The organism is Shewanella sp. MM_2022_3 (assembly GCF_022557375.1).
GTDB classification, from domain to species: domain Bacteria; phylum Pseudomonadota; class Gammaproteobacteria; order Enterobacterales; family Shewanellaceae; genus Shewanella; species Shewanella xiamenensis.
Map to the genome: position 1 here is coordinate 1 of NZ_JAKZGV010000017.1, position 57671 is coordinate 57671.

Here is a 57671-nt window from a genome sequence, read left to right on the forward strand (position 1 = left end):
GTAATAAATAATATAAGATAAGTAACGTACTTATAATTAAGAATATTGTCGTAGGCTTACGAAAATACGCAGCATTTAATGTAGGTAACTTCATTTTTTCTCTAACATATTGATGATGCGAAAAATAACTAAACACTGAATAGGATGAGCACAACAGGTAGATATCTTATAAAAACGTAGCTTGTGTGAATATTCAGCTTTTTTGAGAGGCTAATATAACGCCGTAGGATTGGGGTGTAAATGTTATGAGACGCTAAATAGGATTCAAAAACTGGAACTGAAAATCCCTATTTTTGTTAGAGAAAAATAATCCTACTTATTCCGAAAAATACTGTGGTAAGTCATCGGAAATATTAAACTGCTTAACTGTAAGGTTATTAATGTGAGTGTGGAAATATTGATTTTACCCATAAAAAACGCCGGATTTCCGGCGATTTTTATGGTGTTAAGCAAAAGTCTTAGTTTATCGGCCTAGGGCCAATCATCACTGTTCCAGCGATATAACCAAGTAGCGGCGACTGGTTTTTCATCTTTACGCAATTGAATGCGCAATTCTGCCACATTGGTACTTTCAGGCTCAAACGTAATAAAGATCCGAGCACCATTAATTTCAGGGTGAGCTACTATCCGAGATGAGAGGATTTTACCCTTACTGATACTGGCATCAATTGTAATTTTTTCAATATCTTGTGGTTTGATATTGCTGTAGTCGATAAGGAGTTCTTTGCCTTTAGCCTGTTTTTGTCCCTTAGAGCTACGAATTACCCGTGCTTTGTTTGTAAAACTAGGGCTGTCATTAGACGCTGTAATTCGGTAGGAATAGCGATAGGGCTCAGCCTGCTTTAATCCCCCCTGAGGTTCCCAATAGGCGACGATATTATCATTGGTTTCGGCGCTTGATGGAATTTCAAGCAGTATTAATTGCCCTTTACCCCAATCGTTTAATGGTTCAATCCATGCAGAAGGACGTTGTTGGTAGTTCGCACCAAGATCTTGATAGTAGTCGAAGTTACGATGGCGTTGGATTAAGCCAAAACCCTTAATATCTTCGTCACCAAAGGCACTGATTTGCAGTTTGTTTGGATTATTGAGTGGTCGCCATAAACGCTCACCGTTACCTCGATCAATTTGTAATCCTTCAGAGTTATGTACAGCAGGACGATAATCGGGTTTGTCAGGCGTATCTAAACCACCATAAAGAAACATGGAAGTCAGTGGTGCTAGGCCAACGTGGGCGATATCTCGGCGCGGAAAGAGGGTGACATCGACGTCAACACGTGTCGGTGCTCCGGGATAAATACCAAAGCGATAGGCACCTGTAACACTCTGACTATCTAGCAATGCGTGTACCACAATCGCGGTTTGATATTTAGAGGGCCGCTCTATCCAAAAACGTTTAAATAAGGGATATTCTTCACCTTTAGGTTGGGCAACATCAATGGCTAACCCGCGGTTTGATAATCCATAGGTTTGGCCCTTGGATAATGCACGAAAATAGCTTGCCCCTTGAAACATAATGAACTCGTCTTTGACTTCATCGTCATTGATAGGGTAATGAAGTCGAACGCCTGCATATTGTCCTACCTGCGTGAGCAATTTCTCAATGGTATCATTGGGCACACTAAAGGAAGATTCTGTTAACTCGATAGGAAAAGCTCGGCTATTTTCAACGACATCAATATCCACCAAATTTTTGTATAAAAAACCGGGCGCAAAAAGTTGCACTGAAAACTTAGTGGGTGTTCCGCCCCAAATCGCAGCGTTTTCTTGATAATTGATCTTGCCATAAGTGGCGTAATCTAAGTCGATCAGTTCCTTCGGAGCCTTTCTAGCTTCTTTGAAGGGTTTTTGAGCCAGTTGCTGTGCTAACTCAACGACGGTGTCATGGGAGAATGCCTTAGCTTTTTTATCATCGCTTGCATTGGCGGCATAGGCGGGGGCTAAACTACTGATGCTCATTATGCCGGCCAGTATAGACCCAAAAAAAAGTGTTAATTTGGTCTTTTTATGACCGTTCATCGGGGTTGAATGGTTCAATGTTGAATGCAGTCGCAAAATGAAAACTCCTCACTTGGATGGACCAAGGGTAAAAAAATACTCCTGTGCCTTGGTCATAACTCCCTAATTTTAAATAACTTAGAAAATTTGTTTCAGAATGTAGCTAGGGGTAAATGCAAAATTTAATCTTGTTTATCAAGGTGTTCGACAACGAAATTAGTGCAGATACTTAAGTGGTGCAAGTTTTTTCTCCTGCGTGAGATATGCCGATCCTTGCATGATGAAAGGATATTGATAGCGTGCAAGGTCAATAATCAGTCTAGTTTTTTGTCGCGTTCAACTCTTAAAGGAGCGGCATTTGCATGTTAAGTGGTTAGCTTAGTGTGAATGTTACCCTATTTACCACGATGAATGCCGCTAACGAGATCTTATTTTAGCAAATGAGATAAATCGCTACCTACGGGAATAGGGAGCTCCTGCTGTTCGCCACAGAATAAATAGGCAGGGTTATCACCCAACAGTGATAAAGTGTCTCCCTGTCGCCATAGCGCACTGCCTTCAACAATGCCAATGACGGGCGTGATCGGATCGACACGGGTAAATTCGAGTAATCGCTGAGCCCGAGTTTCACCGTTATGTCCTGGTGCACGGTAGTTTGAATAATGTGGATTTACCTGAAAAGGCACTATGTTTAGGGCCGCGAATGATGGCGGTTCAATGATCGGCATATCGTTAGTTGTACGAATGCTTAATCCAGATACATTTGACCCTGCGCTCCAACCAATGTAAGGCTTACCGCTAAGGACTTCATTACGAATAAGCTGCACAAGATCGTACTTATACAACTCATGCAAAAGATGAAAAGTGTTGCCGCCACCAATTAAAATACCGTCGGCATCTTTAATCGCTTGGCGCGGATCAGGGTGTTGATGAATACCACTAATATCGAGTTTAAGCTCACTGAGTCCCGTCACTACAGACGCTAAGTAGGTATCGTAGCTCATGCTTACCCCTGCATAAGGAATAAAAATCCATTTTTGTGCGTGAGCGGTAAGTGGTTTGATAAAAGGCAGCGCATGGGAAAGATAAGGCGTGTCACCAACACGTGAACTGCTTAGCAGTAGGGCATTAACGGTCATTTTTTTATCCTTAAATCTCAGAATGTGCAGGCATGTTAACAAAGTTTAATTACGATAAACATAGATAAACACACATGAATTTGGCTGTAACACTGACAGCGCCTAGATTTAAGTTTGGCTTAATAGACTGTCCCTAGACTCACGAGCCATGAAAGGCTGTGTCTAAATTGAGAGAAAAATTAGCGATTAGAAAAACTCTTACCTTTACCCCTTGAATTTCGATTAATTGGACATATTATGTCTTTGAACAAAATAAATGGCACCTTTGTGCCGTAAAGGAGCTGATATGAAGCGTATATTTTTATTGATTGCGACTAACCTAGCCGTGTTGCTAGTAGCCTCAATTGTAATGTCTATTCTAGGCGTGAATACGTCTACTATGGGTGGACTCTTAGTGTTCGCTGCGATTTTTGGATTCGGCGGAGCCTTCATCAGCTTAGCGATTTCAAAATGGATGGCGAAAAAGACCATGGGTTGTGAAGTAATCACCACCCCACGTGATAGCACTGAGCGTTGGTTAGTGGAGACGGTTGCCCGCCAAGCTCAGCAAGCTGGGATTAAAATGCCAGAAGTGGCAATTTACCAATCGCCGGAGATGAATGCATTTGCAACTGGCCCAAGTAAGGACAACTCATTAGTTGCTGTGAGTACAGGTCTGTTGTATGGCATGAGTCAAGACGAAGTTGAAGGCGTACTTGCACACGAAGTAAGCCACGTCGCTAACGGCGATATGGTCACTTTGACCTTAATCCAAGGCGTGGTGAACACCTTTGTAATCTTCGCGGCGCGTGTTGTTGCAGGCATTATCAACAACTTCGTCTCGAGCAATGATGAAGAAGGCGAAGGTTTGGGCATGTTTGCTTATATGGCAGTGGTATTTGTTCTTGATATGTTGTTTGGTATTTTGGCATCAATTATCGTGGCTTACTTCTCACGTATTCGTGAATACCGTGCCGACGAAGGTGCAGCTCGCTTAGCGGGCAAGCATAAGATGATTGCAGCACTTGAGCGTTTACGCCAAGGCCCAGAAAGCTCAGCAATGCCAGCACAAATGTCTGCTTTTGGTATTAACGGCAAGCGTTCAATGGCTGAGTTAATGATGAGCCATCCGCCTCTAGAGAAGCGTATTGCGGCTTTACAAACTCGTTAATTGAGTCCAAACGTTCACCAAAAGGAGACCTAGGGTCTCCTTTTTTATTAGAGCTTTTCTTTTGCTGATGATTAAGCTAGGGAGGCTTTTAGTTGTAATTGGTAGGTTGTGACAATGTAAAACTCTTATATAAGCATGTGGTTACATGATGCAGCGCACATTTTACCCTTGAGTATATTGATAAAGTTACTTTGCATAAGATTGTGTTGCTTATTACTCAATCCTTAGCTAAGTTAAATCGAGTCGTGCTATTTACATTGGTTGCAAGATGGAAGTCACCCCTGACAAGAATTTCCACTGTCAATCACCATTGGAGGATACAATTGTGAGCAAAAAACTATTAAGTGTGCTTTTCGGGGCAAGTCTTGCAGCGCTAGCGCTGTCGCCAACCGCATTTGCCGCGGATCAAAAATTATCTGACTTCCACGCTGAATCTGGTGGTTGTGAAAGCTGTCATAAAGATGGTACGCCATCTGCTGATGGTGCCTATGAGTTTGAACAATGCCAAAGCTGCCATGGTAAGCTTTCTGAAATGGACGCAGTACATAAGCCACACGATGGCAATTTAGTCTGTGCTGACTGCCATGCGCCACACGATATGAACGTAGGTCAAAAACCTACCTGTGAAAGCTGTCACGACGATGGCCGTACTCCGGCATCTATTCTGAAGAAGTAAGTTTGACTTCAGATTGAGCTTGATAAAAACGCCAGCAAATGCTGGCGTTTTTTATGCTCATTGAGTTGACCTCATTCGTCCTTCGGTTGTCCTTGAATAAGCTTTTTGCCTGAAAACATGGCTGAGATAATGCCAGGTTGGCGTTTGACTTCGGTGTAGATTACGGCAAAAACATGCAGCATGATCAACAGTATCAATAAATACACTGCATACACATGTACCTCTCCTACAAGACCTTTTATGGGTTTTATCACGTTAGCTTTATCGGTATCGACGCCCGTAGCATCGTAGGGTTGTAGGCTACTCGGATCAACATTGGTGGCCGCAAGGTACTGTTGGACTGCACTTCCCAGGGGTGGATAGTAAATATCGGTACCGGCGCGGATCAGCCCAGTAATCATAATCGTGACTAATAAGAGCATGATAGCGAGAACGGCGAATTTTCCTTTAGGGTTGTGACCTAGATATTGGGGATTTTTACCCGCGGCAAGTTCTGCTTTATAGGTTTGTAATTCGGCCTTGCTATTGGCATTGGGGAACATATGGCTAAAGCGGGCGTATTTATTGCCCATAAAACCCCACACTAAGCGGATAAGTAAATTAATCGCAAAGCCATAGCCAATGATGACGTGCAGGGTTTTAAGCCCGATTTTACCGGAGAGTTCGGTTATACCTAAGTCGCTGCGAAACATCATTATACCGCCCACGATAAGCAGGGAGAGTACGAGGATGACATTAATCCAGTGGAACAGACGAGTAGGTCTGTCCCAGACGGGGTAGGATTGTATTTCAATAGGGCTTGGTTGCTGGCTGGACATGGTATTTCCTTATGTTTTGTATTGATTTGATCTTACGCCTTTCTGTTAAAAATAGCGCATTATTTTCAGTTTAAATTAAGCCTTCTGCTTGACAATGATTTGTCCTAAAGTTGTAGAAGTTTTTGATTTGCGTACGGTAAATATTTTTTACGTAAGTCTTTTGAATCTGTTTTATCTAATGCTAATATCGTGTGCACGATAGACTTGGAAGTCTATTGAACGGATGTTGAAGTGGTATTGAGAGATGTTTCTCCTCTCAAAATAAATAATCGTTAACCAGACAGGGAGTGAGCAGGATGTTCAAAATATTACATTGGATTGTAGTGTCAAGATCGCAAGTTCTGATGGAATTGCTTGCAGGCCGCTGGCCGCAGGAGTTTCTGGTGAAGCTGTCGCAAGTCAGTCCAGATGAAATGTGCGATCAAATCAAAGATAACCAAGCCTCTATGGTGGTGATTGACCTTTCCACTGTTGATCTTCAAAAAGCCTATCAATTTCAACGCTTGCTTGCCCGTGAACACCCGAGTGTGCGAGTCGTCTACATTCAATTCCCTAAACAGGTTGATGCCCGTTTTTTAATGCAAGCCTCGACTACGGCAGGGGTGTTTTATCTGGATGCAGGACTGACTGAAATCAGCCTTGGCCTGTCTAACATCCTGCGTGGACACAGAGTGATCCCCATCCAATTGGTGAATGGGGTAAATGATGACTTTGGACTGTTCGAAGATACCGAGCCATTAACCATCCGTGAGCGCGAAGTGTTACAAGCCCTGTTGTCTGGCAGCACTAACCTCGATATCGCGAATCAATTGTTTGTGAGTGAGAGCACCATTAAGACTCACTTGTACCGTGTGTTCCGTAAGATTGGTGTGTCAAGCCGTGGGCAAGCCATTGCATGGGCGCAAACCTACTTACACGATGTGGTGGTGTAACGCATTGTTGATGGGGCGCTAAGCCAATATTCAATTGAACAACTTAAGAATCAAATAAAAAGGGGCAATCGTCGATACGATTGCCCCTTTTGTGCTTTATGGGTTAATGACTATTGCATTAAAAACTAATGCATTAAAAATTAGTGCATTAAAGGCTAATAGATTAAAGATCAACGACCTAACCAAGCCTGCAGTTTGTCTTTATCTGTGATACTTAAGGCAACCGTATCCTTAGGCGCCTCTGCAATAATCAGTTCTCCTGTCATCAGTTCATCGCGTCTAAACCAATGCAGGCTTAAGCGTTGTCCGAGTGGGTATTGCTGAAGCTGGGCTTCAAATTGGCTTGTCACCTGTAGATTATCCGCCGCAATTAAGATATCTCCGGCACTTAAGCCCGCAAGGTGCGCAGGGCTGCCTTGGGCGACAGTGGTTACTTTAAGGCCGATTGGTGCGGCTTGCGTCTTAGCGCCAAAGGCAATCTCATACCCTTTGGCCGAGCCACCGCCGACATCCTGCGCGCCTTGGCTCGCTCTCAGTGTAAATTCAACGCCAAACTCGGCCAGTAGTGGTGCCAGCGGGATATCGTCGGTATTGTCTAAATAGGCGAAGAGATCTTGGCAATCACGCCCCAATAAGCGTTCAACAATCCTTTGATGGCTTTCATCTGTGGTGCCGCGATTTTGCAGGGCATATTCCTGCCACAGAATGGTCATTAGATCGTCGAGATTGTGTTTACCCTTAGTTTCGCTTCTTAGGGTTAAATCGAGATACAGAGCAAACAGTGCGCCCTTAGTGTAATAACTGATAATGGCGTTTTGGGCGTTCTCATCCTGCTTGTAGAACTTAGTCCAAGCGTTAAAACTCGAGTCCTTAATGCTTTGTTTAAAGCGGCCTTGACTGCGGTATACCCTTGTAAAGGTTTCGCTCAGCATATCTAAGTAGCTTTGCTCATCGACTAAGCCTGCGCGATAGGTGAGGAAATCATCATAATAGGAGGTGATGCCCTCATAGGCCCACAGCTGCGGCGTATAGGTTTCCGCCCCGAGTTGATAGGGCAAGAAGCATTCCGGCTTGATGCGCTTAACGTTCCAGCTGTGGAAATATTCATGGCTGCAGAGCGATAAATAAGTGCGGTAGTCGTTATTTATCGGCGCATCCATCGACAGCGGTAAATCTTTGCGTGAGCACATGAGTGCTGTCGATGCCCTATGTTCCAAACCACCAAAGCCATTGTCGAGTACTGTCGTCATAAACAGATAACGCTCAAAGGGCGCTGGCGTGCCAAACAGCTTGATTTGATACTCGCAAATCGCCTTTAAATCTTGGCAGAGTCTAGGCATATGGGCGCGGTGGCGACCGTTTAACACGATATCGTGTCTCACGCCGCAGACTTCAAAACTGGCGTGGGTGAATAGGCCCATCTCAACCGGATGGTCGATAAGTTCGTCATAGCTTTGCGCGCAAAACTCACCAAAGGCAAATTCATCACCGCTTTGACGTGTCATGCTGGTGGCAAGGCGCCATTCATTTAGGCTCGGCTCGGTCGGCGCCGCCATCGTCACAGTGTGTAAGCCTGCCTCAAAGCCGTGGGCGGCTAAAAATACACTGCTGCCGTTAAAGAAACCGTGGGTCATATCCAGATGCGCGGTGCGTACCGACAGGTCCCAAGCATAAACTTGATAGGTTAAGGTCAGTTGCGTGCTTTGATGTTCGACCGACCAGGTTTGTTTATCAAGCTGAGTGAGGTGGAGCGTCTCACCGTTATCGCCAGTGGTTTTAAGGTCGATAATATTCTTAGCAAAATCCCGCACCATATAACTGCCGGGAAGCCAAGCGGGCAGGCTAAAAACTTGCTTAGGGTGGGGCTTTTGTACCGTCATGGTAACGGCGAACAAGTGCGCCTTGGGATCGACGGGAATGATGTGATAGTGGATCATAATTTATCCTGTAAAACCGCTGCATTTTAATGGGCGTCATGCTGCCAAAAATGCGGGCAACAGGCAAATGAAACGCAAAATATCTGGAGACACAAAGCGTTGAATTGCTAGTATACTATCCCAATTAACCCAAGGAGGACTCCCCATGGCCGAAGAAACCATTTTCAGCAAAATTATCCGCCGCGAAATTCCCGCCGACATTCTGTATCAAGACGAGCTGGTGACTGCTTTTAGAGACATCTCGCCAAAGGCGCCAACCCATATTCTGATTGTGCCGAATCATTTGATCCCAACCGCAAATGATATGAAAGCCTCGGATGAACCTGCACTCGGCCGGATGATGACTGTGGCGGCTAAACTGGCTGCAGAGGCGGGGATTGCCAAAGACGGTTATCGTTTGATCATGAACTGCAACAAACATGGCGGACAGGAAGTGTACCATATCCATATTCATCTCGTTGGCGGAGAGCCACTGGGACCCATGCTGAGCCAAGGTCAATGAAGGTAAATCCTGAGTTTTTCCCGCTGACTCAAATGGCGCAGCGGTTTGTCGATCAGCTCGCCCAGTGCCGTCGCTTAGGGTTAACCGTGCTCGAAGCCAGTGAGCACCATGTACTGATTGAGTTGCCCTATAGCACTGAGTTAATTGGTTATCCCGATACGGGTGTTATCCACGGCGGGGTGATCACCACCCTGATGGACACCGCCTGTGGCAGCGCGGTGGTGAGTGCGATTTTTCAAAAATATCAATCCTTAGAGATTTCGCCCACCCTCGACTTACGCGTCGATTATATGAAGCCCGCGCAGCCCCATAAATCGGTTTATGGCTTTGCCGAGTGCTATAAATTGTCATCCAATATCGCCTTTACCCGCGCCATCGCCTATCAGGACAGCATTGATGATCCTATCGCCCATGCGGTGGGCTCCTTTATGCGTATCAGCCCTGAAATGGTGGGCGATGCCTTTAGGCAAGCCTTGATGGGAGAAGCCGTGCCGTCTTTAGGAGAGACAGATGAACTCAAATAAGCCGGCCGAGCCGAAAACCCTCGATGTGCAGGGAATTGTAAAACGCGCTACCGAGTTGAACGACTTTGGTCATCTGCTCGAACATGTACCTTATGCTAAGTTTATTGGCATGAAGGTCGAGCGCTTTGGCGATGAGCTGATTTTTAAACTCCCCGCTAAGGACGACAATATCGGTAATCCCATCCTGCCCGCGATTCATGGTGGGGTAATTGCTGGTTTTATGGAAATGTCAGCCATAGTGCAATTAATGGTGTTTATGCAAACGGCAAAAGTGCCAAAAGTGGTCGATTTCTCGATTGATTACCTGCGAGCAGGCCTGCATAAAGACAGTTTTGCCGAATGCCGTATCACCCGTCAGGGGCGACGGGTCGCCAACGTGAATATCAATTGTTGGCAAACCAATCGTAAGCAGCTTATCGCTACCGCAAGGGCGCACTTTTTGATCGATTAATCGCGAGCGCGGGGCATGATGAGCACGTTAAGCATAAGTTCAGCTGGCGTCGCGTAGTGTCATTGCCCATCCGTTGTTCGGCACCTAGGTTTTTGTGAGTGAGGGAAAACAAAATGAAAGCAATTTACAGTGGATTAATCTTGGCAGCAGCACTGACACTCGGCGCCTGCACTAATACGGCGGGCATTTCGGTGAACTCACTGGGAGAAACCCGTGTCGATAGTAAGAGTTTTGCCCGTGATATCAGTGTCGAAGGGGTTGAGGCGCGCCGTGTTGGCGATCTTATCCAAGGTTCGGCGCTGATCGTCAGCAAGTCCTCAAGCGATATGCGAGTGCAATATAAGTTCACTTGGTATGATGCCAGCGGTTTTACCATTGAAGATGAAGCCACCAGTTGGAAATCAGTGAAATTACACGGTAAACAACAGTTACAAGTGTCGGCTGTGGCACCAAATGCCCAAGTGGTAAAATTTGACGTTTATGTGCGCGAGACCCATTCAAACTAGATTGGTGTTTGTTTTAGTAGAGTCTGTGCCGGGTTCTCTATATTTAAAAAGACTTACTCTTTTGGGAGTAAGTCTTTTTATTTGTATCAAATACAATGTGTTAAATGAGATTTTGTTATTAAGTTTTATGATGCTAAGTGTAAACGTTGCGATAAATCATCCACTTTTAACAAAAAAGGGGGATTGCAACAGAAGATCCGGACTTTAGTCCTAAAAATATTTCGCGGTTGAGCACTACTATCTGCATATTACCACATGAGGATAGATCTATGACGGCTCATATTAATGCGCAACCTACTGATTTTGCAGAAACTGTTATTATGCCCGGCGATCCGCTGCGGGCTAAATATATCGCTGAAACCTATCTTACCGATGCCGTAGAAGTGACTAACGTTCGCAATATGTTGGGTTACACAGGTTATTACCAAGGGCAACGCATTTCGGTGATGGGCCATGGTATGGGTATTTCATCTATGGTGCTCTATGGCCATGAGTTGATTAATTTTTTCGGCGTTAAACGTATTATTCGTATCGGCAGTTTAGGGGCGACCCAACAGCATGTCGAAATGCGCGATGTGATTTTAGCTCAAGCCGCTGGCACGGATTCCCCAACGAATGCTAAACGCAGCAGTGGCTACCAAATGGCGACCTCAGCCACCTTTTCCTTACTTCACAAAGCCTATACCAAAGCCAATGAAAAAGGCATTAGCGTGAAAGTTGGCAACGTATTTAGTGGCGATCTTTACTATGATCCTGACGAAGATATGATCCCGGCGCTTGAGCGTTTCGGGGTGTTAGGTATTGATATGGAAGTGGCAGGACTTTATGGCTTGGCACATCAACAGGGAATTGAATCCTTAGCGATTCTGACGGTATCTGACCACTGTTTAACTGGTGAAGAAACCACGGCGCAAGAGCGTCAATTATCCTTTAATAATATGATCGAGCTCGCCTTAGAAACCGCGCTTAATTAGGGTTAACGCTATCCTTTGTACCCTTAGCATTTCACTGATGGAATGACAACATGAATAATAAAATCACCTTAACCGCAATTAGTTTTCTCGCTAATTTTATAATGGCGGGCTTTGCCACTCAATTTGGGATGCTGATTGAACCCATAGCGGATAAATTTGCAGCAAACGTGAATGACGTTGCTTCAATATTCTCCTTGCTTAATGGCGGCGCACTGGCGGGGACTATTGCCGCTTTTTTCTTTATTGAAAAATTGGGTATCAAGCGAATTACCTTAATTAGTTACAGTCTAGTGGCATTGTGTGCTGTCGCGTTACATCTTACCACTTCGCTACAAGTGGTGATGATAGCCATGACCTTGATTGGTTTTTGTGGCGGTGTGGGGCTATGTATTGCGGGTACGATAGTGGTATCAGTGTGGCAAGAGAAATTACAAAGCACCATGCTCGTCGTGCAAGATGCCACATTTAATATTGCGGGGGTTATTTTCCCTTTAATTACAACTTACGCACTCACAAGTTCATTGTCATGGAGTTACAGTTACTTAGCCGTAGGTTTAGTCGCGTTAGGAACCGTGATTATTACTTTGTTCACTAATTTTTCACTATGTGAGCAATCATCGAATACGGAAGATAAGCAACAATCTGAATGGAATTTCGGCATTATTAGCGGTGGCATTGGGTTATTTTTAGGCATGTTGGCGCTGTATACGTTTTTAACCTGGGCCCCTTTATTTGTTAAGCAAAAATTTGATATTCCATTTGAAGACGCGGGCAATATTATTACTCAATATTGGTCAGCTGCACTGATTGGTGCGTTAATTTCGACGCTGATTGTGACTCGGGTAAAAATCCACCATTTTCTAGTCGCAATTATCGGCCTGGCTATGGTCATCACCTTTATGATTGTGACAACTGATAAGCTTAATTGGATAGGTTATTTAACCTATGGTTATGGCTTTGTGTGCGCAGCTCTTTACAACGCATTTATTGCTTATGGTGTGTCTTTTGTTAAAAAGGCGAGCAGTAAAAATGTGTCTTATATTTTGATCAGTGGCAGCACGGGTGCGATGTTTAGTCCCGCCATTAGCTCATTCTTTGAACGTATTATTGGATTGCAAACGGTGATGTATGTTATTCCGCTACTTTATGTTGCGATATTTATCATGCTGATTGTTTCAGGCCGAATGAAACCTGCTGCGGCCTAAAGTCCATTTGCGACGTTAATTGATTTGGCCCACTCTTGCGAATAAATAACCTCGAGAGTGGGCTTTTTTAATTTGGTTATATCGCAGCTTCAACAAATTGTTTAAGGGCATTGAGATCTTTAATCCTTATGCCTTCTTTATTGCGTTCAATCAGGCCACGTTCTTCAAGCAACTGTAGTGCCCGTCGGTAAACGCGATCGGTTGTACCAAATCGCTCCGCTTCTAAATAACGCTTACTAAAGCCATCAACGGGTAAATCATTTAAATATTCGTGGTAAATATCATATGCCACGTTATAGCTGATGGGATACAGCAGGCGCCGGGTAAAAATATCGACGGTGTCTTGGTAGTCAATAGCAATGGCGCTGGCAAAAAATAACGCAAGCTGAGGGTGTTGACCGAGGGAATGTTGTAGTTTTTCGGCGCTAATGACCATGATTTCTAAGGCTTCATTAGCAATAATATCCAACTGGCAGTGATACTGAGTAAAAAACTCCATTTCACCAAAGAGTTGCGAATCACAATCGATAGTCCCCAATTGAAAACATCGACCATTTCTGGCGGTATGGCCAAGCGACACGCGCCCTTGTTTTACCAACACCAGAGAGGTCATTGCTTCACCTTGTGTCATTAGATGGGCGCCTTTTTTAAGCATTTTAACTTCGCTGATACAGCTGAGTATCACCGCTTCAATAAGGGGATAGTCTTGCTCCCATCGCTGGCTATAACGTCCTTTGGCTAACGGTTTTAGCTGCATTGAGTATGATCCTCTTATCCTATATAAAATGGCGGACTTCTATAACATTATCGTGATAAACGGTCAAATGGGCCAAAGGAGTTGACTGGCGATTTTAGGCATTTGGGCTGCGGCGTTTTGCATAAGACTTTTAACATTGCGTATAAAGACAAGGTTTTAGTGATATTTAAGGATATCGCCGGCACAAGTGTGTCTACTTTATTATTTTCGTCATGTATACTAAGCGCCGCCAAGGGGTGTTTGCCAACATTCGGCAGACTGAGATGTCATCAGACGAACCCTTAGAACCTGATCCGGCTAATACCGGCGTAGGAATGGGCCAATCAACAGCACACTTCTGAATCGCTTATTCGTTGCCGGATCTCAAACATGTATTTGAGGTCCTATGTCTAACAAAAAGTCTAACAACCAATCTTCAATCTTCACGATATCGTTAACTCGTGCACCATTAGCGCTGGCCGTCTCTGCGGCGTTAAGTGCGTCGGCATGGGCGCAAACCGATGCTATCGACAAACCTGATCCCAATAATGATATGGAAATCATGGTGGTTACGGCGGATTTTCGCAGTGCCAGTTTAGAAAAAATGCCTTCAAGCATTACCGTTATCGATGCCCAGCAAATTCAAGATGAAAGCGCCCAGCACTTTGAAGATGTGATGAACTCTATCGCCAACTTCAACTGGTCAGGTGGTAGTTCACGCCCCAAGTATTTCCAGATCCGTGGCGTGGGTGAGCAAGAGCAATATCAAGGCGCGCCTAACTCATCCGTTGGTTATATTGTTGATGATATTGATTTATCCGGTATCGGCATGGTGTCGAGCATGTACGATCTGCAGCAGGTCGAAGTGTTACGCGGCCCGCAGGGGACCCGTTATGGCGCCAATGCGTTAGCGGGCTTAATTTACCTTAAAAGTAATGACCCAACCGATGTGTTTGAACATGGCGCCGAGGTTTCTTTAGGTAATGACGATCTACAAACCTTTAGCGGTTTTAGCTCTGGTCCCTTAAGCGATTCCGGCAAATTGCTGTATCGTGTGGCACTGCAGCAACATCAGCAAAACGGTTATCGCGACAATCTGTATTTAAATAAAGAGGATACCAATGGCCGCGATGAATTTACTGGCCGCGCGAAATTGCGCTGGTATGCCACCGATGATCTGCAACTGGATTTAACCCTGCTACATGCCGATTTTGATAACGGTTATGATGTATGGAGTTTAACCAACGATCCGACAAACACCCTATCTGATCAACCGGGTGTCGATAGCCAGCGCACCACCGGCGCGGGTTTTAAAGCGACATATTCGGGGGCAGAGCAGTTTGAGTTGACCTCGCTGACTTCATTTGCCAATACCGATCACCACTATAGTTACGATGGCGATTGGGCCAATTCTGAGTATTGGGCATCTAAACAATGTGAAGAGGGCGGTAATGTATCGCCTTGTCAGTATGATTACTTTTGGGACAAAACCGGTCAGCGTAAAACCTTATCCCAAGAGTTTCGTTTGAGCTCGACTGACCAAGGCCGTATTTTTGCAGACTCAACCGATTGGTTACTTGGGGTTTATGCCATGAACCTTAAAGAAGATAACCAATTGTATTCTGAATATAATACCTGGCCTGACGAAGTGTTAGATTCGCAGTATGAGGCCACAAACTATGCGTTATTTGGCCAGCTGGACACCGATTTAGGTGCTGACTATGCCTTGTCTGTTGGGCTACGTGTGGAGCGTCGTAATAGCCATTACTCCGACACCAACAATGATAATTTCGATCCGAGTGAAACCATGTGGGGTGGGCATATCGCACTCAGTAAAGTGCTGAATGAGTCCCACAATATTTACGCCCGTGTGGCGCGGGGTTACAAGGCGGGTGGTTTTAATATGACCTTGCCAGTCGAACTCAATGATAAAAAAGAGTTTGATACTGAAACCTTATACAACTACGAAATCGGTTTAAAATCCCATTGGTTTGAAGGGCTTATCGATACTAATCTGGCGCTGTTCTATATGGATAGACAAGATCAGCAGGTGGCTGCTTCCCAGCAAGATCCTAATAAGCCACAACGGTTTATTCTCTACACTGAAAATGCGGGTAGCTCAAACAACTACGGTGCCGAACTAGATGCAACTTGGTATGCCACGGATAATCTCCAGTTTTACTCAAGCCTTGGTTGGTTACAGACTGCTTACGGTAATTACCAATATCAAGATAAATACGGTACTGATGTGGATTTAACGGGGCGCGATCTGGCCCATTCACCGCACTTAACCTATAGCCTAGGCGGCACTTATCGTGCGAATTCGGGTTGGTTTGCCAACTTGAATATGAGTGGTAAGAGCAAGTTTTACTACTCAGACAGTAACGATTCGCGCTCCGAGCCATATACTGTTGTGAATGCGCGTTTAGGTTATGAGGCAAGTGCGTGGTCAGCGTATTTATGGGGCCGCAACCTATTTGATGAAGAATATGGCGTTCGTGGCTTCTATTTTGGTAATGAGCCCGATAATGGCTGGGCGGAAAAACAATATATCCGCTACGGCGACCCACGCCAAATTGGGGTAACACTGAACGTTAAGTTTATGTAGTGCCCAAGCTAGCCGCGCTGTGGAGAGATACTTGAAGCGCTATGCTATACCGTTTCACGGTGCGGCTATTTTTATAATAAGTATTTGAAATAAGGATTGAAGATGAAACTGACCGCCGAAATTAGCATGTATCCTTTTAATGAAAACTACCTCGATCCAATTAAATGGTTTATTCATCGTTTAGACAGTTATCCAACGATTCAACGTGTTACCAATGCGATGGCGACCCAAGTGTGCGGCGACTATTCGGACGTGATGGCGATGCTGGCCACCGAAATGCAAGCCGCCCATGAGAAGTGGGGCAAAGCCGTGTTTGTGTGTAAGTTTATTGGTGGCGAGCTAAATTTAGCCCACAGCGAGTAACGCCTTTAATGAGCTAAGCCATTGCGCGATATTAGTGGTTAATTTAAGGCTCGTTCATACAGTTACGGCTCAAGCCTACAGGTTTTTAGAATGCGATTTATCGTGAGAGTAAGGCAATGACAGATTTATGGTTAACGCTAGTCAGTAGTGTTAATGCCGCCCTTGGGGAAGTCCATGTGATGACCGCGTGGGAAGCACTTGCTGTGGTATTAGCCATGGCGTATTTGCTACTGGCAATGAAAGCAAGCGTATGGTGCTGGGCGGCGGCATTTACCAGCACGGCCATTTACACTGTGTTGTTTTGGAAAGTAGCATTGCTGATGGAGTCGATGCTCAATATCTATTATATGGGCATGGCACTTTATGGATATTGGCTCTGGACTCAAGGTGGTGATAAACATCAAGGTGTTAAGGTGACCACTTGGCCGCTGAAAACCCATTTAAAGTTGATTGCTGCAACCACGCTAGTCTCCCTTGGTGTTGGTCATAGTATGGCGACCTTTACTCAAGCTTCTTTTCCTTATCTCGATGCTGCGACCACCTGTTTTGCGGTGATGACCACCTATTTAGTCGCCAAAAAAGTATTGGAGAACTGGCTGTATTGGGTCGTTATCGATCTGGTGTCTATTTACCTCTACTTGAGTAAAGGCCTTATGCTGACCTCATTATTATTTGTGCTTTATGTGGGGTTAGCGGTTGTGGGCTATTTCCTATGGCGCACCGCACTGGCTGAGAGTCGTCTCAATCTTAATGGCGAACGTGCCGCTAAGTTACTTGGTTAAGTGATGACAAATACCGATATGGACCAACTGCCAACACCTAAGATCTTAACTGCAACATCAGTGGTAAGCCGTTAATGCAGCCGTTATCTGCTGAGGTGTTTGCAGGACTGGTACCGATATTACGCCAGGCAGGGCTAAGCCATATCACGCATATCCATGAGTTGGCGGGTGGATTAAGTAATCATAACTATCATATTCAAACACCTGCGGCACAATACGTGTTACGTCTTAATGCCGATGCCGCCGACCAGTTTTGTTCTCGAGAGCAAGAGTTGTTTTATTGGCGTAATCTAGCTAAGGCAAAGCTTGCGCCTGAGCTGATATGGGCAAGTTGCGATCATCGTTACTATGTAAGTGCATTTATCGAATCACAGGAGATTGCCTGTCGAGTTAACGTTTCTCGGACGCCGGAAATGCTCGGCGACGGGGCTGATTTTTATCACGTGGTTAAGTGGAACGACTTGGAATATCAGTGTAGTGCGGCCGAATTCACCCATGGAGAATTGTGGGTGCAAAGGTGGCTGCAAGCGCATGCTGAAAATCTTGAGTGCGCATTATACGAGACTCCCACGCCTCAGTCTTTCGCCGCAGGGTTCACACCGCTGACATTACTTGAATCCCAGTGCCCAAATTATGCACATTCTCTATTGCAGCAATTATTGCAACAGCTACGCTTGCAATCCGCTGGGCCTTATCACATCAGCGTGACAGAGCAGTGGCAGCAATATCATCAGCAGTTATTAGCCTTTGCTGAAACTGATAAAGGTAGCGCTTGGCAGACGCGGTTGGACTCATTGTTGGGCTTACAACCGCAAATTCATCGTTGGACAAACGCGTTAGCCGATTGTTTGGTGGCGGCGCAATTTTGCCATCGAGACTTAAATCCGCATAATCTGCTGCTAAAGGATAATCGGCTGTATTGTATCGACTTTGAATACGCCACTGCCTCTCATCCTTTATGTGAGCTGGCCGCTGTGCTGGCGACCCACAGATTAACACCAGCGCAGCGGCATATTTTAGTGCAGCAATATCTTGCAAAACATCCAGGCCTCACATCCACCGCGATCACGGCGATTCCAGCTGCAATTGAAATGTATTGGGTGTTTGCGCTTTACTGGGCGCTACTGATGGCGGCGCAAACCGATGTAGAGCGTCAGCAGGCGTATCTTGCTTGGTTTGATAGCTTTTGGCCGCTAGTAAGCCAAGACGCTTAAACACATCTTTACGCTACCACACTTAGTCAAAGATGCTTGCACCCATAATCCTCTGTAAAACCACTTAAGCAAAACAGTTAAGGTCAAACACTGCGTGATGTTTACTGCTATGTTATTGGTGCAACTTTTTGTTAACTTGAGTGTCGTAGGATGACAAAGAGAGAAAGGACGCAAATTGATGAAAAAAACCTTGTTGCTGTTGGTATTGGTGTTTGGGGTATCCGCGTGTTCGACTAAGTTTAGTTACCATTTTCTGGATTGGGCTATCGGTTGGGAATTAGATGACTATGTCACTTTAGATAAAACTCAGCAAAAGAGTATGGATCGGCTTATCGAAAAGTTTGTGCGTTGGCATCAATCTGAAGAGCTTGCTCACTATGTGGCGCAGTTAACCGAAGTTGAACATCTCATTCAAACCAATACCTTAACCCCTACGCTTTGGGCTGAGCATGTCACACTCGCCAAGCGGCATTGGTTTAGGTTATTTGAGTTTGCGCTACCTGACATGTTGCCGATCATCGCATCATTAACGGATTCTCAGGTAAAGCAAATTCTTACCAAGTCTCGAAAAGACGAGCAGGAATTGATTAAGGAATTTGCCGGTAAAACTCCAGAGCAGTTACAACAAGAGGCCGATGAGAATCTTATCGAGCAATTCGATGACTGGCTGGGGAGCGTAACGGATGAGCAAAAAGCGCTTATCCATCAATATAATCAACAGCGGTTATCCACCCTAGATATGTGGCTCGACTACCGCCATGAATGGCTACGCCAGTTTGAGATAGCCCTCGGGCAGCGCAGCGATATTCCGCTGTTGACCGAGCGTTTGACGTTGCTGATGACACAGCCAGACGAGCTTAAATCAGAAAAACACCGCGCTATTTTAAGGCAAAATACCGAGGCCTTTGGGGCGTTATTGCTGGCCATTAATGCTAGTTTGACACCTAAGCAGTCGAAACATTTTTATAAGAAGCTGAACAAGCTTATTCAAGATCTTCGCGAATTAAATCAAGAGGGAATCGAAAAGGCTGTTAAGACTATGAAAGATTAATCCTGGTGACAAGGTCTATTGAGCAACGTCATTTTGTTGAAGATATAGCCCATGTCCCTCGTTTCTTTTTATCAAAAATCACTCAATGCTAGCCGTCTGTTTGATGGACTCGCACCCTTAGCCCTTAGGCTCTATCTTGCACCTGTACTGATGCAGGCGGGGTATAACAAACTCGCGCATTTTGAAGACACCGTCACTTGGTTTGCGAATCCCGACTGGGGGCTGGGTCTACCAATGCCGACATTAATGGCCGCGCTGGCGGCGGGCACTGAGTTTTTTGGGGCGATTTTGTTATTACTCGGATTAGCCACGCGACTGATTTCTATCCCGCTGATGATCACTATGCTGGTGGCCGCTTTTACCGTGCATTGGCCTAATGGTTGGCTGGCAATTGCCGATGGCAGTTCATGGCTGGCAAATGAGCGGGTGCTCGAGGCGGGTGACAAGCTGGATAAGGCCAAATCCCTGTTGCAGCAATACGGCAATTACGATTGGTTAACCAGTTCAGGTAACTTGGTTGTATTGAATAATGGAATTGAGTTTGCGGTGACCTATTTCATTATGTTGCTGGCACTCTTAAGCCTAGGTGGTGGGCGTTATACCAGTCTTGATTACGTTATCGCTAAGCGTTATGGCATAAAGTAAGCCGAGCGACCTTGCCTGTAAACGCTTTCAATCCCACTTTTACGTGGGATTTTTTGTACCTCTTTAGCCGCAATTTGCTATGCTTGAGCCAATTTATACGCACCCATTTATAAGAACAGGGATAATTACTTGGACGCTATCGAACTTTTACTCACCCGCCAATCTACTCCAAGATTAACCGCGCCAGCACCCAATGAGCATGAGCTTAAAATCATTTTAGATGCGGCGATTCGAGTGCCGGATCATGGCGCGTTAGCGCCGTGGGAATTTATTATTGCCACGGGGAAGGGTTTAGACACCTTAGCGGATATCTATGTTAATGCCGCCAAAGCCAGCGGCGCCGATGAAGATTTTATCAACAAAGCCAAAGGGATGCCGATGCGTGCGCCCATGGTGATTACGGTTGTAGCGAAAACCCAACAACATCCTAAAGTGCCAGTGCTCGAGCAGCAAATTGCAGCGGGCTGCGCTACGATGGCAATGCAGCAAGCGGCATTCGCCTTAGGATTAGGCGCAGTGTGGCGCACGGGAGATTTTGCCTTCGATGCCAATGTGAATGCAGCGTTAGGTTTAGCGCCAGAGGATCAAATCGTCGGCTTTTTATATGTTGGCACCCCAGCGGTAGCCGCACCGAAAAAACCGCAAAAGGATGGCAGCCAGTACGCCCGTTACCTATAACCTAGTTTATCCCCGCTGAATGGGAGTCCTTAGTATGCAAGTTGCCCAAACCCCAAGATTACTGCTGCGGCAGTTAACGCCCGATGATGCGTCATTTATTTTGGTGCTACTCAACACCCAAGGATTTATCGACAATATCGGCGATAAAGGAGTGCGTAGCTTGCAGGACGCCAAGGATTATATCGCTAATGGGCCTGCTATCAGCTATCGCGAGCATGGTTTTGGGTTATTTGCCGTGGTACTGGCCGAAAATGGTTTTCCGATTGGGATCTGCGGGTTAATTAAAAGACCCACGCTGAAGGATGTGGATTTAGGTTATGCTTTTTTGCCTCAATATTGGGGCAAAGGCTACGCGTTTGAAGCCGCTAGGGCATCACTGGAATTCGGTAAAACCTTAGGGATTGAACGGATTGTCGCGATTGTCAGCCCACATAATCAGGCCTCTAAGTCGCTGTTGAATAAATTAGGCATGTCGTTTGAAACCGAGTTGCAGCTAACGCCTAATGACCCCCCAGTTGAATTATTTTCCTGATAAATTCGAAGCACTCAAAAAATGAGGCCCCAACATTGGGGGCCTCATTATGCGATTAACTAACGTTACTTTTTACTGAAACACTATCGCTGGAATGGATATACGCTCCCGAGTTTCATAATTTGAGTGAGCTCATCTAGCGCGGTGCGTGATTCGATAACGAGTTGTGGATCGGCTAAATCCTGAGTTGATAAACGGTCGCGATAGTGCTTATCTACCCAAGCGTTTAAACGTGCAAATAAAGCATCGTTAAGTAAAGTGTGCTGATTTACTGCGGCAACTTCGCGCTCATTCATGGCAACCCGTAAACGTAAGCAGGCTGGGCCGCCGCCATTTTGCATACTTTGTTTCACATCGAAATACAGCACTTGTTTGATTGGCGTATTTAAGGTGAGTAGCTCATTTAAATAAGCATAAACAGCGGGGTTTTCTTGGCAGTCGGTTGGGGCAATGATCGCCATCTCTCCTGAGGGGAGAGTGATGATTTGGGTATTAAATAGATAACTTTTCACCGCATCGTTAATCGCCACTTTGGCGGTTGGAACTTCGATAAAATATAACTCGGTATCGAGTTTGCGTTTTATTTCATCCAATTTTGCCTGTGTATTTAAAAATGCTTGCTCGTGGTAGAAAAGCACATTTTGGTTACCCACGGCAATCACATCATTGTGAAATACGCCTTGATCAATCACGTCGGGATTTTGTTGAATAAAAACGCAGTTATCCTCTTCGAGTTGATGCAATCTTGCTATCGCCATCGAGGCCTCGAGGGTTTGTCTTGCCGGATATTTCAGTGGTTTAGGAGCATGAGGATTTGTCGCCTCTTGTCCATAAACAAAGAGTTCAACCCCAGCGTGGCCATATTCCTGACATAGGCGAGTGTGGTTCGCTGCGCCCTCATCACCGAAGCTATTATGCTCAGGTAAATGATTATGGTGATGAAAATAGTGGGGATCATTGAAAGTTGCTGTTAAGATGCGCCCCGTTGTGATGGGCTCGATGCTGCGATGCAACTTATCGACTAGATTAGCGGGCGTGAAATGCAGTTTACCATCACGGGTGTCGGCACTGGGTGACACGGTAGCCGCATTAGCCGTCCACATGCTTGAAGCACTGCAACAGGCATTAAGTAGTGCAGGCGCGGTTTTAGCGGCTTGTTGTAAAACTTGGGCATCGCTGCCAGAAAAACCAATTCGGCGCAGCGTGTTAAGATCGGGGCGCTCTTGTGGCGCTAACATGCCTTGGATCATCCCTAAATCAGCGAGTGCTTTGGCTTTTTGCAAACCTTGTTTAGCGGCGGCTTTAGGATTAGAGACTAAAGCGGCGTTGTTGAGTGAGGCCACATTGCCAAAAGACAAACCGGCATAATTGTGGGTTGGCCCAACGAGTCCGTCGAAATTCGCTTCAAAGTGCTTCATTGCATATCCTTGTGATAGGGAAGGTTATTATTTATTCAAATGGTCCCTGAAGCGACCCAGTATACTGAAGGTTTTTGTGGGCACAAGCGCACGGTTTTGTGCTCAAAGCGACTTTTTCGCGATAAATGCATAACTATTTCTTGCTTGCTGGCAAATAATGAAATATTAGTTTTTAATTACGCAATATTATTTTTTTACATTTTTTCAACTTTGATTAAAAAGTGACTCGCTGGTACATATAAAAGAGGGATTAGCTTGAAACTCTCAATGCAACCCTCTATATATGGAGCCAATTTCCACCTTCTTGAGATTTTTTGGCGCAAATCAAACTATGGGTAAATCGCTAGTTATTGTCGAATCACCGGCCAAAGCTAAGACCATTAATAAATATCTTGGCAAAGAATTCATCGTTAAATCGAGCGTAGGTCATATCCGTGATCTGCCTACATCTTCTATATCTGACGGCACCGATAAGGTGAAACCTGCCGCCGAAGTAAAGAAGATGTCGCCAGAAGAAAAGGCGCGATACAAAAAGATGAAAGATCATCAAGCGCTGGTATCGCGTATGGGCGTTAACCCTGAAAAGGGCTGGGCGGCTAAATATCAAATTCTACCGGGTAAAGAGAAAGTGGTTAAAGAGCTGCAAGCCTTAGCCGATTCTGCTGACCAAATTTATCTCGCAACGGACTTAGACCGTGAAGGGGAAGCCATCGCCTGGCATTTGCAAGAGGTGATTGGTGGCGATCCTTCACGGTATCAGCGCGTGGTGTTTAACGAGATCACCAAATCTGCGATTCAAGAAGCCTTTAGTAAGCCTTCTTCCCTCGACACCAATATGGTTAATGCCCAACAGGCACGACGCTTTTTAGACCGTGTCGTCGGCTTTATGGTGTCACCACTGTTGTGGAAGAAGGTTGCCCGTGGTTTATCCGCAGGACGGGTACAATCTGTGGCAGTGCGTCTCGTGGTGGAACGTGAAAGCGAAATCAAAGCCTTTGTGCCAGAAGAGTTTTGGGATGTGCATGCTGAGCTTAATACGCCAGCCAGCGAAGCACTGCGCATGGAAGTGGTTAAGTATTTAGATTCAGCTTTTGAGCCAACCAACGAGCAACAAGCGTTAGCCGCGGTGCAGGCCTTATCTTCGGCTAGCTTTAAAGTGATTGCCCGTGAAGATAAAGCGACTCAAAGTAAACCTTCCGCCCCCTTTATTACCTCCACCCTGCAACAAGCGGCCAGTACTCGTTTAGGCTTTGGGGTGAAGAAAACCATGATGATGGCGCAGCGCTTGTACGAAGCGGGTCACATCACGTATATGCGTACCGACTCGACAAACCTAAGCCAAGAGGCCTTAGACAGCGTACGTGAGATGATTGGCAAGGAATACGGCGCCAAGTATTTACCTGCCGAGCCTATCCGCTACGGTTCTAAGGAAGGCGCACAAGAAGCGCACGAAGCGATTCGTCCTTCAAATGTCAATGTTGAAGCTGCGGCTTTAACTGATATGGAACGTGATGCGCAGCGCCTTTACGAGTTAATTTGGCGTCAGTTTGTCTCCTGCCAAATGACACCTGCCCAATACGACGCGACTAAACTCACGGTGAAAGCAGGCGACTACGAACTTAAAGCAACAGGACGCATCCTGCGCTTTGACGGTTGGACCCGTGTTCAAACTGCAATCAAGAAGAAAAACGAAGAAGACAATACACTACCGGCTGTGAACGAAGGGGATGTATTATCTCTCGTTGAACTCGAGCCTAAACAACATTTTACTAAGCCTCCAGCGCGATACAGTGAAGCGTCATTGGTTAAAGAGTTAGAGAAGCGCGGTATTGGCCGTCCGTCAACCTACGCCACCATTATTTCGACGATCCAAGAACGTGGCTACGTGAAAGTGGAAAACCGCCGCTTCTACGCTGAAAAAATGGGCGAAATAGTCAGTGAACGCTTAGTCAATAGTTTTGCTGAATTGATGAGCTATGACTTTACCGCCAGTATGGAACAGACCCTCGACGATGTTGCTAAGGGTGAGTTGGATTGGAAAAAAGTGCTCGATGGTTTCTATGCTGACTTCACTAAACAATTAGAGAAAGCAGAATTAGCACCGGAAGAGGGCGGTATGCGCCTCAATCAAATGGTGATGACCAATATTAAGTGCCCGACTTGCGGTCGTCCAATGGGGATCCGTACCGGCACAACAGGGGTATTCCTCGGTTGTTCTGGTTACGAGTTGCCACCAAAAGAGCGCTGCAAAACCACCATGAACTTAACGCCAGGCATTGAAGCGATCAGCGATAGTGAAGATGCCGAAACCGATGCATTGCGTGCCAAGCACCGCTGTGGTATTTGCGGCACGGCGATGGACAGTTATCTTATCGACGAAAAACGCAAACTGCATGTTTGTGGTAATAACCCTGTTTGTGAGGGGTATGAAGTCGAAGAAGGGCAATTTAAGATCAAAGGTTACGAAGGCCCATTAATCGAATGTGACCGCTGTGGTCATGATATGGAACTGAAAAACGGTCGTTTTGGTAAGTACTTCGGTTGTACGAATGCGGAATGCAAGAATACCCGTAAATTACTGAAAAACGGTGAAGCGGCGCCACCAAAAGAAGATCCTATTTACTTACCAGAGCTTAAATGTAGCAAGTCGGATGCGCACTTTGTGCTGCGTGACGGGGCGGCAGGGATATTCTTAGCGGCCAGTACCTTCCCTAAATCGAGGGAAACCCGTGCGCCACTGGTTGAAGAATTAGTGAAATACCGTGAACTCTTATGGCCAAAGTATCAGTATCTTGCTGATGCACCTATCGCTGATGATGACGGCAATAAGGCGGCGGTGAAGTTTAGCCGTAAGACCAAAGAGCAATATGTGGCGACGGAAGTCGACGGTAAAGCCACTGGATGGTCCGCCCATTATGTTAATGGTAAATGGGTAAGTGAATCATCAGCGAAGAAAGCGAAGAAATAAACATGTGCTTATGGGCATGTTCACAAATCGTCATTGAGGATGAACGCTTTGTGAATATGCTCTAGGTTGTGTTACTGCTTAAGTTAGATTTCAACCAATAAAAAAGCCAAGTCACTGACTTGGCTTTTGTGTTTTAAAGATTGATCACCATTTCTTTTTCGGTTGAAACAGCATATCGATATCGTCTTCTTCATTCTTGGGCTTAGGTGCACTGGGTGCAGTGAGTTTTTGTGCGCCCATAATTTCATCTAATAGCATTTTGGCTTCATCGACTTTACGGGCGATAAAGGGATCGTTTGGCGTCTGCGCTTTAATTGCATGCAAAGTGGCTAATGCTTTAGTCACCATTTGCTTTGAAGATCCGTATTGCTTCATAAAACTTGCGGCGCGAGCACGTGACAACATAGAGTCAACGTTAATTCTGAGCTGTAAACTATCAATACGATTTTCTTCCTGACCAAATACCGCTGGGTCGACTCTCCCCTTGTTATGCTCTGCACGCAAAATGGCTTTTAGTTTCTTTAACGTTTGTACTAACACCAAAGTTTGTTTGTCGTTATCAGGCAATCTAAAATTCTCAATCGGCGGGACTTGAGGTGGGTTAGCTTGTAATGAATCAATTTGATTTTTGATATCGGCAAGTCGACGTTGAAAATCGGCTTGTTGTTGGCTTGTACTCAGTGATGTTGCCATTTCCAAAGCATCTTGAACACGGCGATAGAGCACTAACATTATATGTGTACTACAAGGTATCATCCCTGTATTGGATAATACGGTTTCTGTTTCATCAAGAATCGCACGTTGGCGGGCAAATTCAATCCTACGTTCAGCCTCTGCACGTTCTTTTTGTTGTTGTATTACGTTAATTCCGATAACAAGCAGTAATAGTGCACCGATGAGGATCAGAACCAAGGTGAATGTCATAGCTGTTCCATTATTTATCCAATTGAGCTAATGCTACAATAAATCAATAAACTAGCATAGTTATCTTAGCCTAGGTTATCATTTCTGTCGTTTGAAACATAAGACTTGTGCTCTATATTCCTATTTGCTTTAATTTTTACTATATACTATAACGATTGATTATAGCTGATACTGAGTGGTGCTATTTTAACCAATCCATTTCAGCCTGTTTGAGACAAGGACATAAGATGAAACTGCAACAGCTCAGGTATATTGCTGAGGTCGTAAAGCATAACCTTAACGTATCGGCCACAGCTGAAAATTTATACACATCACAGCCTGGGATCAGTAAGCAAGTTCGCATGTTGGAAGATGAATTAGGTATTCAAATATTTGGTCGCAGTGGTAAACATTTGACCCATGTGACGCCAGCTGGACAGCAGGTGATTAATATCGCCAATGACATCTTAGGTAAAGTTGAAAGTATTAAAAAAGTATCTGAGGAATATACAAAACCGGATCAAGGTGAATTGAATATTGCGACAACGGATACCCAAGCTCGCTATGCTTTACCCCATATCATTCGCCAGTTTATCGACCGTTATCCCAAAGTTAACCTACATATGCATCAGGGGACGCCATCGCAGATCAGTGAGCAGGCTGCCCGAGGTGATGCTGATTTTGCAATTGCGACCGAAGCGATGCATTTGTATTCCGATTTGATTATGTTGCCTTGTTATCACTGGAATCGCTCCGTCGTGGTGCCAAAAGATCATCCCTTGGCGACACGAACTCATATTAGTATTGAAGATTTAGCCCGTTTTCCATTAGTGACTTATGTGTTTGGATTTGATCGGGCATCGGAAATTGAGAAAGCGTTTAATCGTGCAAACCTTGAGCCGCGGGTTGTCTTTAGTGCTACCAGCGCTGATGTGCTGAAAACCTATGTGCGCTTAGGCTTAGGTGTAGGAGTGATTGCCTCTATGGCGATTGATCCAAATATTGATAAAGATTTAGTTGCCATCGATGCTGGCCATTTATTTGCCCATAGCACCACTAAAATTGGTTTCAGGAAGGGTAGTTTCTTACGAAGTTATATGTATGATTTTATTCAACACTTTGCGCCACATTTAACTCGTGATGTGGTTGAGAAGGCCGTCGCATTGCGTGATCAGCAATTAATTGATGAGATGTTTGCAGATAAAAATCTGCCTATGCGTTGATTAAGCTACGCTATTGGTGAAATTAATAAAAATGCCGCATCAATTGCGGCATTTTTATTGTGTTGAGAGTTGAAATGACACGCATGACTATGACAAATCGACTTTATCCATTTCAAGCTGACTTAAAGCAATAACCGCTTGAGTGCGATTACGAACGCCTAGTTTTCTGAAAATGGCAGTGGCGTGCGCTTTTATTGTTGCTTCAGAAACACCTAAGTCATAGGCAATTTGTTTATTGAGCAAGCCCTCAGCAAACATTTGCAGTACTTTATATTGCTGCGGCGTGAGATCTGAGAGCTTACTGGCCATTTTATCAGTGCTGTCATCTTCGATAGGTATAATATCAGCACCTTTAGGTAGCCATAAATCCCCACATAAAACAGCGGTTAGGGCTTCTTTCAAGGTTTCCATCGACGCCGATTTAGGGATAAAACCGCTACCACCGTAGTGAATAGCACGGCTAATGGTATTGATATCCTCGTGGGCCGAAATCACGATAACAGGCAGCTCAGGGTAGTGAGAGCGCAGATGGATAAGCGTCGAATAGCCGTGGGAACCTGGCATCTGCAAATCCAGTAAAACCAAATCGTAGCTGATACTTTGTGAATCTAACACAGACTGCAACGCATCGGCACTGTCAGCCTCAAACCACTGGGTGCGCTCAAAGGCACTACTGAGTGCTTGACGTAGTGCATTTCGAAACAATGGATGGTCGTCGGCAATAATTATATTTAAGTTTTCTAGCTTCATGGCTTTTTTGATTATGTTCGTGGCGCGTGAAGATTAAACCCAATGTAACAGAAAAGTAATCGAGGATCCTATTGGTTTATGCAGCAAGAAGGACAAAATTTTTATATGTTTCTGGTTGTTATACTTTTGTCTTGCTTAAATGAACGAATAAATTAGCCCTAAAACCTTGCTGTTAAAGGGCTAGAGTACGTTATTACGTAGTATAAATCTTATTCAGCCGTCCACACTTGGGTTGGATGGCGTTGTTCGTCTACCGCAACAAAGGTGAATACGCCACGGATCGCATGCTCACGGTGATCTTGGTACATGTCTTCGACAAAAATATTGACTTCGACCTTTAACGAGGTATTACCTACATGGATCACGCGGGCGATAAGCTCTGCTAAGGTACCCGCTGGAATAGGTTTTTTAAAGTCGATTCGATCAGAGCTGACTGTAACTAAGGCTTTACGGCAGAAACGAGTCGCAGCAATAAAAGCGGTTTCATCCATCCATGCTAAGGCTTCACCACCAAATAAGGTATTGTGGTGATTGGTGATAGAAGGAAATACGGCTTTGATTACCCGCGCTTCGGATTGATTGATTCGTTGTTCGATGGCATCGGAAAAAGTAGGGCGAGTAGAGTCGAGTGAATGTGGCATACGGCAACCTGAGGTTATGCATTTTCAAGAGGCGCGATTATAGTGAGTTTTCAATTTGAATGATATAAAACGACTATATCGTTAGGTTTTAAGACAAAACGAAAAGTAAAAAGGCTTCCAGTGGAAGCCTTTAGTGTTTGGTAATCGACTTATTTACCGAGAAGTTCACGCCTATCGCGTGAGGCTTTAGCCAGATCTCGCAGTAATTTTTCTGAGTCATCCCAATGTAAGCAGGCATCGGTAATGCTTTGGCCATAGCATAAAGGTTGACCCTCAATCACTTTTTGATTGCCTTCCTGTAAGAAACTTTCTGCCATGATGCCGGCAATGGCCGTACTTCCGGTACGCATTTGCGCCATGATATTTTCAGCAACGACCAGTTGTTTTAGGTGATTTTTTTCACTGTTACCGTGACTAAAATCAACCACCACACGCGGCGTTACATTGACAGACTCAAGTTTTAATCTTGCTTGTTCAATATCCTGCTCAAAGTAATTAGGTTTTTTACCACCGCGTAAAATAATGTGCCCATAAGGATTGCCATGGGTACGATACACTGACATAGCGCCATCTTTATCTGGTGAATAGAAAATATGTGGCACTTTGGCGGCACGAACGGCATCAACGGCGATATTGATATTGCCATCGGTTCCATTTTTAAAACCTACAGGGCAGGAGAGTGCCGAGGCCATTTCGCGGTGGACTTGGCTTTCAGTGGTGCGAGCGCCGATAGCGCCCCAGGTGATTAAATCAGCAATATATTGACCGTTCACCATATCTAAAAACTCGGTGGCAATCGGCAATTTCAGCTCAGTGATTTGCTGTAGTAGCTGACGGGCAATACGCAATCCTTTATTGGGTTCAAAGCTGCCATCTAAGTCAGGATCGGAAATTAACCCTTTCCAGCCAACAATGGTGCGCGGCTTTTCAAAGTACACCCGCATTAAAATACAGAGATCGTCCTTTAACTCTTGATGCAGCACAGCTAAACGGCGGGCGTAGTCGAGGGCAGCTTGCGTATCATGGATAGAGCAAGGGCCAATGATCACCAGTAGACGATGATCTTCGCCCATAATAATGGCTTCAACTTCACGACGTTGCTGAACGAGGTAATCGGCTGCATCTTGGGTTAACGGGTACTCAGATGCCAGTTGTGCAGGTGAGATGACTTTAGCTAATAAGGAAGTGCGTAATTCGTCTGTTTTAATGGTCATTCAAAATACCGAGCTTGCGTGCGGCGCTTTTCGCCAGATTGCCTCGGATTATAACGAATCGAACAGCATTGCACAGTGCCAATTGTGTTAATTGTCGGCAACTGTGCAATGAATTTGATTTAAGTTAGACCTATTTAGCCTAAATCGAGGGACTCGATTGTCTCGTTCGAAATCATCAAGATTAGAACATATGACGTTCTAAACCCGTCACATCTAAAATCTTAGTGGCGATTTCTTCGACCGAGTGGTTGGTGGTGTCGATATAAGGAATACGTTCACGTTTGAACATCATCTCGACTTCTTTTACCTCTAAACGACACTGCTTTAAGGAAGAGTAGCGACTGTTTTCCATCCGACTTTGGCGGATTTCATGTAAGCGTACCGGATCGATGGTCAACCCAAACAATTTTTTCTTATTGCGTTTTAAGGCTTCGGGCAGTTTAAGGTTATCCATATCGTCTTCGGTGAACGGGTAGTTAGCCGCTTTAATACCAAACTGCATCGATAAATAGAGGCTGGACGGGGTTTTACCGCAGCGAGACACGCCCAGCAGGATCAAATCGGCCTGATCCATATGCTTCATGGTTTGGCCATCATCATTATCCATCGCAAAATTGATGGCATCGATACGGGCTTCATAACCCTGATTGGCTTTACCGTGGGTGCGGTGTAATACAGGCGATGCACTTACGCCTAAATGTTGTTCAAGTGGAGCGACGAAGGTATTTAAAAAATCGTAATCGAGACCTTCACTCGAATAAATGATGTCCCGAATTTCCGGTTTAACGATTGAATGGAACACTAAGGGGCGTTCGCCTGTTGTAATAAAACAATCATTAATTTGTCGTTTAACGTTTTCAGCTTTTGCCAATGTTTCAACAAATGGAATTGTAAGTGACTCAAATTCTAATGGAAATTGCGAGAGAACTGCATGCCCAAAAACCTCTGCTGTGATCGCTGTGCCGTCGGAGATGTAAAATACCTTTGGTGCCATACTGACCTCTTGTAGTAATAAAATTACAAATAAAATTATAGATTTACGCTTCTTCAGCGGGAGTGTAAAATGCCGCTGCCCTCGTGTGAAGGGGCCACTGAAATAAACTTGCGGAGATAGAACTGTGCAGCAATACGTACTCTGGTATCAGGAATTAGGCATGGGTGACGTCAACTTGGTTGGCGGTAAAAATGCTTCTCTTGGCGAGATGATCAGCAATCTAGCTAATGCCGGTGTTCAAGTACCTGGCGGATTTGCGACTACTTCTTATGCGTTCAATGAGTTCCTTGAACAAAGTGGAGTAAACCAGAAGATTTATGACATTCTAGCCACACTGGATGTAGATGATGTCAATGCACTGGCAAAAGTAGGTGCACAGATCAGACAATGGGTGATTGACACCCCATTCCAACCAGCTTTAGAGCAAGCCATTCGTGAAGCTTACGATAAACTTGCCGCTGAAACTAGCGATGCATCATTTGCAGTACGTTCTTCTGCTACCGCAGAAGATATGCCAGATGCTTCTTTTGCTGGTCAGCAAGAAACCTTCTTAAACGTGAAAGGATTTGACTCTGTACTCGTGGCGATTAAGCACGTGTTTGCGTCACTCTTTAACGACCGTGCAATTTCATACCGTGTTCACCAAGGTTATGAGCACCACGGTGTTGCCCTGTCTGCCGGCGTACAACGCATGGTTCGTTCAGACAAAGCGGCATCAGGTGTTATGTTCACCATGGACACTGAATCAGGCAACAACGATGTGGTGTTTATCACTTCATCTTTCGGTCTGGGTGAAATGGTTGTTCAAGGTGCGGTAAACCCTGACGAATTCTATGTCCACAAACCTATCCTTTCTCAAGGTCATAAAGCCGTTGTTCGCCGTAATATCGGTAGTAAGCTCATCCAGATGGTGTATTCCGATGATGCTGCTCACGGCAAACAAGTGAAAATTGAAGACGTTGCTGCTGAAAAACGTCGTCAATTCTCCATCAACGACGCCGAAGTGATGGAACTTGCTAAACAAGCAATGGTTATCGAAAAACACTACGGTCGTCCAATGGACATCGAGTGGGCGAAAGACGGTAACGATGGCAAACTCTATATCGTTCAAGCGCGTCCAGAAACGGTTCGTAGCCGTGAAGACGTACAATTAATTGAACGTTACCACTTAAAGAGCCGTGGCGCAGTGATCTCTGAAGGTCGTGCTATCGGTCATAAAGTGGGCTCAGGTGTGGCTAAGGTACTAACCTCCATCGCGGATATGGATCAAATCCAACCAGGTGATGTGTTAGTGACCGACATGACTGACCCAGATTGGGAACCTATCATGAAGCGCGCCAGCGCCATCGTGACTAACCGTGGCGGTCGTACCTGTCATGCGGCGATTATTGCCCGTGAATTAGGCGTACCTGCGGTAGTCGGTTGTGGTGATGTGACTGACCGTATCAAAAATGGTCAGTTAGTGACTGTATCTTGTGCCGAAGGTGACACAGGTTACATCTACGAAGGTAAACAAGAGTTTGAAGTGATTTCAAACCGCGTTGATGCACTGCCTGCATTACCGATGAAGATCATGATGAACGTGGGTAACCCAGATCGTGCATTTGATTTTGCCCGTTTACCTAACGAAGGTGTGGGTCTAGCGCGTTTAGAATTCATCATCAACCGCATGATCGGTATTCACCCGAAAGCGTTGCTTGAATTCAACCAACAAGATGCTGCATTGCAGGAAGAAATCAACGAGATGATCGCCGGTTACGACTCTCCTGTTGAGTTCTACATCGCTCGCTTAGTCGAAGGTATTGCATCTATTGGTTCGGCTTTCTATCCGAAGAAAGTGATCGTACGTATGTCAGACTTTAAGTCTAACGAATACGCTAACTTAGTCGGTGGTGACCGTTACGAGCCAGAAGAAGAAAACCCAATGCTCGGCTTCCGTGGTGCGAGCCGTTATATCTCTGAATCATTCCGCGATTGTTTCGCACTTGAATGTGAAGCGATTAAGCGCGTGCGTAATGAAATGGGTCTGAAGAACGTTGAAGTCATGATCCCATTCGTCCGTACCGTGAAAGAAGCTGAGCAAGTGATTGAACTGCTGAAAGAGCAGGGCTTAGAGCGTGGTAAAGATGGTCTACGCGTCATCATGATGTGTGAAGTACCGTCAAATGCGCTGTTAGCGGATCAGTTCCTTGAGCACTTCGATGGTTTCTCTATCGGCTCAAATGACTTAACACAGTTAACACTCGGTCTTGACCGTGACTCAGGCATCATCAGCCACTTGTTTGATGAGCGTAACGAAGCGGTGAAGATCCTGCTGTCTATGGCCATTAAAGCGGCTAAGGCCAAGGGTGCTTATATCGGTATTTGTGGTCAAGGACCTTCAGATCACGCCGATTTCGCGGCTTGGTTAGTTGAACAAGGCATCGATACCGTATCGTTAAACCCTGATACCGTAATTGATACTTGGTTATATTTAGCCGAAGCGCACGCTTGATCTAGGCCGTAATTTTATCAAGGTGTTAAAAAAGCCGCTTTTTAGCGGCTTTTTTTTGTTTATAATGGGCCGCATAACAATAATTGACTGAAGCCGCCCATGTTACCTCTGTTATCACATCAACAAACCTTAGAACCTGTTTATCTGGCCTATCTTGATGCTTTAGAACAAAGTGCCTATGAAGGTGATATTGATAAGCGCTACAGCGCGCGCTTAGTGCAAGCCACGGATAACTCTGTCTATCAATTTTTGCCCCAGGCGGTGCTTTATCCTAAACACCAAAAGGATATCGAGATAGCGCTTAAACTTGCTACGAAAGCAGAGTTTGTGGGTGTGACTTTTAGTGCTAGAGGTGGCGGAACAGGCACTAATGGGCAGTCGCTGACCCACGGTTTGATCCTCGATGTGTCTCGTTATATGAATCGTGTGTTGGAAGTGAATCCTGAGCAGGGCTGGGTTAGGGTTGAAGCAGGGGTCATTAAAGATGCGCTAAATGATACGCTGCGTCCCCATGGATTCTTCTTTAGTCCCGATCTCTCAACTTCAAACCGCGCCACTATTGGCGGTATGATCAACACCGACGCCTCGGGCGCAGGCTCTTTGGTGTATGGTAAAACTTCCGACCATGTACTGGCGCTGCGTAGCGTATTGATAGATGGCAGTGTGTTAGATACTCGTCCCCTCGATGCGGGTCTCTTATGTAATCCCGATAACGTGAGTGAAAATCCGCTTGGACAAAAACTGATTTCGGCAATTGCAAAGGTATGCCGTGAGAAGCGCGCGCTCATTGAGCAACAATTCCCAAAACTCAATCGATTTTTAACCGGATATGACTTAAAGAATGTCTGGAATGAAGGCTTAACTCAGTTCGACCTTTCACGCATTTTAACAGGCTCTGAAGGCACGCTGGCGGTTATCACCGAAGCGAAACTCAACATTACACCACTGCCGAGTGAGCGGGCGATGGTGAATATTAAGTACGATTCCTTCCAGTCTGCGCTGCGTCATGCTCCTTCCTTAGTGGCTGCGCGGGCAACGGTGGTCGAAACCGTGGACTCTAAAGTGCTTAATCTTGCCCGCGAGGACATTGTTTGGCATTCGGTTTCCGACCTTATTCAAGAAGTGCCGGGTAAAGTCATCGATGGCCTGAATATGGTCGAGTTTGCTGGTGATACGGCAGAAGTTGAGCAAAAGCTTGCGAGTCTTGAGGCTGTATTGACCGAGCAAATTGGTCGCGGTGAATGTGGTGTGGTTGGTTATCAAGTCACTCAAGATAAGGCCAGCATTGAGAAAATCTATGGCATGCGTAAAAAGGCCGTTGGATTGCTCGGTGCTACCAAGGGACGTCGCAAACCCATTGCATTTGCCGAAGATACTGCTGTGCCGCCTGAAAAACTTGCCGATTATATTATGGAGTTTCGTGCGCTACTCGATAGTCACAATTTGCAATACGGTATGTTTGGCCATGTGGATGCGGGCGTATTACACGTAAGGCCTGCGCTGGATATGTGCGATGTCGAAGATGAAAAACTGCTGAGGGTGATTTCTGATCAAGTCGCGGCGCTGACACTCAAATACGGCGGCCTGATGTGGGGCGAGCATGGTAAGGGGGTGCGTGGCGAATACGGCCCATCGGTATTTGGCGATGAACTTTATGGCGTGCTGCAAGACATTAAAGGTCTATTTGACCCTGATAACAGGCTTAATCCCGGCAAGTTAGTGGCGCCTAAGCAAGTCGGCAGCTTGGCATTTGATGTGGATAGTACCAAGCGCGGCAAGTTTGACAGACAAATTCCCGTTGAAGTACGCGATGCCTATCCCGATGTGATGAACTGTAACGGCAATGGCCTGTGTTTTAATTACAGTAGCTACTCGCCCATGTGTCCGTCATTTAAGGTGACTGGCGATAGGGTGCAATCCCCCAAAGGCCGTGCGGGTCTGATGCGTGAGTGGCTGCGTTTGCTTGAGTCGGAAGGGGTGGATGTGAACGCGCTGGCGAAAGCTAAACCATTAGGTATTTTGCAGCGTATGCAAAATACCATCAATGCGAAGCGCGATTACGATTATTCCCACGAAGTGATGGAATCGCTGAAGGGATGTTTGGCCTGTAAAGCTTGCTCGAGCCAGTGCCCGGTTAAAGTGGATGTACCTAAGTTTAGGGCGCAATTCTTTAATATTTACTATCAACGTTATCTGCGTCCGGCCAAGGATTACCTGGTTGCGGGCATAGAAGACAGCTTACCTCTGATGGCTGCTGCGCCAAGGTTGACCAATTTCGCCTCGCAAAACCCGCTCAGCCAATGGGTGATCAAAAAGGCCATCGGTTATGTGGATGCGCCAGCGCTGTCGGTGCCAACCTTAAAACAACGACTCGATGGTCATGCGAGTCGCGGCTATGATCTGGCGGCATTGCAGGCCATCCCCGCCGATGAGAGAGCAAAATTTGTATTAGTTGTACAAGATCCCTTCAACAGTTTCTACGATGCGGGCTTGGTGTATCGCTTTATCCAATTGATCGAAACTTTAGGATTAAAGCCAGTTCTTCTGCCCTTTAAACCCAACGGTAAACCGACGCATATCAAGGGCTTCTTGGGTAAATTTGCTAAAACGGCGCAGTCGAGTGCGGATTTCTTAAACCAAGTGCATAAGTTAGGCATGCCAATGGTTGGGATTGATCCCGCCTTAGTGCTCTGTTATCGCGATGAATATAAAGAAATTTTAGGGGCTAACCGCGGCGCGTTTGAGGTTAAACTGGCTAACGAATGGCTGCTTGGCATACTGCAGGATATTCCTACTAAGGCCATGCAAGATAAACAATTTACTTGGTTTAGCCATTGTACTGAGTCTACGGCGAAGCCTAATACCGCCAATGAGTGGAGCAAAATCTTCACTCACTTTGGCGCTAAATTAACGGCAGTGAATCTGGGCTGTTGCGGCATGGCGGGTACCTACGGTCATGAGGCTGAGAATCTTGAGCGTTCTAAGACCTTGTTTGATATGTCGTGGAAAGACACTTTAAGCAAGATGGATGCATCACAGGTGCTTGTCTCTGGCTACTCATGCCGCAGCCAAGTAAAGCGTTTTGCTGGGTATAAGCCAAAACATCCATTAGAAGCTTTATTGGAGCTCGTTAAGGCTTAACGCAATTTTTTATTAGGGATTGGATAATCCCTAAGGCAATGCCACACTAAACCAGTCGTCAGGCTGGTTTTTTTATTGAGGGGACGCTATGGAAAAACACACGGACAATGTTATCGATACGCTACAGGCATTCACCAGCAAGACAAAACAGAATGATGACTTAGCACAGCAAACTGAGCTATGTAGTCAAACAACGTTATTTTGTATTCAACTCTCCGGTGACTGGTTATATCAGGACAGCCCATTACCGACGAAGTTTGCTAAGCTGTTTGCCAGTATTTTACATCACATCGATGGGGAGCATTTTCTAATAACCCCAGTGGAGAAAGTGCGAGTCGAGGTGGATGATGCGCCGCTGTTGATTGTCGATTATGTGAAGGATGAGACTGCATCGGGTTTAACGCTGCGCAGTAGTATTGGCACCGAGCATTCTCTGGCGACACTCCATCATTTAAAGCTCACCGACTTTGGGATTTATCTGCCGCTAGAGCGCGGCCTATGGGGAAAATTGAGCCGTGCCTGCTACTACAATTTTGTGAATGAATTCAATTTAACCGATGAAGGTGGCCTCAGTGCTTAAAGATTTTGATTGTAATAACTTGGGGAGGCTGACTAGTTTATTATGGGTTAAGTGATAGTATTAAAACTAACCTTAGCCAATCCTACTCGGGTTTAGGTCTGTGTCGATGGGTCTAAATGTTGTTTTCGGAGGTGCTGTTTGAACCGTTATGAAAGCTTAGGCTATCTTGTTTCGCATTTAAATATTGAGCTGCAAAATGAACTCGATTTGCAGTTGAAACGCTATCAGCTCGACATTAAGTTGTGGCCAGTATTATTCGCGCTTTGGCAGGAGGAGGGGATTACTCAGACCGAGTTGTCCAAACGTTGTGATGTAGCGAACTATACCATGACCCGTTTGCTCGATCAGTTGCAGGTGCAAGGCCTCATCACCCGCCATCAAGAACTCGATAATCGCCGAGCTTTCCAGATTTTTCTCACCGATGAGGCCAAGGCGCTGGAGCAGGATTTGATCCGTGAGGCCGAGCGCGCCAATGAAAAGTTTCTTGCTAATCTTACTGAAGATGAACGAAGTTATTTTATTAAGCTTTTGAATAAAATAAATAAGCTTTCAGATTAGTCGATAATACCTTCGGCTAGTTTTGCTATTTATAAAGGGAGTAGCATAAAAAGTAACACTAAACTTGACCCCAGTAATAACCCTTGTTGTAGTAATCGTTGTCGCTGCATTAAGCTATTTTTTCCCTGTTTCAGACTAGTGATTAGCTGATTACGCTTATAAATACGGCAAGTTAACTCATTTGTGAAGGGGTCAATAAACAACTTACATAGGCATTGCCCACCATCTTTCAATTTGATCAAATGTTCACTTTGATGGCTAAAATTGAGTTTGCGCGAAACCATTTGGCCATTGATATAGACTCTCTCCAAACCCGACCAATCACTTGCTTGTAATTCAAGTGAATCTTTCCCCAGCTCATATTTGAAACTGACCATAGTGGCACCTTCTCCGTGACTGACGAGTAGTTAATTCAAGCAGAGACATATAGGGTTTTCCACTACAGAAAAGTGAATTTTACGTGGCGTTTTAGTATCTGATTGGTATTGAGAGGAATTTATTTTTTAGATAGATAAGTGGAGCGAGGGAAGTGGTTGAGGCGGACAACGACTCGTTGTCCGCCTACTGCATGATTAAGCTTTGGCCGCTTGGTAAATGGCACGGGCCATTTCGTCAGCTACTGCACCTGTCGTGCGGTTTTCAGCATCGGCCTTAGCAAAAATCTTCAGCAGCGTGTTGTAGATTTCTCTGACCTTAGCTTCTGATTTTGCTGCGTCATAATCTTTTTCAAATGACACGTTGATAATGCCGCCAGCGTTAATCACATAATCTGGCGCATACAGAATGCCCATTTCTTTTAACTGCTCGCCATGGCGGACTTCGGCTAATTGGTTGTTGGCGCAACCCGCAACAATCTTAGCTTTGAGTTGTGGTAGGGTAACATCGTTTAGAGTTGCACCTAGTGCACATGGCGCATAGACATCCACGTCTTGGGCATAGATATCCTGTGGAGCAACAACGATGGCGCCAAAGTCGGTAGCTACTTTATCCAGTGATGCTTGGTGAATATCGGTAACAATCAGCTGTGCACCTTCTTCATGCAAATGTTTACACAGGTAGTAACCTACATGGCCCACACCTTGAACGGCGATCTTAAGGCCTTTTAAGCTGTCTAAATCGAGTTTATGTTTAACTGCAGCCTTGATCCCTAAATAGGTGCCTAGTGCTGTAAATGGCGATGGATCGCCACTCTTGCCTTCAAGGCCTGCCATGTAAGGTGTTTCTTGATGGGCAATCATGATATCAGCGGTCGTGGTGCCCACGTCTTCAGCAGAATAGTAACGTCCACCGAGGCTATTAATAAAACGGCCAAAAGCACGGAAGAGGGCTTCGCGGTCAGGACGCTTAGGATCGGCAATAATCACTGACTTACCACCGCCCATGGTTAAACCAGCGAGGGCATTTTTGTAAGTCATACCACGGGAGAGGCGCAATACGTCAGTCAGGGCTTCATCATCGGATTGATAGTTCCACATCCGGCATCCACCTACCGCAGGACCTAAGTTGGTGTTATGGATGGCAACAATGGCTTTTAAGCCACTTTCTTTATCATGACAGAATACGACCTGTTCATGTTCATCAAAGGATACATGATTAAATACAGCCACGTGAAGTTCTCCGCTATACACAATAAAACGTCGATGGAACGACTTCCCATCGACAGCTCGTTATATTTATTGCAGAACCATAGCATTTAGCGATACTCTCAACCATGCATAATGACCGAATAAATAGATTATTTGTGGCAATCTAGCTTTCCACTTTACGTAAACGTAAGCTTAGAGGTGCGAAACCAGTTTTAACTGATGATATTCTCAGACATTAGTATAATTCGCGTGCTGTCCCAAGAATGAGAGCCGCGCTATAACAATAAGATAGGACGGAAGTATGACTGAACAAGCTGTCGATCAAGCTCAACCAACAATCTCTCCTGAAGAAATGGAGAAATTGCGCCAAGAGTGGGTCAGAACACAATTCCAAAAAGCGAACCGTTTTTTAGCGGAAAAAGGGGTTATCCCCAGCAAGGTTTTAGCCGATGAGAGCCGTTATCTTGCACCTTATTTAGCGATTTGGAAGATGGAATCCAAACGTCCTACGACCAAAACCTATTGGGTGATGTCAGGCGATTTACCATCGGATTTTGTGGATGTCAAAGTGGCTAAAACGGCGCGTGATGCGGTTCGTCATTTCTCGATGATGTGGCAAATGCAGGCTGAAAATTTGATCCGTTCAGGCGCAACCAGACGTGATGCAACCCAGGCAAAATTTGCCCAGTTATTAGTCTCCCGTGCAGAGAGTTTATATCGTATGCACAATGATGAAAAACTCTGGAATAGCTAGACTTCCTTGTGTTAAGTCATAAAACCAAAGGCACTCGATTGAGTGCCTTTGTTGTTTAAGTCTGTCTCAAGCGTTGTGTCCTACGTTGAGCATACCGACGGTTTCATTCCATATTAAAGGATTACGCTTCTTCATCACTTAAATAGTATAAACCTTGATTAATCAGTTCCAGCAATAGCTGTTGTACTTCATCATGTTCGCATAACGCGAGAGCCGTTTCGCTATCAAAGCTGACATGATCGCTTAACTGTACAAGCACCGCTTCGGGTGTATTGGGCAGATCATAGATTTCGCCATTAATGAATAAGCGCGAGTGAGCATCATTCTCTAAACGTAGTACTTTTAAACCGCCAATGCGATTTACACCAGCGCCTTGTTCAAAGGCATCTTGCAGATCGTCGATGCTATAGGCTTCTTCGTCTTCACAAATATCTAATTCGAATCGGTTTTGGCTTAGCAGTTTACCTAGCACAACCTGATAACTCGCAGGATCTTGGGCAAGCTGGCTTAACAGCGACATAATGCCGAGTTGATGATCTTGGCTAATAATGCCCGGATTTGCTGGCTCGGATGCGGAGGTAAAACGCTGTTGACCCAAATTTTTGTCGAGTAAATAGTCGGCCACTTCGCTGACTAATTCTTGCTGACTGGGTGCGCGGTAACCAATCGAATAGCTCAAGGCTAAGGTTAAGGTTTCACCGCAGTGTGGGAATCCTGGTGGAATATAAAGCATATCGCCTTTCTCTAACACCATATCAATGATGGGGTCAAAGTCTTCAACCAGAGGTGAATTAGGATTACCGCCACGACGTTGTTGTGGGGTGTTGTCACCTACGGTCCAGCGGCGCTGACCTTCGCCTTGAATAATAAACACATCGTAGTTGTCGATATGGGGACCGACACCGCCACTTGGAGTGGCAAATGACACCATCAAATCATCGAATCGCCAATCGGGGAGAAAACGAAAGGCCTCAACGAGGGGTTGTGAGTCGGGATACCAATGGTTAACCGCTTGCACCAATAATTGCCAGTGGGTTTCACCGTAATTGTCGTAATCCTCAAAGGGGCCTTGGATCACTTCCCAGTTATCTTTTTGGGTAACGACGATGCGCGAAGTGATTTCTTCTTCGCAGGCCAAGCCGGCCAGCTCATCGGCACTGATTGGATCTTCAAAGTGAGGAAAAGCGCCTTTGATGACCACAGGTTTTTGTTGCCAGTAATCCTTGAGGAACTGGGCAATATCGAGATTGAGTTTATACATAGTGTCAAAAAAGGCGACTACATCCTTAACAATGTAACCGCCTCAATCCTTATTTAGGCTAGATAATAAGCTAAGCATGTCAGCTTAGCGTTAAACGAAGCGTTAGCCGTAAACTGAACTTTAGTTAAGTTCGTCAACGAATGCTTCTGCACGGCCAATATAGTTGGCTGGCGTCATCTTCTTCAGCTCTGCTTTCACTTCTTCAGGCAGGGCTAAACCGTCGATAAATTCGGCAAGTTGCTTAGCGTCGATGCGTTTACCGCGTGTCAATTCTTTTAACTTCTCGTATGGCTTTTCAATACCATAGCGACGCATAACGGTTTGTACGGGCTCGGCCAATACTTCCCAGTTTTGATCGAGCTCGGCACGTAAATGCTCTTCATTCACTTGTAACTTGCTGATGCCTTTTAAGGTCGCTTGGTAAGCGATCAGCGAGTGGGCGATACCCACACCTAAGTTACGTAGTACGGTGGAATCGGTTAAGTCACGTTGCCATCTTGAAACGGGTAGTTTTGCGGCTAAATGTTGCATCAACGCATTGGCAATACCTAAGTTACCCTCAGAGTTTTCAAAGTCGATAGGGTTGACCTTGTGTGGCATGGTTGATGAGCCAATTTCACCGGCAATGGTACGTTGCTTGAAGTGACCTAAGGCAATATAACCCCAAACGTCACGGTCGAAATCGAGCAGAATAGTATTGAAACGCGCAATCGCATCAAAGAGCTCTGCAATGTAATCATGCGGTTCTATTTGAGTGGTGTATGCGTTCCAGTGCAGGCCTAGGCTCGTCACAAAACGTTCAGACAGTGCATGCCAGTTCACTTCTGGGTATGCAGATATGTGCGCGTTGTAGTTGCCTACGGCGCCGTTAATTTTCCCCATGATTTCAACGGCCGCGATTTGCTTGATTTGGCGCTCTAAACGCACGGCTACGTTAGCCATTTCCTTGCCTAAGGTTGAAGGCGAGGCTGGCTGACCGTGGGTACGTGACATCAAAGGTACTGAGCGGTATTCAACGGCCAGTTTTTTGATGGCGCTGAGCAGTTCATTGCAATAAGGCAGTACCACTTGCTCGCGGGCTTCAGTCAACATTAAACCATGGCTTAAGTTGTTGATATCTTCAGAAGTACAGGCAAAGTGAACAAATTCACCGACAGCGGCGAGTTCAGCGTTGTCTGCGATTTTTTCTTTGATAAAGTATTCAACTGCTTTCACGTCGTGGTTGGTGGTGCTTTCAATGGCTTTCACGCGAAGCGCATCTTGCTCACTGAAATTGTCTTTTATGGCATCGAGAAGCGCGATCGCTGACTCGCTTAATGGTGGCACTTCGGTGATTTCTGGGCAATCAGCGAGTAACTTTAACCAGTTGATTTCAACTTGAACACGGTACTTAGTAAGACCGAACTCGCTGAAAATCCCTCGCAATGACGCTGTTTTACTACCGTAACGGCCGTCTACCGGAGAGATAGCAGTTAGTGCGGAAAGATCCATGTGAAGCTCCTTGATGAAAACTTATTTTATTATAGGGTAAGACTTTTCTTGGCTGTGTCTATGATGGCTTTACGGGCAAAGACTAAGTGTCGACGTTTGCCGCCTAGTTGTCGCCATAACACTGCGCTGCGCATGGCTGCAAGCAGCAAGGCGCGGATTTTTTGTTGCACGATTGGACGTTGCAGACACACTGGATTACCTGAGATCTGAATCTTAGGTCCAAGATTACTGATAATGTCGCTATAAATACTGGCCAGATTGGCAATGACTTGTTCGTCGGTGATCGCAAAATGATGTAGCTGACGATTCACTTGATTGATTCGTTCGGCAAGCATAGCTAACCCGGTATTTGAACGGGTTAATTTACGTTCAAGGGCTAAAATTCCCACCAGATAGCGGGTAATTTCCACATCTTTTTGACTGCTATCCCCCAGTTGATTTAACACCAATTGGTAGCCTTTGTGCAGGCCCGCCTTATCTTGGTAGACATCGGCGGGGGTTTCTGGATTAGTCACTAAAATGGTGTGTAAACTGGCAGCTAGCTCATCGGTGTCGCTTTCACCATGACGGGCTAAATACTGAACTTGTGCAATGGCCTGCAGTATTCCTGCAAAGGCCATAGTACGATCATGGAGCTGTTCGTTCACGGTTTATCCTCTGATCAGTTGATCGATAATTCCGCCACCGAGGCACACTTCGCCATCGTAAAATACCGCTGATTGGCCAGGCGTCACGGCGGCAACGGGCTCGTCAAACACCACTTTGAGGGTATTGTCATCAAGATAGGTAAGGGTGCAAGGGATATCCTGCTGGCGGTAACGGGTTTTCACCACAATTTGGCTGCCATCGGCGGGACCTTTGCGGTCGACCCAGTGTAGTTGATTGACAAACATGCCATTGGACATCAATCGCGGATGGTGACCACCTTGGCCAACAACAAGCACGTTACGTTTGAGATCTTTGTCCACCACGTACCATGGGTCATCATTGCTATTTTTCATGCCACCAATCCCCAGACCTTTACGTTGGCCTAAGGTGTGGTACATCAAACCTTGGTGCGTGCCAATGACTTCGCCTTCGGCGGTTTCGATATTGCCAGGTTGCGCTGGTAAGTAATTACCTAAAAATTCAGTAAATTTTCGCTCGCCGATAAAGCAAATGCCGGTGCTGTCTTTCTTATCATGGGTAATTAAGCCCATCTGTTTGGCGATCTCTCGCACTTCGTGTTTTTCGAGTTCACCCACCGGAAACAGGCTGCGTGCCACTTGTTCATGGCTTAAGGTGTATAGGAAGTAGCTTTGATCTTTATTATTGTCGACCCCGCGCAGCATTTGCGTTGTGCCATCGGCATTGTCGCGGCGGCGCACATAGTGACCCATGGCGATGTAGTCGGCATCGAGAATATCATCGGCAAACTCTAAAAAGGCCTTAAATTTGATTTCTTTGTTGCACATGATATCAGGATTTGGGGTACGACCTGCTTTGTATTCGGCAAGAAAATACTCAAATACATTGTCCCAATATTCGGCAGCAAAGTTGACCGTGTGGAGTTTTATCCCAAGCTTATCGCAAACGGCTTGAGCATCTTTTAAATCTTCGGCGGCCGCGCAGTACTCGTCGTTGTCATCTTCTTCCCAGTTCTTCATGAAAAGGCCTTCAACCTGATAGCCTTGCTGCATAAGCAAATAGGCTGAAACGGATGAATCAACACCGCCGGACATGCCGACAATGACTTTTTTACCTGTATGAGTGGGTTCGATTGATGTCATAGATCCTAAAACCATTGAGTATATGTGTTAGCGAGTCGTGGCTTGAACCGTTGTCATTAGTGCATGACTCACTTTTAAATCTGCGTTTATATTAGCTGCGTAGTTAGGGCAGGCTTATTGGTGATCCGTTTAGCATCTGAGATACATCAGCCCAACATCATTAAGCACAAGATGCATGATGCTAAAATACCCCAAATTTTTAACCCAAAAGCGCAGTTAAATGCCTTATCGAATCGCGCATTTATGCGGGGGCGTATTCTATCACGCCTTGTTGCTTGGGGCTATCTTTGACATCCCTACAGACGCTGACTATTGAGTAATTCGAGCGAATGAATTTGCCCTTGTTGCAACTGTTTGCGGTAATCGTTGAGGCAATCGAGCACTAATGGACTGCGCAGTTGATGAGCTTTAGCTGCGATCTGCTCAAAGCTCAACCAATGGGCGGCATAAATATCCGCATCCTGTGGCTTAGGTGTGAGTAGCGTATCTACTTGCACCAAAAAGGTAAAACGCACAAATGCGAGGTCCTGATTGGCGCTAAATTGATAAATCCCGACCAATCCCTGTGGCTTGAGTTGAAGGCCTGTTTCCTCAAAGACTTCGCGCTCACAGGCTTGGATAAGACTTTCATTCGCTTCCAAATGTCCTGCTGGTTGATTAAAACGCTGCTCACCATCAATCCACTCTTCCACTAATAGATACTTATCCTCGGTAGAGGCATGGATAATACAAGCAACTGTTACATTGGGTTTATATCTTGCTTTTACTGTCACAGTGATTACCTTTGAGCGGCTAGATTAGGGATATTGGATTGCTTGTTGGCGCAAGACTATTCGGTCTTTTGAGCCACCAGTATGCATTTATGCTCACCTGTCGCTAAATCATCTAGACTCCATTGGCCTATTTTATAGCGAATAAGTCTTAAGGTCGGAAAACCAATATGGGCCGTCATCCGCCGAACTTGGCGATTGCGTCCTTCATGGATTTGAATTTCAAGCCAAGTAGTAGGGATGTTTTTTCGCTCACGGATCGGCGGATTACGCGGCCACACATTCGGCGTCGCCATGATGCTGACCTTCGCAGGGAGTGTCATACCATCTTTTAATTCAACCCCTTGGCGCAGTTTGGCTAAATCGGCTTCCGATGGCACACCTTCCACTTGTACCCAATAGGTTTTAAAGGTTTTCTTTTTTGGCTCAGTCAGTTTGGCTTGGAGTTGACCGTCATTGGTTAACAGCAACAGTCCCTCGCTGTCGCGATCTAATCGCCCAGCAGCATAAACGCCCGGAATAGGGATGTAATCTTTTAAGGTTTTACGGCCTTGCTCATCGGTAAATTGGCACAGAACATCGAAGGGCTTGTTAAATAAGACGATGATAGGCGCAGTTTGAGGCTTGACGCGTGAGGCCGATGAGTGTTTTTGAAGCCGTGTTTTGGGACTATTTTGTTGTGACCCTGTATCGCGCTGCAAACTTGCCTTGGCAGATTTGGCGAAGGAGCTTGGTTTACTTCCTTTGCTGCGGTTATCTGCCCTATGCTGCGGGTGCGTGGTGGATGCGCTCTGGCCGCGAGTGCGAGGTGTTGCCTGAGAAGTTAGCGGGTTATTTTTGTTCATGCAGTAACTAATTGTTGTTCATACCGTGGCGAATAGTCGCTTAAGACAGTCTAGTCATTTTACGTCGTCGCCGATGATATACGACTGAACCTATCCGTTAGCAGACGTCAGAAAGAAGACGTGTTATTTATCTGCACACAGTGTACTTGGCATTCGCCGTTAGTGGAATTTGAATATTATTGTGAATGCTCTATGATGTCGGCCTGAAAATGTGATCTACGCCTAAATGTTTGTTAGGTATTAATGAGTCGATTTACCCACGTTGGCGAACGTAAAGAGGATGTTGCAGCGGGTTTATAGGTTTTGTAGGGGCGTTTACGATTGCCTCGATAGAGAATTCCTTCGTGCCAATGTTTGTTCGTCATGATATAAAATTATTATAAAAATACTAAATTTTACAATAATGTAGGATGTAACATGAAAGATAACTCACCAACAATTATTTATACCGAAACCGATGAAGCGCCAGCACTGGCAACGCTTTCTCTGTTACCTATCATCAAGACCTTTACCAATGCGGCGGGTGTGGCGGTTGAAACCCGTGACATTTCTTTATCAGGCCGTGTGATTGCTAACTTCCCAGAAAAACTGACTGACGCGCAAAAGATTGGCGATCACTTAGCTGAGCTTGGCGATTTAGCGAATCAACCAGAAGCTAATATCATCAAGTTGCCTAATATCAGTGCGTCAATCCCACAGTTAAAAGCCTGTATTTTAGAGCTGCAACAGAAAGGATATGACATTCCAAACTATCCTGACGAGCCAAAAACTGACGAAGAAAAGTCAATTAAAGCGCGTTACGACAAGATCAAGGGCAGTGCGGTAAACCCCGTCCTGCGTGAAGGTAACTCTGATCGCCGCGCGCCGCTGTCAGTGAAAAACTTCGCGAAAAAGAACCCACACTCTATGGGTAAATGGGTGAAAGACTCTAAGTCACACGTTGCTCATATGAGCGAAGGTGATTTTTACGGTAGCGAGCAGTCAGTGACTTTGGCTAACGCAGACACGGTCAACATCGTTCTGGCACAAAAAGACGGTCAAGAAGTCGTCCTTAAATCAGATCTGAAACTGCTCGCGGGTGAAATCATCGACGCGTCAGTGATGAGCAAAAAAGCCTTAGTGAGCTTCTTTGAGCGTGAAATTGCCAATGCCAAGGCTGAAAACGTGTTGTTATCGCTGCACCTTAAAGCCACCATGATGAAAGTGTCCGATCCCATCATGTTTGGCCATGCCGTGAAAGTGTTCTTCAAACCGGTATTTGATAAACATGCAGCGTTATTTGCTGAATTAGGCGTTGATGTGAACAACGGTTTTGGCGATGTATATGCGAAAATCGCCAGCTTACCTGCCGATGTACGTAGCCAAATTGAAGCCGATATCGCGGCGGTCTACGCTGAGCGTCCTGCGCTGGCGATGGTGGATTCTGACAAAGGCATCACCAACTTACACGTCCCAAGCGACATTATTATCGATGCTTCTATGCCAGCGGCTATTCGTTCATCTGGCCAAATGTGGGGTCCAGATGGCAAGTTGCACGATACTAAAGCGCTGATCCCAGACCGTTGCTACGCAGGTGTGTATCAAGAAACTATCGCGTTCTGTAAAGAACACGGTGCATTCGATCCAAGCACTATGGGCAGTGTGCCAAACGTGGGCCTGATGGCGCAAAAAGCCGAAGAATATGGCAGCCACGATAAAACCTTCGAAATCCCAGCCGATGGCGTAGTTAACGTGATTGATGCCAGTGGCAAAGTGTTAATGAGCCACAACGTCGAAGCGGGCGATATTTGGAGAATGTGCCAAGTTAAAGATGCCCCAATTCGCGACTGGGTGAAATTAGCCGTACGCCGCGCACGTTTAAGCAATACTCCTGCGGTATTCTGGTTAGATGCAAATCGTGCCCACGATGCGCAATTGATTGTTAAAGTGAAGCAATATCTGCCTGAGCATGACACCAGCGGTTTAGACATCAGCATCATGTCACCAGAAGAAGCAACACGTTTCTCTTTAGCGCGCATCAAAGAAGGTAAAGATACTATTTCTGTTACTGGTAACGTACTGCGTGACTACCTGACTGACTTGTTCCCAATCCTCGAACTGGGTACCAGTGCTAAGATGCTATCTATCGTGCCATTAATGAATGGTGGCGGCCTGTTTGAAACGGGTGCGGGCGGTAGTGCGCCTAAACACGTACAACAGGTTGAAAAAGAAGGTCACTTACGTTGGGACTCTCTAGGTGAATTCCTGGCATTAGCGGCTTCTTTAGAGCATTTAAGCCAAACTGTGGGTAACCCTAAAGCGCAAGTACTGGCGGATACCTTAGATCAAGCCATTGGTCAGTTCTTAGATAGCAACAAGTCGCCATCAAGACGCGTTGGAGAGCTAGATAACCGTGGTAGCCATTTCTATCTGGCGATGTACTGGGCACAAGCATTAGCCGCTCAAACCAAAGACGAGCAGTTACAAGCTCACTTTATTCCATTAGCGCACGCTTTAAGCGCCAATGAGCAAGTGATTGTGGCTGAACTCAACAATGCGCAAGGTGCACCAGTGGATTTAGGCGGTTACTATCGTTTAGACGCCGCAAAAGCTGAAAAAGCCATGCGCCCAAGCGAGACACTGAACAAGCTATTACTTGCTTAAGCAGCATTGATACTTGTAAAGGCCTGCATTGCAGGCCTTTTTATTGCACTAAATTTAGGAGTAAGTTGTAAATTAACCAGAGCGAGTTAACGTTTCGAGATGAAAATGTATTCGCTCCGGTACACCTATGCTCACAAAATGAGACATGACGTGTAGTTATTCTACTCAAAATAAAAAGGCAGGGATTAATCCCTGCCTTTTAGATCATTGGCCTCACCATACATTATTTTGTTGGTGAAATGGCTGAAGCGTGCATTCCTTTTGGACCTTGTTCTACTTCAAATTGAACCGGTTGGCCTGCTTTTAGAGTTCTATAGCCTTCCATTTCAATGGTAGAATAGTGTGCAAAAACGTCCTCGCCACCTTGATCAGGGCAAATAAACCCGAATCCTTTGGCGTTGTTGAACCATTTAACAGTTCCGCTTGCCATACTTCCACTTCCTTCTGTTGTCTACTTACCAGTAAGATAGTAAAACCTGTATAGACGGGATTGTTTCACCGTCTGAGCTACAGAATGTAAGGAGTAAAAGCGGATGTCAAGCTAAAATTAACAAAGAGGTAACAACTGATTAATTTGAAGATAGCAATTGGAAGAGGACAACACGAGAGGCTAGTATTAAAAAATGGGTAAGACAGGAAACATAGAGCACGTTGAAGAACGTGTTGAATCTGAGTTAATGCCACCTTCGATGTATAAGGTGATCCTTAATAATGACGATTACACGCCAATGGATTTTGTGATAGAAGTGCTACAAATCTTCTTTCGCAAGAATGAGCAGGAAGCCACAGATATCATGTTGACTATTCATCACCAGGGAAAGGGTATCTGCGGGATTTTCCCCTACGGCATTGCAGAAACTAAGGTGATACAAGTAAATCAATTTGCAAGACAAAACCAACATCCGTTACTGTGTTCGTTAGAGAAGGCTTAACAGCGCTTACTCTGTTGTCAGTTGTTAATTTTGGGGGTGCTTATGCTGAACAAAGATCTGGAAGTCACCTTAAATCTGGCGTTTCAGCAAGCCAGAGAGGCTCGTCACGAGTATATGACGGTTGAACATCTGTTATTGGCTCTGATAGACAACCCTGCGGCTCAAGACGCGCTAATCGCCTGTGGAGCGAATTTAGATAAACTTAGAGATGAAGTAGCAAGCTTTATTCAACAAACCACCCCAATCATTGCGGATATGGATGATGATAAAGAAACCCAACCAACGCTCGGGTTTCAGCGGGTACTGCAACGCGCCGTTTTCCATGTGCAGTCCTCGGGCCGCAATGAAGTCACTGGTGCTAATGTGCTGGTGGCCATTTTTAGTGAGCAGGAATCCCAAGCTGTTTATCTGCTGCGTCGCAGCGACATCAGCCGTTTAGATGTGGTGAATTATATTTCCCATGGTTTTTCAAAAAATGAGGACAGCGACGCTCATCAAGATCAAGAACGCATCGAAGATCAAAGCGAAGCGAACGAAGAACGCAGCATGTTGTCGCAGTTTGCGAGCAATTTAAACCAACTTGCAAAACAAGGGGTGATAGATCCGCTGATTGGTCGTGATCAAGAAATTGAACGCGCCATCCAAACTTTATGTCGTCGCCGTAAAAATAATCCATTGTTGGTGGGTGAAGCGGGCGTGGGTAAAACTGCGATTGCTGAAGGTTTGGCTTATCGAATCGTCAATAATCAAGTGCCAGAGGTGATGGCGCAGGCGACTGTGTACTCCCTCGACTTAGGCTCCTTGCTTGCTGGCACTAAGTACCGTGGCGATTTTGAAAAACGCTTCAAGAGTCTGCTTAAGGAACTTAGCGCCGATAAACACGCCATTTTATTTATTGATGAAATTCATACCATTATTGGTGCAGGCGCAGCATCGGGTGGGGTGATGGATGCCTCTAATCTGCTAAAGCCGTTATTATCGAGTGGTAATTTGCGTTGCATGGGCTCAACCACGTTCCAAGAATATCAGAGTATTTTTGAGAAAGATCGTGCACTGGCGCGCCGTTTCCAAAAGGTTGATATTAATGAACCTTCAGTGGCTGAAACCACTAAAATTCTGATGGGTTTAAAGTCTAAATACGAAGAATATCACGGCGTGCGTTACACCCAAGCGGCGATTAACAGCGCGGCAGAGCTGTCGGCAAAACACATTAATGACCGGCATTTACCCGATAAAGCCATCGATGTGATCGATGAGGCGGGTGCGCGCATGGCTATGTTGCCACAGAGCAAACGTAAGAAAACCATCGGTCAGGCCGAGATTGAAACCATTGTGGCGAAGATTGCTCGGATCCCAGAAAAATCAGTCTCCGCCAGCGACAAAGATTTACTGCGTAATCTTGAGCGCAATCTCAAGATGGTGGTCTTTGGTCAAGACAAGGCGATTGAATCCTTAAGCTCGGCGATTCGATTATCACGCAGTGGTTTAGGTACAGATAAAAAACCTGTTGGTAGCTTTTTGTTTGCTGGCCCAACTGGGGTAGGTAAGACAGAAGTGACCAATCAGTTAGCTAGTTGCCTAGGAATGAAGCTGGTGCGTTTCGATATGTCGGAGTACATGGAAAGCCATACGGTTTCTCGTTTGATTGGTGCTCCTCCTGGATACGTAGGATACGACCAAGGTGGTTTACTCACCGATGCTGTAATTAAAAATCCCCATTGCGTGGTGTTGCTCGATGAAATCGAAAAGGCTCACCCCGATGTCTATAACCTGTTACTGCAGGTGATGGATCATGGCACCTTAACCGATAACAACGGTCGCAAGGCGGATTTTAGGCATGTCACCTTAGTGATGACGACAAACGCAGGTGTTCAGGAAACGATCCGTAAGTCTATTGGCTTTACTCAGCAGGATCATACCCAAGATGCCTTATCGGAAATCAATCGAGTATTCTCGCCAGAGTTCCGTAACCGCTTAGATTCCATCATTTGGTTCAACCATTTAGATATGACTATCATAGCCAAGGTGGTTGATAAATTTTTGGTGGAATTACAAGCACAACTTGATGCAAAACATGTGTTACTTGAAGTCAGTGATGAGGCCAGAACTCTACTCGCCGAGAAAGGCTATGATAAGAGCATGGGCGCACGGCCAATGGCCCGCGTGGTGACAGAGCTTATTAAACGTCCATTAGCGGATGCTATTCTCTTCGGTGAACTGGAACATGGCGGTGTTGCTCATGTTGATGCCAAAGACGGTGAAATCGTGATCCACACCGAACGCCACGAGAAAAGTACCACTAAGGCTTAATCTCTCGCGAAAACCCAATAAAAATGGCTGCAATTGCAGCCATTTTTCTAATCTTACGCCAACAAAAAAACCCGGCCTCGCCGGGTTTTTCAACTAAAGGGGAATATTAGCGTGCGCGGAAGACAATACGACCTTTGGTCAGATCATAAGGGGTCAACTGAACTGTTACTTTGTCACCAGTCAGGATCCGGATGTAGTTTTTGCGCATTTTGCCTGAAATGTGGGCTATCACCACATGACCATTTTCAAGCTCTACGCGAAACATTGTGTTTGGCAAGGTTTCAAGGATAGTGCCTTGCATTTCAATGTTATCTTCTTTCGCCATTAATTATTTATCCCATTAGCCTTCGAATATAAAAAACGGGCGTATCATGCCGCAAATTCACCTTGCTGTAAAGGGGATGTGCCTAGCAAACTTGGGAATACTCCCAGCCTTGGGGGGTTAAAATCTGATAAGGGCGGTATAAGCGTTTGTAGGACATTTTCCGATTTGCATCAATTTGATATCCCAGATAAAGAAAATCTTTACCCTGCATTTTAGCCAATCTGCACTGGAGTAAGATCAACAATACGCCAAGGGAGCGGCGTTCTTCATCGGGGTCAAAGTAGCTGTAAATGGCTGACAAACTATTGGGCAGAGTGTCTGTCACTGCTACAGCCACAAGTCTATTGCCATCATAGACTTCAATAAACGTGGGGGGCAGCCAATGACAGAATAAAAATTGTTCATATTGGGTTTTGCTTGGCGGAAACATTGGGCCATCGAAGTGGCGCTCACGGATGTATTTTTCATACAGGGCATATTGAGCCTCGGTATGTTCTGAGGTGATGCGCCAAGTTAAATCACGGTTATGGGCTAGGGTGCGCTTTTGCCGTTTAGACGGTGTAAATTCTTTAATTGGTAACCGAATTGGCTGACAGGCACTGCAACGGGGGCAACGGGGTTTATAAATGGCGCTGCCACTGCGGCGAAAACCTATGGCGAGTAGCCGCTCAAATAGTATTGGGTCGAGGGTTTCCTCCTGAATGACTAACAGTTGCTCCTGCTGACCATCGAGGTAACTGCAGGGGAAAATTTGGCTGATCCCAATGGCGATTGGGGTGTTACTCGCGTTAGAGTTCAAGTGTGACCTCACTTGGTATCCAAGCTGCAGGATTAACCGTGTTATCCCTAAACTGGGTTAAGAGTTGTATAAAGTTCGCGCGTTTAACGGGTTTTGCCCCTAAGCTCTCAAGGTGGGGATTCATTACCTGTGCATCAATAAGTTTAAAATTCATTTTGATTAAATGTTGTTGCAACACCGCCATGGCCGCCTTTGACGCATTGGTTTCGCGGTGGAACATGGATTCACCACAAAACACTTGGCCAATGGCGAGACCATAAAGCCCACCGATTAATCGCTCACCGTGCCAAACTTCGATTGAGTGGGCATGGCCATTATGGTGTAGCTCACGGTAGGCCATTTGGATTTCATGGGTTATCCAAGTGCCAGTTTGTTTACGCCGAGGTTGAGCACAACCTGCCATCACATCGGTAAAGGCATGATTGATGGTATAGCGCCAAGGCTGTTTTTTTAAATATTTACGTAAACTGGTGCTGATATTCACTTGGCCTGGAATAAAAATGGCGCGGGGATCGGGTGACCACCATAAAATAGGATCCTCGGCGTTAAACCAAGGGAAAATGCCGTGATAATAGGCGGTCAACAAACGCTCTGGGCGTAGGTCACCACCTATCGCCAATAAGCCGTTTGGATCGGTGAGGGCGAGTTCGGGTGAAGGAAAAGCTTCAAATTCGTGATTCAGAAAAGACAGTGAGTTCACAATTGCGTATGATTCAGTAATAGACCCTTATACTAAGTTAGCGGAAATTCGGATATGTGGAAACCTACACTAGCGAGCTTTATGTTTATTTGTGCTTTAGTGATTTCTCCGGTGCAAGCAGGTTACGATCGTAATCAGGCGGTGCCGGTCGAGAAAGTCCTCTATGGTGATATCAACTCAGTACGTAATATCACCGAAACCCAATTAATTGAAGACCGAAACCAAGGTTGGAAAACTTTCGGTGGCGCATTAGCGGGTGGTGTTATCGGCCATCAATTTGGTGGTGGCTCTGGCCAAGATATTGCGACAATATTAGGCGCCTTAATTGGTGCTGGAGTTGGCAATCGTTATGGCAGTGGCACAACGGTGCAATCGCTCAAGCTCGTGGAGCTGATGATCACTCAGGAAGACGGCACGCAACTCATGGTGATCCAAGATTATGATCCTGGCATGGTGTTCAATGCGGGGGATAGGGTACGTGTGGTGTACCTGCAAGGTGGGGTTCGCGTTGATTTAGCCATGTAACTAAGCCATGCACCTAACGCGAGGAAATTAAGCCTAACTGCCAAACATTAATAAAGAACGTTAAACGGTGATGGAATGACAAGGACAGAACTAACCCAATATTTAGCCGATTTTTTGCGGATATCGGCCTTTAAAGATTACGCCCCCAATGGTTTGCAGGTTGAAGGTAAAGCAGATATCCGCACCATAGTGACAGGTGTGACTGCTTGCCAAGCGTTAATCGATGAAGCGATTCGCCTCAAAGCCGATGCGATTTTGGTTCACCATGGTTTTTTCTGGAAGAGTGAGCCTGAGGTGATCACAGGCATGAAGCAGCGCCGAATCAAAGCCTTACTCGCCCACGATATCAATCTGTTTGGTTATCACTTGCCCTTAGATGCCCATCCAATGTTAGGTAATAATGCGGTCTTAGGCCGCAAACTGGGGATCATCGATGCTGAAGCAGTAGAAGATGTGGCACAGGGATTAGTGTGGCGTGGAAAGCTCGATTTGCCCGTCAGTGCCAGTGAATTTGCCGCGACCTTAGACGAAGTACTTGGCAGAGCGCCGCTGCATATTGGCGAGAGTTCGGATGAAATCCAATATTTAGCTTGGTGTACGGGCGGTGCGCAGGATTATATCGATGTTGCCGCGAGTCTTGGTGTGGATGCGTTTATCAGTGGCGAAGTGTCAGAGCGTACTTTCCATAGCGCAGTGGAGCAGGGAATTCACTATTATGCGGCGGGTCACCATGCGACCGAGCGTTTTGGCATTGAGGCGCTGGGGCGTCATCTCGCTCGCGAATTTAATTTGGTACACCATTTTGTAGATATCGCTAACCCTGTTTAACAATCTTGCTTTATCGACATCTTGTAAATGAAAGGCGAGCCATGCTCGCCTTTGTCTTATGTAAATCAACCTTAAGTTCAAATCAGTCCTAAGTTTAAATAAGCCCTAGGGTCGACAGGATAAAAATGCCTAAGGTGCAGGTGAGCAGCGAGCAAACGGTGGTTAAGGCGATAATATTGGCCGCAAGCGTGGCATTTCCTCCCATGGCCCGCGCCATCACATAACTTGCGGCTGCCGTGGGCGCGGCGCTCATCAAAAACACTAAGGCAAGTTCAACTTCGCGATAGCCAAGTATCAAGGCGCCTAGGGTGATGAACAGTGGCGCAAAGATAAGTTTTAAGGCGGTCGAGAACCACGTGGCATACTTTTCATGTCTGAGCGAGCCAATATCCAATGAACCGCCTGTACACAGCAGTGCTAATGGGAGTGTCATATTGGCAAAGTATTGCCCAGCATCGAGGACCATTTTCGGTAAGGGGATCGCCAGCAGATAAAACAACATGCCGAGTATAATGGCAATGATCAGCGGATTTTTGGTGATGGTTTTAATGATCACCGCAAAAGCGCGGCGGCTTGATTCCTCACCCTTAGGACTCAAGCAAATCACGGCTTGAATATTGTAGAGTAGCGTCATGGACGCGACATAAACGGCCGCTAAGGCAACGCCCGATTCGCCATAGGCATTAGAGACATAGGCTAAGCCGATAATGGCGGTATTGGCCCTAAATCCCCCTTGAATAATAACGCCTTGATCCTTCGGCTCGGGGAAAAATCGTTTTGTCGCGTAGGTCGAGAGGATAAAAAACAGTAAGTTGGCGAGTAAGCCATAACCGATTAATGGCGCACTGGCGGCAAGATTGTGGTGCGAGCTAATTATGCTGAGAAACAACAGCGCTGGCAGGGTGACATTAAAAACCAGCTTAGAAGCGACATCAATAAAGTGTTCGTCAATCACTTGGGTGCGTTTAAGCATCACGCCTAGGGCTAACATTAAACAGATGGGACCGGTTATTGAAGCAGAAAACAACAGCTGCTCAATGATATTGCCCATAACTTCTCCTCGAAAATTTCATAGTGCGTTGTCGCTGAATCAGTGCAGCTTAGCCATAGCCGCGATAGTGTCGCACAGTCAGTCACTTGTCGAGGCCACATCAACTTACGCTCCCTGATAAAGCGTAAAGGAATGTGTGTTTAATAAATAAGGCCGCATTAAATGCGGCCTTATATCGATTTAGCAGTAGCTTGACTCGTGTTTAGCCTAGCTTACTTAACCCGCATACCAGGTTGTGCGCCTTCGTGGGGTTCTAAAATCCACAAATCACTGCCACCAGGGCCGGCTGCTAGTACCATGCCTTCTGACATGCCAAAACGCATCTTACGTGGTGCAAGGTTGGCGACCATCACAGTCAGCTTACCTTCGAGATCCTCAGGCGAATAGGCTGATTTAATGCCTGCAAATACCTGACGGGTTTCGCCGCCGATATCAAGTTGCAGTTTTAACAGTTTGTCGGCTTCGGCTACATGCTCGGCTTTAACGATACGCGCAATACGCAGATCGATTTTAGCGAAATCGTCATAGTTGATAGTGTCGCTAATAGGATCGGTCGCCAATGGCCCTTTAGGTGCTTCTGGCTCGCTCGTGGCTTGCAAGTTTTCTTTAGAGTCGGCCACCATAGCTTCAACTTTGTCTAACTCAACACGCTGCATCATGGCTTTGAATGGCGCAATTTCGTGGCCCGCCATATCTTGGCCTAAGCCATCCCACGTTAAGGTTTGTTGGAAGAAGGCTTCAACGTCTTGCGCTAAGCGTGGTAACACAGGTTTTAAG

General features: G+C 45.7%; 54 protein-coding genes and 1 riboswitch (1 of these 55 running past the window's edge). Of the genes, 29 read left to right on the forward strand and 25 right to left on the reverse strand.

Annotated features, from left to right (window positions below; genetic code table 11):
* Positions 1 to 471: 471 nt before the first annotated feature.
* Positions 472 to 2055 carry a glucan biosynthesis protein G gene (locus MMG82_RS10960; RefSeq protein ID WP_047535085.1) on the reverse strand — a complete coding sequence of 528 codons (1584 nt, stop codon included), beginning with the start codon at positions 2053 to 2055 and terminating at the stop codon, positions 472 to 474.
* Between the two features lie 371 nt (positions 2056 to 2426).
* A complete protein-coding gene (pepE, locus tag MMG82_RS10965; protein WP_037419465.1) occupies positions 2427 to 3137 on the reverse strand; it encodes a dipeptidase PepE in 711 nt (236 codons plus the stop codon).
* A 286-nt stretch (positions 3138 to 3423) separates the two neighbouring features.
* On the opposite strand from pepE, the gene htpX reads away from it, so the two are divergent.
* On the forward strand, positions 3424 to 4287 hold the full coding sequence (gene htpX, locus MMG82_RS10970) for a protease HtpX (protein WP_037419467.1): 864 nt from the start codon (positions 3424 to 3426) through the stop codon (positions 4285 to 4287).
* Positions 4288 to 4612: 325 nt separating this feature from the next.
* Positions 4613 to 4963 (forward strand): cytochrome c3 family protein, encoded by a 351-nt coding sequence (locus MMG82_RS10975; RefSeq protein ID WP_037419470.1) that lies wholly within the window; start codon positions 4613 to 4615, stop codon positions 4961 to 4963.
* A gap of 71 nt (positions 4964 to 5034) precedes the next feature.
* On the opposite strand, the gene MMG82_RS10980 is transcribed toward MMG82_RS10975, so the two are convergent.
* Positions 5035 to 5781 carry a cytochrome b/b6 domain-containing protein gene (locus MMG82_RS10980; protein ID WP_037427475.1) on the reverse strand — a complete coding sequence of 249 codons (747 nt, stop codon included), beginning with the start codon at positions 5779 to 5781 and terminating at the stop codon, positions 5035 to 5037.
* Positions 5782 to 6077: 296 nt separating this feature from the next.
* Here MMG82_RS10980 and MMG82_RS10985 point away from each other — a divergent pair, with 296 nt between their 5' ends.
* Complete coding sequence (locus MMG82_RS10985) at positions 6078 to 6713, forward strand: LuxR C-terminal-related transcriptional regulator (protein WP_011717426.1); 636 nt, start codon at positions 6078 to 6080, stop codon at positions 6711 to 6713.
* Between the two features lie 170 nt (positions 6714 to 6883).
* Here the strand turns inward: MMG82_RS10985 and MMG82_RS10990 are convergent, their stop codons facing one another.
* Positions 6884 to 8650, reverse strand: coding sequence for a PDZ domain-containing protein (locus tag MMG82_RS10990; RefSeq protein ID WP_241406850.1), 1767 nt, complete (start codon positions 8648 to 8650; stop codon positions 6884 to 6886).
* A gap of 145 nt (positions 8651 to 8795) precedes the next feature.
* Here MMG82_RS10990 and hinT point away from each other — a divergent pair, with 145 nt between their 5' ends.
* The 6 genes from hinT (at position 8796) to tsgA (ending at position 12812) form a co-directional block, all read left to right on the forward strand.
* Positions 8796 to 9152: a purine nucleoside phosphoramidase gene (gene hinT / locus MMG82_RS10995; RefSeq protein ID WP_011623075.1), complete on the forward strand. Its 357-nt coding sequence runs from the start codon at positions 8796 to 8798 to the stop codon at positions 9150 to 9152.
* Positions 9149 to 9676: a PaaI family thioesterase gene (locus MMG82_RS11000; RefSeq protein ID WP_099458255.1), complete on the forward strand. Its 528-nt coding sequence runs from the start codon at positions 9149 to 9151 to the stop codon at positions 9674 to 9676. Before hinT ends, MMG82_RS11000 begins: the two co-directional genes overlap by 4 nt.
* Positions 9663 to 10127, forward strand: coding sequence for a PaaI family thioesterase (locus tag MMG82_RS11005; RefSeq protein ID WP_037419481.1), 465 nt, complete (start codon positions 9663 to 9665; stop codon positions 10125 to 10127). The genes MMG82_RS11000 and MMG82_RS11005 overlap by 14 nt, the downstream gene beginning before the upstream one ends.
* A 113-nt stretch (positions 10128 to 10240) precedes the next feature.
* The gene (locus tag MMG82_RS11010) at positions 10241 to 10633 is read left to right on the forward strand and encodes a YcfL family protein (RefSeq protein ID WP_037419484.1); all 393 of its coding nucleotides are present in this window, start codon (positions 10241 to 10243) and stop codon (positions 10631 to 10633) included.
* Between the two features lie 269 nt (positions 10634 to 10902).
* On the forward strand, positions 10903 to 11607 hold the full coding sequence (gene deoD, locus MMG82_RS11015; RefSeq protein WP_037427467.1) for a purine-nucleoside phosphorylase: 705 nt from the start codon (positions 10903 to 10905) through the stop codon (positions 11605 to 11607).
* 50 nt (positions 11608 to 11657) lie between these two features.
* A complete protein-coding gene (gene tsgA / locus MMG82_RS11020; protein WP_047538945.1) occupies positions 11658 to 12812 on the forward strand; it encodes an MFS transporter TsgA in 1155 nt (384 codons plus the stop codon).
* A gap of 76 nt (positions 12813 to 12888) precedes the next feature.
* Here the strand turns inward: tsgA and MMG82_RS11025 are convergent, their stop codons facing one another.
* On the reverse strand, positions 12889 to 13569 hold the full coding sequence (locus MMG82_RS11025) for a Crp/Fnr family transcriptional regulator (RefSeq protein ID WP_037427464.1): 681 nt from the start codon (positions 13567 to 13569) through the stop codon (positions 12889 to 12891).
* A 222-nt stretch (positions 13570 to 13791) separates the two neighbouring features.
* Positions 13792 to 13901, forward strand: a riboswitch (TPP riboswitch).
* A 53-nt stretch (positions 13902 to 13954) separates the two neighbouring features.
* On the opposite strand from MMG82_RS11025, the gene MMG82_RS11030 reads away from it, so the two are divergent.
* The 8 genes from MMG82_RS11030 to MMG82_RS11065 all read left to right on the forward strand — a co-directional run bounded on the left by MMG82_RS11030 (position 13955) and on the right by MMG82_RS11065 (position 21421).
* Complete coding sequence (locus tag MMG82_RS11030; protein ID WP_241406851.1) at positions 13955 to 16156, forward strand: TonB-dependent receptor; 2202 nt, start codon at positions 13955 to 13957, stop codon at positions 16154 to 16156.
* A gap of 102 nt (positions 16157 to 16258) precedes the next feature.
* Positions 16259 to 16519, forward strand: a complete 261-nt coding sequence (locus tag MMG82_RS11035) for a hypothetical protein (RefSeq protein ID WP_037427460.1) — start codon at positions 16259 to 16261, stop codon at positions 16517 to 16519.
* A 116-nt stretch (positions 16520 to 16635) separates the two neighbouring features.
* Positions 16636 to 17301 (forward strand): nicotinamide riboside transporter PnuC, encoded by a 666-nt coding sequence (gene pnuC / locus MMG82_RS11040; protein ID WP_241406852.1) that lies wholly within the window; start codon positions 16636 to 16638, stop codon positions 17299 to 17301.
* Between the two features lie 74 nt (positions 17302 to 17375).
* Positions 17376 to 18515 (forward strand): phosphotransferase, encoded by a 1140-nt coding sequence (locus tag MMG82_RS11045; RefSeq protein ID WP_241406853.1) that lies wholly within the window; start codon positions 17376 to 17378, stop codon positions 18513 to 18515.
* Positions 18516 to 18693: 178 nt separating this feature from the next.
* On the forward strand, positions 18694 to 19566 hold the full coding sequence (locus MMG82_RS11050) for a DUF6279 family lipoprotein (protein WP_241406854.1): 873 nt from the start codon (positions 18694 to 18696) through the stop codon (positions 19564 to 19566).
* A 51-nt stretch (positions 19567 to 19617) separates the two neighbouring features.
* A complete protein-coding gene (locus MMG82_RS11055; protein WP_140907398.1) occupies positions 19618 to 20211 on the forward strand; it encodes a DoxX family protein in 594 nt (197 codons plus the stop codon).
* A 129-nt stretch (positions 20212 to 20340) separates the two neighbouring features.
* Positions 20341 to 20889, forward strand: a complete 549-nt coding sequence (locus MMG82_RS11060) for an NAD(P)H nitroreductase (RefSeq protein WP_037419513.1) — start codon at positions 20341 to 20343, stop codon at positions 20887 to 20889.
* Between the two features lie 34 nt (positions 20890 to 20923).
* The gene (locus MMG82_RS11065; protein ID WP_069455139.1) at positions 20924 to 21421 is read left to right on the forward strand and encodes a GNAT family N-acetyltransferase; all 498 of its coding nucleotides are present in this window, start codon (positions 20924 to 20926) and stop codon (positions 21419 to 21421) included.
* 83 nt (positions 21422 to 21504) lie between these two features.
* Here MMG82_RS11065 and astB read toward each other — a convergent pair whose 3' ends face one another.
* Positions 21505 to 22839, reverse strand: a complete 1335-nt coding sequence (astB, locus tag MMG82_RS11070; protein ID WP_037419515.1) for an N-succinylarginine dihydrolase — start codon at positions 22837 to 22839, stop codon at positions 21505 to 21507.
* 331 nt (positions 22840 to 23170) lie between these two features.
* Between astB and topA the strand changes: the two genes are divergently transcribed.
* Positions 23171 to 25807 (forward strand): type I DNA topoisomerase, encoded by a 2637-nt coding sequence (gene topA / locus MMG82_RS11075; protein WP_088586936.1) that lies wholly within the window; start codon positions 23171 to 23173, stop codon positions 25805 to 25807.
* Between the two features lie 144 nt (positions 25808 to 25951).
* Here the strand turns inward: topA and zomB are convergent, their stop codons facing one another.
* Positions 25952 to 26731: a flagellar motor control protein ZomB gene (gene zomB, locus MMG82_RS11080; RefSeq protein ID WP_037419518.1), complete on the reverse strand. Its 780-nt coding sequence runs from the start codon at positions 26729 to 26731 to the stop codon at positions 25952 to 25954.
* A 227-nt stretch (positions 26732 to 26958) separates the two neighbouring features.
* Here zomB and cysB point away from each other — a divergent pair, with 227 nt between their 5' ends.
* The gene (cysB, locus tag MMG82_RS11085) at positions 26959 to 27933 is read left to right on the forward strand and encodes an HTH-type transcriptional regulator CysB (protein WP_011622367.1); all 975 of its coding nucleotides are present in this window, start codon (positions 26959 to 26961) and stop codon (positions 27931 to 27933) included.
* Positions 27934 to 28020: 87 nt separating this feature from the next.
* Here the strand turns inward: cysB and MMG82_RS11090 are convergent, their stop codons facing one another.
* From MMG82_RS11090 to MMG82_RS11105, 4 genes are all read right to left on the reverse strand, one after another.
* A complete protein-coding gene (locus MMG82_RS11090) occupies positions 28021 to 28683 on the reverse strand; it encodes a response regulator transcription factor (RefSeq protein ID WP_047538927.1) in 663 nt (220 codons plus the stop codon).
* A 209-nt stretch (positions 28684 to 28892) separates the two neighbouring features.
* On the reverse strand, positions 28893 to 29324 hold the full coding sequence (locus MMG82_RS11095; RefSeq protein WP_047538924.1) for an acyl-CoA thioesterase: 432 nt from the start codon (positions 29322 to 29324) through the stop codon (positions 28893 to 28895).
* 149 nt (positions 29325 to 29473) lie between these two features.
* The gene (locus tag MMG82_RS11100; protein WP_047538915.1) at positions 29474 to 30538 is read right to left on the reverse strand and encodes a 3-deoxy-7-phosphoheptulonate synthase; all 1065 of its coding nucleotides are present in this window, start codon (positions 30536 to 30538) and stop codon (positions 29474 to 29476) included.
* Between the two features lie 181 nt (positions 30539 to 30719).
* Entirely contained in the window at positions 30720 to 31532 is an 813-nt protein-coding gene (locus tag MMG82_RS11105) for a pyruvate, water dikinase regulatory protein (RefSeq protein ID WP_011072591.1), read from the reverse strand.
* Between the two features lie 124 nt (positions 31533 to 31656).
* Here MMG82_RS11105 and ppsA point away from each other — a divergent pair, with 124 nt between their 5' ends.
* From ppsA to MMG82_RS11125, 4 genes are all read left to right on the forward strand, one after another.
* On the forward strand, positions 31657 to 34026 hold the full coding sequence (ppsA, locus tag MMG82_RS11110) for a phosphoenolpyruvate synthase (protein ID WP_241406855.1): 2370 nt from the start codon (positions 31657 to 31659) through the stop codon (positions 34024 to 34026).
* A 99-nt stretch (positions 34027 to 34125) separates the two neighbouring features.
* A complete protein-coding gene (locus tag MMG82_RS11115) occupies positions 34126 to 37167 on the forward strand; it encodes an FAD-binding and (Fe-S)-binding domain-containing protein (RefSeq protein ID WP_241406856.1) in 3042 nt (1013 codons plus the stop codon).
* Between the two features lie 88 nt (positions 37168 to 37255).
* The gene (locus tag MMG82_RS11120) at positions 37256 to 37747 is read left to right on the forward strand and encodes a DUF1285 domain-containing protein (RefSeq protein WP_047538904.1); all 492 of its coding nucleotides are present in this window, start codon (positions 37256 to 37258) and stop codon (positions 37745 to 37747) included.
* Between the two features lie 138 nt (positions 37748 to 37885).
* Positions 37886 to 38305: a MarR family transcriptional regulator gene (locus tag MMG82_RS11125; RefSeq protein ID WP_241406857.1), complete on the forward strand. Its 420-nt coding sequence runs from the start codon at positions 37886 to 37888 to the stop codon at positions 38303 to 38305.
* Positions 38306 to 38334: 29 nt separating this feature from the next.
* Here MMG82_RS11125 and MMG82_RS11130 read toward each other — a convergent pair whose 3' ends face one another.
* Positions 38335 to 38682, reverse strand: coding sequence for a hypothetical protein (locus MMG82_RS11130; RefSeq protein ID WP_037419354.1), 348 nt, complete (start codon positions 38680 to 38682; stop codon positions 38335 to 38337).
* Between the two features lie 195 nt (positions 38683 to 38877).
* A complete protein-coding gene (locus MMG82_RS11135) occupies positions 38878 to 39912 on the reverse strand; it encodes a Glu/Leu/Phe/Val dehydrogenase dimerization domain-containing protein (protein ID WP_037426528.1) in 1035 nt (344 codons plus the stop codon).
* Between the two features lie 280 nt (positions 39913 to 40192).
* Between MMG82_RS11135 and MMG82_RS11140 the strand changes: the two genes are divergently transcribed.
* Positions 40193 to 40645: a DUF4826 family protein gene (locus MMG82_RS11140; RefSeq protein ID WP_037419348.1), complete on the forward strand. Its 453-nt coding sequence runs from the start codon at positions 40193 to 40195 to the stop codon at positions 40643 to 40645.
* A 121-nt stretch (positions 40646 to 40766) separates the two neighbouring features.
* Here MMG82_RS11140 and MMG82_RS11145 read toward each other — a convergent pair whose 3' ends face one another.
* The 6 genes from MMG82_RS11145 to MMG82_RS11170 form a co-directional block, all read right to left on the reverse strand.
* A complete protein-coding gene (locus MMG82_RS11145; protein WP_241406858.1) occupies positions 40767 to 41906 on the reverse strand; it encodes a cupin domain-containing protein in 1140 nt (379 codons plus the stop codon).
* 120 nt (positions 41907 to 42026) lie between these two features.
* A complete protein-coding gene (gene purB / locus MMG82_RS11150; RefSeq protein WP_047538893.1) occupies positions 42027 to 43397 on the reverse strand; it encodes an adenylosuccinate lyase in 1371 nt (456 codons plus the stop codon).
* 29 nt (positions 43398 to 43426) lie between these two features.
* Positions 43427 to 44044: a high frequency lysogenization protein HflD gene (gene hflD, locus MMG82_RS11155; RefSeq protein ID WP_188871539.1), complete on the reverse strand. Its 618-nt coding sequence runs from the start codon at positions 44042 to 44044 to the stop codon at positions 43427 to 43429.
* 3 nt (positions 44045 to 44047) lie between these two features.
* Complete coding sequence (gene mnmA, locus MMG82_RS11160) at positions 44048 to 45166, reverse strand: tRNA 2-thiouridine(34) synthase MnmA (protein WP_037426519.1); 1119 nt, start codon at positions 45164 to 45166, stop codon at positions 44048 to 44050.
* A gap of 296 nt (positions 45167 to 45462) precedes the next feature.
* On the reverse strand, positions 45463 to 45939 hold the full coding sequence (locus MMG82_RS11165) for an NUDIX hydrolase (RefSeq protein ID WP_140907411.1): 477 nt from the start codon (positions 45937 to 45939) through the stop codon (positions 45463 to 45465).
* 56 nt (positions 45940 to 45995) lie between these two features.
* On the reverse strand, positions 45996 to 46781 hold the full coding sequence (locus tag MMG82_RS11170; RefSeq protein ID WP_181159859.1) for an rRNA large subunit pseudouridine synthase E: 786 nt from the start codon (positions 46779 to 46781) through the stop codon (positions 45996 to 45998).
* 417 nt (positions 46782 to 47198) lie between these two features.
* On the opposite strand from MMG82_RS11170, the gene MMG82_RS11175 reads away from it, so the two are divergent.
* Positions 47199 to 49424, forward strand: coding sequence for an NADP-dependent isocitrate dehydrogenase (locus tag MMG82_RS11175; RefSeq protein ID WP_047538885.1), 2226 nt, complete (start codon positions 47199 to 47201; stop codon positions 49422 to 49424).
* Between the two features lie 223 nt (positions 49425 to 49647).
* Here the strand turns inward: MMG82_RS11175 and cspD are convergent, their stop codons facing one another.
* Positions 49648 to 49854 carry a cold shock domain-containing protein CspD gene (gene cspD, locus MMG82_RS11180; RefSeq protein WP_011072576.1) on the reverse strand — a complete coding sequence of 69 codons (207 nt, stop codon included), beginning with the start codon at positions 49852 to 49854 and terminating at the stop codon, positions 49648 to 49650.
* Between the two features lie 193 nt (positions 49855 to 50047).
* Here cspD and clpS point away from each other — a divergent pair, with 193 nt between their 5' ends.
* Both clpS and clpA read left to right on the forward strand, forming a co-directional pair.
* Positions 50048 to 50356 (forward strand): ATP-dependent Clp protease adapter ClpS, encoded by a 309-nt coding sequence (clpS, locus tag MMG82_RS11185; RefSeq protein ID WP_011622425.1) that lies wholly within the window; start codon positions 50048 to 50050, stop codon positions 50354 to 50356.
* A gap of 42 nt (positions 50357 to 50398) precedes the next feature.
* Positions 50399 to 52666 carry an ATP-dependent Clp protease ATP-binding subunit ClpA gene (gene clpA / locus MMG82_RS11190; protein ID WP_047538881.1) on the forward strand — a complete coding sequence of 756 codons (2268 nt, stop codon included), beginning with the start codon at positions 50399 to 50401 and terminating at the stop codon, positions 52664 to 52666.
* Positions 52667 to 52772: 106 nt separating this feature from the next.
* On the opposite strand, the gene infA is transcribed toward clpA, so the two are convergent.
* From infA to aat, 3 genes are all read right to left on the reverse strand, one after another.
* Positions 52773 to 52991 carry a translation initiation factor IF-1 gene (infA, locus tag MMG82_RS11195; protein WP_006081934.1) on the reverse strand — a complete coding sequence of 73 codons (219 nt, stop codon included), beginning with the start codon at positions 52989 to 52991 and terminating at the stop codon, positions 52773 to 52775.
* 82 nt (positions 52992 to 53073) lie between these two features.
* On the reverse strand, positions 53074 to 53790 hold the full coding sequence (locus tag MMG82_RS11200; RefSeq protein WP_037426504.1) for an arginyltransferase: 717 nt from the start codon (positions 53788 to 53790) through the stop codon (positions 53074 to 53076).
* The gene (gene aat, locus MMG82_RS11205; protein ID WP_037426502.1) at positions 53780 to 54490 is read right to left on the reverse strand and encodes a leucyl/phenylalanyl-tRNA--protein transferase; all 711 of its coding nucleotides are present in this window, start codon (positions 54488 to 54490) and stop codon (positions 53780 to 53782) included. The genes MMG82_RS11200 and aat overlap by 11 nt, the downstream gene beginning before the upstream one ends.
* Before the next feature lie 54 nt (positions 54491 to 54544).
* On the opposite strand from aat, the gene MMG82_RS11210 reads away from it, so the two are divergent.
* Positions 54545 to 55015, forward strand: coding sequence for a glycine zipper 2TM domain-containing protein (locus tag MMG82_RS11210; protein ID WP_241406859.1), 471 nt, complete (start codon positions 54545 to 54547; stop codon positions 55013 to 55015).
* Between the two features lie 75 nt (positions 55016 to 55090).
* On the forward strand, positions 55091 to 55843 hold the full coding sequence (locus MMG82_RS11215) for a Nif3-like dinuclear metal center hexameric protein (protein WP_037426500.1): 753 nt from the start codon (positions 55091 to 55093) through the stop codon (positions 55841 to 55843).
* 94 nt (positions 55844 to 55937) lie between these two features.
* Here the strand turns inward: MMG82_RS11215 and MMG82_RS11220 are convergent, their stop codons facing one another.
* Together MMG82_RS11220 and metG are read right to left on the reverse strand one after the other, a co-directional pair.
* Complete coding sequence (locus MMG82_RS11220) at positions 55938 to 56894, reverse strand: AEC family transporter (RefSeq protein WP_047538874.1); 957 nt, start codon at positions 56892 to 56894, stop codon at positions 55938 to 55940.
* 212 nt (positions 56895 to 57106) lie between these two features.
* Positions 57107 to 57671, reverse strand: the final stretch of a protein-coding gene (gene metG, locus MMG82_RS11225; RefSeq protein WP_037426495.1) for a methionine--tRNA ligase. Its footprint extends 1466 nt past the window's final position; only the last 565 of its 2031 coding nucleotides appear in the window; the start codon falls outside the window, past its right edge; it ends in the stop codon at positions 57107 to 57109.

Bases quoted from the DNA above. Each gene is read 5' to 3' on its own strand.
- pepE (WP_037419465.1), bottom strand. From the start codon at position 3,137: ATGACCGTTAATGCCCTACTGCTAAGCAGTTCACGTGTTGGTGACACG.
- htpX (WP_037419467.1), top strand. From the start codon at position 3,424: ATGAAGCGTATATTTTTATTGATTGCGACTAACCTAGCCGTGTTGCTA.
- MMG82_RS10980 (WP_037427475.1), bottom strand. From the start codon at position 5,781: ATGTCCAGCCAGCAACCAAGCCCTATTGAAATACAATCCTACCCCGTC.
- MMG82_RS10985 (WP_011717426.1), top strand. From the start codon at position 6,078: ATGTTCAAAATATTACATTGGATTGTAGTGTCAAGATCGCAAGTTCTG.
- MMG82_RS10990 (WP_241406850.1), bottom strand. From the start codon at position 8,650: ATGATCCACTATCACATCATTCCCGTCGATCCCAAGGCGCACTTGTTC.
- hinT (WP_011623075.1), top strand. From the start codon at position 8,796: ATGGCCGAAGAAACCATTTTCAGCAAAATTATCCGCCGCGAAATTCCC.
- MMG82_RS11000 (WP_099458255.1), top strand. From the start codon at position 9,149: ATGAAGGTAAATCCTGAGTTTTTCCCGCTGACTCAAATGGCGCAGCGG.
- MMG82_RS11005 (WP_037419481.1), top strand. From the start codon at position 9,663: ATGAACTCAAATAAGCCGGCCGAGCCGAAAACCCTCGATGTGCAGGGA.
- MMG82_RS11010 (WP_037419484.1), top strand. From the start codon at position 10,241: ATGAAAGCAATTTACAGTGGATTAATCTTGGCAGCAGCACTGACACTC.
- deoD (WP_037427467.1), top strand. From the start codon at position 10,903: ATGACGGCTCATATTAATGCGCAACCTACTGATTTTGCAGAAACTGTT.
- tsgA (WP_047538945.1), top strand. From the start codon at position 11,658: ATGAATAATAAAATCACCTTAACCGCAATTAGTTTTCTCGCTAATTTT.
- MMG82_RS11025 (WP_037427464.1), bottom strand. From the start codon at position 13,569: ATGCAGCTAAAACCGTTAGCCAAAGGACGTTATAGCCAGCGATGGGAG.
- MMG82_RS11030 (WP_241406851.1), top strand. From the start codon at position 13,955: ATGTCTAACAAAAAGTCTAACAACCAATCTTCAATCTTCACGATATCG.
- MMG82_RS11035 (WP_037427460.1), top strand. From the start codon at position 16,259: ATGAAACTGACCGCCGAAATTAGCATGTATCCTTTTAATGAAAACTAC.
- pnuC (WP_241406852.1), top strand. From the start codon at position 16,636: ATGACAGATTTATGGTTAACGCTAGTCAGTAGTGTTAATGCCGCCCTT.
- MMG82_RS11045 (WP_241406853.1), top strand. From the start codon at position 17,376: ATGCAGCCGTTATCTGCTGAGGTGTTTGCAGGACTGGTACCGATATTA.
- MMG82_RS11050 (WP_241406854.1), top strand. From the start codon at position 18,694: ATGAAAAAAACCTTGTTGCTGTTGGTATTGGTGTTTGGGGTATCCGCG.
- MMG82_RS11055 (WP_140907398.1), top strand. From the start codon at position 19,618: ATGTCCCTCGTTTCTTTTTATCAAAAATCACTCAATGCTAGCCGTCTG.
- MMG82_RS11065 (WP_069455139.1), top strand. From the start codon at position 20,924: ATGCAAGTTGCCCAAACCCCAAGATTACTGCTGCGGCAGTTAACGCCC.
- astB (WP_037419515.1), bottom strand. From the start codon at position 22,839: ATGAAGCACTTTGAAGCGAATTTCGACGGACTCGTTGGGCCAACCCAC.
- topA (WP_088586936.1), top strand. From the start codon at position 23,171: ATGGGTAAATCGCTAGTTATTGTCGAATCACCGGCCAAAGCTAAGACC.
- zomB (WP_037419518.1), bottom strand. From the start codon at position 26,731: ATGACATTCACCTTGGTTCTGATCCTCATCGGTGCACTATTACTGCTT.
- cysB (WP_011622367.1), top strand. From the start codon at position 26,959: ATGAAACTGCAACAGCTCAGGTATATTGCTGAGGTCGTAAAGCATAAC.
- MMG82_RS11090 (WP_047538927.1), bottom strand. From the start codon at position 28,683: ATGAAGCTAGAAAACTTAAATATAATTATTGCCGACGACCATCCATTG.
- MMG82_RS11095 (WP_047538924.1), bottom strand. From the start codon at position 29,324: ATGCCACATTCACTCGACTCTACTCGCCCTACTTTTTCCGATGCCATC.
- MMG82_RS11100 (WP_047538915.1), bottom strand. From the start codon at position 30,538: ATGACCATTAAAACAGACGAATTACGCACTTCCTTATTAGCTAAAGTC.
- MMG82_RS11105 (WP_011072591.1), bottom strand. From the start codon at position 31,532: ATGGCACCAAAGGTATTTTACATCTCCGACGGCACAGCGATCACAGCA.
- MMG82_RS11115 (WP_241406856.1), top strand. From the start codon at position 34,126: ATGTTACCTCTGTTATCACATCAACAAACCTTAGAACCTGTTTATCTG.
- MMG82_RS11120 (WP_047538904.1), top strand. From the start codon at position 37,256: ATGGAAAAACACACGGACAATGTTATCGATACGCTACAGGCATTCACC.
- MMG82_RS11130 (WP_037419354.1), bottom strand. From the start codon at position 38,682: ATGGTCAGTTTCAAATATGAGCTGGGGAAAGATTCACTTGAATTACAA.
- MMG82_RS11140 (WP_037419348.1), top strand. From the start codon at position 40,193: ATGACTGAACAAGCTGTCGATCAAGCTCAACCAACAATCTCTCCTGAA.
- MMG82_RS11145 (WP_241406858.1), bottom strand. From the start codon at position 41,906: ATGTATAAACTCAATCTCGATATTGCCCAGTTCCTCAAGGATTACTGG.
- purB (WP_047538893.1), bottom strand. From the start codon at position 43,397: ATGGATCTTTCCGCACTAACTGCTATCTCTCCGGTAGACGGCCGTTAC.
- mnmA (WP_037426519.1), bottom strand. From the start codon at position 45,166: ATGACATCAATCGAACCCACTCATACAGGTAAAAAAGTCATTGTCGGC.
- MMG82_RS11170 (WP_181159859.1), bottom strand. From the start codon at position 46,781: ATGAACAAAAATAACCCGCTAACTTCTCAGGCAACACCTCGCACTCGC.
- MMG82_RS11175 (WP_047538885.1), top strand. From the start codon at position 47,199: ATGAAAGATAACTCACCAACAATTATTTATACCGAAACCGATGAAGCG.
- cspD (WP_011072576.1), bottom strand. From the start codon at position 49,854: ATGGCAAGCGGAACTGTTAAATGGTTCAACAACGCCAAAGGATTCGGG.
- clpS (WP_011622425.1), top strand. From the start codon at position 50,048: ATGGGTAAGACAGGAAACATAGAGCACGTTGAAGAACGTGTTGAATCT.
- clpA (WP_047538881.1), top strand. From the start codon at position 50,399: ATGCTGAACAAAGATCTGGAAGTCACCTTAAATCTGGCGTTTCAGCAA.
- infA (WP_006081934.1), bottom strand. From the start codon at position 52,991: ATGGCGAAAGAAGATAACATTGAAATGCAAGGCACTATCCTTGAAACC.
- MMG82_RS11210 (WP_241406859.1), top strand. From the start codon at position 54,545: ATGTGGAAACCTACACTAGCGAGCTTTATGTTTATTTGTGCTTTAGTG.
- MMG82_RS11215 (WP_037426500.1), top strand. From the start codon at position 55,091: ATGACAAGGACAGAACTAACCCAATATTTAGCCGATTTTTTGCGGATA.
- MMG82_RS11220 (WP_047538874.1), bottom strand. From the start codon at position 56,894: ATGGGCAATATCATTGAGCAGCTGTTGTTTTCTGCTTCAATAACCGGT.